Genomic DNA, 56,828 nt, shown 5'->3' on the forward strand with positions numbered 1-56,828 from the left:
TGTTTTTAAAACCACCCACAGTCCGCGGGGCCCCCCCACGCCCGCCCCGCAACCCCCGGAAACACGGCCCCTTCAAACTGGTTAACCCCCCCCTCCCTCACACCCCGGCCCCCCCCTGTGGGGGGGCCCGGACAAAGCAAACCTCCGTACGCTCAAAGAGAGCGACCGGCCAGACAAGGAAGCGGACCGACCGATGTTGCGATTCCTGCTCACGCGCATAGCGTCGGCGATCCCGGTCCTCGCCATTCTGAGCCTGGTCACCTTCGCCATCATCCAGGCGCCGCCGGGCGACTATGCCGACTACATCCGCTCGCAGTTGATCAATCAGGGCGGGGCCTCATTCGCCGAGGCCGACGCGCAGGCCAAGGCCTATCGGATAGAACACGGTCTCGATAAGCCGCTGCCCGTCCAGTATTTCAACTGGATCGGCGGCATCATCACCCGCGGCGATTTCGGCTACAGCCTCTATTACAACAAGCCGGTGGCCGATGTGGTGGGCGAGCGGCTGCCGCGCACGCTGTTGCTGGCGCTGGTGTGCCATCTGCTGGCCTCGGTCCTCGGTATCACCTTCGGCATATGGGCGGCGACCAGGCAGTACAGCTGGATCGACAGTACGCTGTCAGCGATTTCCTTCCTCGGCATGACGGTGCCGCGCTTCCTGATGGCGCTGATCATCGTCTATCTGCTGGTCTTCCAGTTCAACGTTTCCGAGATCGGCAGCTTCTTTTCGCCGCAATTTGGCGGGGCGCCGTGGTCCTGGGCGAAGTTCGTCGATCTCGTCCGGCATGTCTGGCCGGTTGTCGCCATCGCCACCTTCGGCGGGCTCGCCTACAACATGCGGGTGATGCGCGGCAATCTGCTCGACACGCTGAACGCGCAATATGTCGAAACCGCTCGCGCCAAGGGCCTTAGCGGCGGTGCGGTCGTGATGCGCCATGCGGTGCCCAATGCGCTGCATCCGCTGGTCATGTATCAGGGCGTCGTGCTGCCCTATATGCTGACCGGCGAGATCGAGACCGCGATCATCTTTGCCCTGCCGACCGTCGGCCCGGCGATCGTTGGCTCGATGGCGGTCGGCGACGTCTATGTCACGGCGACATTCATGATGGTGCTGTCGGCGACGCTGATCGTCGGCAACATCATCGCCGACATGCTGCTCGTCATGCTCGATCCGCGTGTGCGCCAATATGCAGGGTCCTGAGATGCTTGCTTTCGAGCCCTCGCTGCCGCCACTTGCCGAGGAGCCGGCCAAGATCAAGCCGCGCGGCAATGAGAGTTACATCGCACTCGTCTGGCGCCGCCTGAAACGGTCCTGGACCGGCATGACCGGGCTCATCCTGGTCTCGTTTCTGGTGCTGCTGGCGGTGTTTGCCGACTTCTTCGCACCGATGGATCCCAAGGTGACCGATGTCGGCTTCGCCCCGCCGCAGATGATGAGCTTCCATGACAAGGACGGCAACTTCGTCTTCCAGCCACGCGTCTATGCCCTGGCGGATTCGGAAGACCTCGACCCGGTCACCTTCCAACCCGTCGTCGGGCCGGATTACGACCGTCCGCGGCTGCTCGGCTTCTTCGTCAAGGGAGCGGAGTACAGACTGCTCGGCCTGCTTCCCGCGAACCGGCACTTCTTCGGCTCGACCGACGGCCAGCCGGTGCACTTCCTTGGCACCGACAAATTCGGTCGCGATGTGCTGGCTCGTGCGATCTATGGTTCGCGCATCTCGTTGATGATCGCATTGACCGTGGTCTTCATCGTCACCGTGATCGGCACGACGGTCGGCATGGTGTCGGGCTATTTCGGCGGCACATTCGACGTCTGGGTCCAGCGCTTCGTCGAACTGGTGCTCGCGTTTCCGCAATTGCCGCTTTATCTGGCGCTGACCTCGCTGGTTCCGGTGACGGCGCCGACGAATGTCTTCCTGGCCTTCGTGATCGTTGTCATGTCGGCACTCGGCTGGGCGCAGATGTCGCGCGAAGTGCGCGGCAAGACCCTGGCACTGGCGCGGATTGATTACGTTCGTGCGGCGATGGCGGTCGGCGCCACAGATGGCCGGATCATCATGCAACACATTTTTCCAAACGTGATGAGCCACGTGATCGTTGCGGTCACGTTGGCAATCCCCAGCGTGGTTCTGCTCGAATCCTTCCTCGGTTTTCTCGGCTTCGCGGTGAAGCCGCCGCTGATCTCCTGGGGCCTGATGCTGCAAGACACCGCGACGTATTCGGTCATCGGCACCTATCCCTGGATCCTCTCACCGGTCGGCTTCGTGCTTGTCACCGTCTTCGCGTTCAACGCGCTTGGCGATGGACTGCGCGATGCGGTCGATCCTTATTGAGCATGAGATGATGCAACACGCGCTCGTCAAATCCTTCGCACCGCCTGTCCGGCTCGACCATGACGGCCGTTCGGAAAACCCGGTCATTGATGCCCGCAACATCGCCGTCGATTTCAAGGTCGAACACGGCATGATCGAAGCCGTCAAGGACATCTCCTTCCAGCTCTATCGCGGCGAGACGATCGCCATTGTCGGCGAGTCGGGATCGGGCAAGTCGGTGACGGCGCGCACCGTCATGGGACTGTTGTCGAAGCGCGCAGTCGTGTCGCCGAAATCGACTGTCGAATACAACGGGGCCAACATCCTGAAATTTTCCGAGCGTGCGCGGCGCAAACTGCGCGGCGACCGCATCTCGATGATCTTTCAGGAGCCGATGAGTTCGCTTAACCCGATCTACACGATCGGAAGCCAGATCGTCGAGGCAATACGGGTGCATCGCAAGATGAGCCGCAGGCAGGCCGAAGCAAGAGCGCTCGAGCTGCTGCAGCAGGTACAGATTCCTGAGCCCCAGGCGCGGCTGAAACAATACCCGCACCAGCTTTCCGGCGGCCAACGCCAGCGTGTGATGATCGCCATGGCGCTGGCCAACGATCCCGATGTGCTGATCGCCGATGAGCCGACGACGGCGCTCGACGTCACGGTTCAGGCGCAGATCCTCAATCTCATCCGAAACCTGCAGAAGAAACTGCGCATGGCGGTGATCCTGATCACGCATGACCTGACCGTGGTGCGGCAGTTCTCCGACTATGTCTACGTCATGCAGCATGGGGAGATGCGCGAGCACAATGTGACGGAGAAGCTGTTCGCCAATCCGCAGCATCCCTACACCTGTCACCTGCTTGCCTCCGAGCCGCGCGGCCAGGCAAATCCGTTGCCGGAAGGCGCCGACGTTATTCTTGAAGCTAGGAATGTGCGCGTCTCCTTCATGCTGCGGCATGGCACGTTCATGAGGCCGGACCTGCGCGAACTCGTTGCCGTCGACAGCCTCAGCCTGACCCTTCGACGGCACGAGACGCTGGGTCTCGTTGGCGAATCCGGATCGGGCAAGACCACCTTCGGCGAGGCGTTGCTCAGGCTCAACACCACCGAAAGCGGCGAGGTCTATTTCGATGGCCAGCCGATCCATGGCTGCTCGCGGGCGCAGATGCGGCCGTTGCGGTCGCGCATGCAGGTCGTCTTCCAGGATCCGTTCTCGTCGCTCAACCCGCGCATGACGATCGGCCAGATCATCGAGGAAGGGCTGGTCGTCAACCGCATGGGCGCCACCAGGAACGATCGGATCGAGCGGGTGCGCGAGGCGCTGATCAGCGCCGGCATGCCCGGCGATATCCTCTCGCGCTTCCCGCACGAGTTTTCCGGCGGCCAGCGCCAGCGTATTGCGATTGCCCGCGCCGTCGCGCTCGAACCGGAATTCATCGTACTCGACGAGCCAACATCGGCGCTGGATCTCTCGGTCCAGGCGCAGATCATCGAATTGCTGCGCAAGCTGCAGCGCGAACGGGGCCTGAGCTACATCTTCATCTCGCACGACCTCAAGGTCGTGCGGGCGCTGTGCCACCGCGTCATCGTCATGCAGCACGGCAAGATCGTCGAAGAGGGGCCGGTCGACGAAGTCCTGTCCCATCCCAAGACCGCTTACACCGAACGGCTGGTCAAAGCCGCTTTCGAGGTAGCCTAATTGCTTATGCCGGAGGTTGTTGTGGCAAGAAATCCCAAGGTCGCTTTCATCGGAGCTGGCTCGACGGTGTTCATGAGGAACATCGTCGGCGACATATTGCAGCGTCCGGCTTTATCCGGCTCGACGATCGCGCTGATGGACATCAATCCGCAACGGCTCGAGGAAAGCGCAATCGTCGTCGGCAAGCTGATCTCGACGCTTGGCGTAAAGGCCAAAGCCGAAACCTATTCGGACCAGCGCAAGGCGCTGGCGGGCGCCGATTTCGTCGTCGTCGCCTTCCAGATCGGCGGCTACGAGCCCTGCACGGTAACCGATTTCGAAGTTCCGAAGAAATACGGGCTGCGCCAGACCATCGCCGATACGCTCGGTGTTGGCGGCATCATGCGAGGCTTGAGAACCGTGCCGCATCTCTGGAAGATCTGCGAGGACATGCTCGCGGTCTGCCCGCAGGCGATCATGCTGCAATATGTCAACCCGATGGCGATCAACACCTGGGCGATCGCGGAGAAATACCCCGACATCAAGCAGGTCGGCCTCTGCCATTCGGTGCAAGGTACGGCGATGGAACTGGCGCATGATCTCGATATTCCCTACGAGGAGATTCGCTACCGCTCGGCCGGCATCAATCACATGGCCTTCTACCTGAAGTTCGAGCATCGCCAGCCGGACGGCTCCTACCGCAATCTCTATCCGGATCTGCTGCGCGCCTACAGCGAAGGGCGGGCGCCGAAGCCGGGATGGAATCCGCGCTGCCCGAACAAGGTGCGCTACGAGATGCTGAAGCGCCTCGGTTACTTCGTCACCGAGAGCTCCGAACATTTCGCGGAATACACGCCCTATTTCATCAAGGACGGGCGCGAGGATCTGATCGAGAAATTCGGTATCCCGCTCGACGAATACCCGAAGCGCTGCATCGAGCAGATCGAACGCTGGAAGGGGCAAGCGGAAGCCTATCGCTCGGCTGACAAGATCGAAGTGGAGCAGTCGAAGGAATATGCGTCCTCGATCATGAACTCGGTCTGGACCGGCGAGCCGTCGGTGATCTACGGCAACGTCCGCAACAATGGCTGCATCACGTCATTGCCGTATAATTGCGCGGCCGAGGTGCCATGCCTCGTCGATGCCTCCGGCATTCAACCCACGTTCATTGGCGACCTGCCGGTGCAGCTCACCGCGCTGATCCGCACCAATATCAACGTCCAGGAGCTGACGGTCCAGGCGCTGATGACCGAGAACCGCGAGCACATCTATCACGCGGCGATGATGGACCCGCACACGGCGGCCGAGCTCGACCTCGACCAGATATGGTCGCTGGTCGATGATTTGCTGGTTGCGCATGGCGATTGGCTGCCGGCCTGGGCGCGTGGAGCGCGCAGCGTTCGAGCGGCCTAAGGCGCAGGGCTGTCTATTTCACTCGCCTATGCCGACCATAGGGCCGGCTTTGAAAGCGGAGCGGCGTTGCCGGCAGATGTTTCGAAATCAAAGAGCTTCTGCGTCACGAGTGCAGCCGCCCCTCTTGCCCAGGAATTGTCCTCCCAGTCCAGCAGCATTGGTGGTGCCGCGCGAAAGGTATTTTTCCCAAGCGTCAGCCGCATTGGGCCAAACAGCGCATCGCCAAACGACACGGCTTCACCACCGACGACAATGACCTCCGGGTCGGTGATGTTGACAAGATTGGCGAGATGCCGGCCGATGCCATGTCCCGCTTCCTCGAGAATGGCGACGGCTCGCGGTTCGCGGTCTGCCAAGGCTGCCATAAGGCTGACTTTGCTATCCGTTTCGTTGTGCCCCGTGGCTTCGCGCCAGGTGCGCAGGATCGCCGGCTCGGCGTAATAGGCCATCAAGCAGCCGCGCTTTCCGCACTCGCAAAGGCGGCCGTTCTCCTCATATGAGGTGTGGCCGAACTTGCCGGCGGCACCGTTCGCGCCGCGATAGAGTTTGCCATCGAAGACGAGCGCGCAGCCGATTCCGACGCCGATCGCCAGCACAGCCATATTGCGGTGCTGGCGTCCCAGGCCGAAGAGTTGCTGGGCAATGGCATAGGCATTGGTGTCGTCCTCAAGCCACACGGGGACGTCTACCAGTTCGGCCAGCATCGGGCCAAGGGGAACGTTGTCCCAGTTGTAGCGATTGCTGCGGATACACACAGCCTTCTGGTTGTCTATGACGCCAGGCATTGAAATGCCGATCCCGGCAAGCTTGGCAGCGGGCCGATCGACAATGGAAATCAGCCCCGGTACCGCCTTGGCCAAGGTCGCTATGATGTGGTCGGGATCGCTGTCCGAGAGCTTGACGCGCAGAGAGCCCAGCGGATTGGTCGCAAGATCGGTGACCACGCATTCGACCGATCCGACCATCAGCTTGAAACCTATGGCAAGGCCGTTGGCATAGTTGATATCCACCGGGATAGGGCGGCGCCCAGCCGAGCCCACGACTGTCTTGCCTTCGATCAGCAGGCCATCCTCGATGAGGTCGGCCACGACGAAGGTGACCGCTGCCGGACTAAGGCCGGTAACTGACGCTATGTCGGCCCGGCTGCGCGCTCCTTCCTGCCGCAAGAGATTGAGGATCAGTCTGCGGTTCATCGCCCGAGTCGTGCTCGGGTCACCCTTGAGCTTCACGGATCCGCTTTCTTAATTTTGTAAATTAATTATTGCCTCTCGAGAAAACATATGCATAAGTTTGCCCGACTGTTCAACACCCGAACCGGGGGTCAGCGAAATTAATCCGGTTAGCAATGTCACCGCGCTCTGAAGGAGCGGGCAAGCATATTCCCTTGCCCGGGAGGTGAGCCGTGCCGTTGAGAAGAACAACCGCGCCGGCCGGTGTGCCAGTAGAGAATTGACAACACGGGAGGAGTAACAATGACGTTCAAGTGGATTGAAAAGCCGTCGACGCGGCGCAATTTCCTGAAGGGAGCTGGGGGCATTTCTGCTGGAGCCCTCGCGGGCTTCCCGATGCCGGCACTCAGCCAGTCGAGCGAAGTCACCATCATTTCAGACGAAAACAATGCCGATGCCCTGCGGATCTTGCGGCGCATCGCGGCCGACTTCGAGAAGCAGTCCGGCACCAAGGTTGTGATCAACAATATGGATCACGAGGCCCACAAGACCGCGATCCGCAACTACCTTGTCGCCGGCGCGCCGGATGTCTGCTTCTGGTTCTCCGGAAACCGCATGCGCGCCTTCGTCACCCGCGGCCTGTTCGACGACATTTCGGATCTGTTCGAGAAGGAAAAGTACAAGGACGTGCTGGGTGCCACGACCGGTGCCGTCACTGTCGACGGCAAGCAGTATGGCCTGCCGACTGGCGGCACGATGTGGGGCATGTTCTATCGCAAGGACGTCTTTGCCGAGCACGGACTGACGGTGCCGGCGACCTGGGACGAATTCCTTGCTTACGGCCAGAAGTCCAAGGCTGCCGGCCTTATTCCCGTCAGCATCGGCACCAAGGAACTCTGGCCGGCGGCCGGATGGTTCGACCAGATGAACCTGCGGATCAACGGTCTCGACAAGCACTTTGCCTTGATGAACGGCAAGATGGCTTACACCGACCCGGCGCTGACGCCCGTTTTCGACCACTGGGAAGAGCTGATCAAGCAGGGTTTCTTCACACCGGATCAGACGTCGTTCGGCTGGCAGGAGGCCGGCGCCTTCCTCGCCCAGAAGAAGGCCGGCATGATGAACCTCGGTGCCTTCGTGAAAGCTACTTTCCCTGAGCAGGATCTCGAGCAGCTGACATTCGCCCCTTTCCCGAAGATTGACGGCGCCCTCGACCGCTACGAAGAATTCTCGGTCAATTCGGTCCACATCCCGGCCAACGCCAAGAACAAGGCGGGTGCCCGCGAGTTCCTTGCGTTCTTCTACCAGCCGGAAAATTTCGGCCCCTATCTGGAACCCGGCGGCAACGTTCCGCCGCGCAACGACCTTCCGGCCAGCAAGGACCCGCTGGTCAACGCGGCTGTGGAAAGCCTGAAGACGGTGGCCGGCACGTCGCAATATTACGACCGTGACACCGATCCCGACATGGCCCAGGCGGGTTTGGTCGGCTTCCAGGAATTCATGGCCAAGCCGGAGCGCCGGGATGCCATTCTTCAGCGTCTCGAGGGAACCCGTCGCCGGATCTTCAAGATCTAGCGCCTCCCAGCGGAGGGGAGCGGGGTTCGTGCTCTGCTCCCCGATGCTTTCCGTGAATGAGGTCCCCCAAAATGACGAAGCTTTGGCGCCGCCATCGCTGGTGGCTGACACCGACACTTCTGATCCTGCCAGCCGCTGTGCTGTTTTCCGTCGTCATTCTGGCCTCGGCGGTCGAGAGCCTATGGATCAGCCTGCACGAATGGGACGGCTTCAGCCCGATGGTCTGGATCGGCCTCGGCAACTACCGCGAACTGTTCGCCGACCCGCAGTTCTATGTTTCGCTGAAGAACAATCTGATCTGGTTGGTGATGTTCATGCTGGCGCCGCCGCTCGGCCTCGCCATCGCGCTGCTCGTCAACCAGAAAATCCGCGGCATGCGCCTGCTCAAATCGCTGTTCTTCATTCCGCTGGTGCTGGCTTCGGTTGCCGTCGGCGTTGTCTTCACCTGGGTCTATACGCCGGAATTCGGACTTCTCGCCCTGATCTTCCGCACCTTCGGCGCGACCGCCCCGGCAGTGCTGTCGGATGAAAACTTCGTCACCTTCGCCGTCGTGATCGCAGCGTTGTGGCCGCAGATCGCCTTCTGCATGGTGCTCTATCTCGCCGGCCTCAACAATCTCAGCGAGGACCTGATCGGCGCCGGGCGGGTCGACGGCGCCAGGGGCTGGAACATGCTGCGCCACATCGTGTTGCCGCAGCTGACGCAGGTCACCTTTATCGCCATCGCCGTCACTGTTGTCGGCGCACTGCGTTCCTTCGACATGGTCTCGGTGATGACCAGCGGCGGCCCCTTCGGTTCGTCCGAGGTGCTTGCCTATCAGATGTTCGAGCAGTCCATATTTTCCTACCGCTTCGGCTATGGCGCGGCCATTGCCTCGGTGCTGTTCGTGATCATGGCGGTCTTCATCGCCTGGTACCTGACGCGGATGATCCGCGCCGATGAAAGAGGCGGCTGATGTTTCCCCGCCCGATTCCCGAGACTGCTATTTGGCAGCGTGGCCTCTATGTCGTGCTGGTGGTCGGCATCCTGATTGTCTGGCTGGCGCCGCTCTTTGCCATCATCCTTACCTCGTTCCGCTCTACGCAGGATGTCATGGGCGGCAATCTGTGGGGCTGGCCGACCCAATTCGGCCTGGTCGACAACTACACGGCGGTCTTCACCCAGACGCCGATGGCCCGCTACTTCCTCAACAGCCTGACGATCACAATCCCCTCGGTGATGGGCGTTCTCATCTTGAGCACGCTCGCCGGGTTCGTGCTCGCCCGTTACCGGTTTCGCGGCAATATGCTCGTCTTCGCCCTGTTCGTCGGCGGAAACTTCCTGCCGCACCAAATCATGATGATCCCGGTGCGCGATCTCATGGTGCGGCTCAACCTCTACGACACGATGGCGGCCCTGATCATCTTCCATATCGCCTTCCAGACCGGGTTTGCGACACTGTTCATGCGGAACTTCATCGCCGCCTTGCCGGGAGAACTGTTTCAGGCCGCCAGGGCCGAGGGCGCGACGCCGTTTCAGACATTGGTACATGTCGTGGTCCCATTGGTGCGGCCGGCTCTCGCGGCGCTGGCCATCCTGCTCTTCACCTTTATCTGGAACGATTATTTCTGGGCGGTCGTGCTGACCATCAGCGATACCGTCAAACCGGTAACCGCCGGCCTCGCCAACCTGCGCGGCGAATGGGTCTCGGCCTGGAACCTGATCTCGGCTGGCACCATCGTCGTGGCTTTGCCGCCGGTTGCCATGTTCTTCCTAATGCAGAAGCACTTCATCACCGGCCTCACCATGGGAGCGGTCAAGGGATGAGCGACCATGACTTCAAGGCGTCGCCCACCCGATCCGAAACTGATTTCGCAAGCAGGGCTCCATGACCAGTCTTGAACTCCGGCAGATACAAAAGAATTATGGCAGCTACCACGCGCTGCGCGGCATCGATCTCAGCGTCGAACAGGGCGAGTTCATTGTCACCGTCGGGCCGTCCGGCTGTGGCAAGTCAACGCTGTTGAAGATCATCGCCGGGCTTGAAACCGTCTCGACCGGTAAGATTTTGATCAACGGCCGTGATCTCACCACCACCGAGCCGGGTGAGCGCGGCATTGCCATGGTCTTCCAGTCCTATGCGCTTTACCCGCATATGACCGTCGCCGAGAACATGGGTTTCGGCCTGCGCATGGCGCATCGCCCCAAGGCCGAGATCGATGCCGCCGTGCTGCGAGCCGCCAAGATCCTTCGCATTACCGACCAGCTCGACAAGCGGCCGAAACAGCTTTCCGGCGGCCAGCGTCAGCGTGTGGCCATCGGCCGTGCCATAACCCGCTCGCCCGACGTGTTCCTGTTCGACGAACCGCTATCCAACCTTGACGCAGCGCTGCGCACGCAGATGCGCGTCGAGCTTTCCGATCTGCACGCCAGGCTCGGCGCCACCATGGTCTATGTCACGCACGACCAGACCGAGGCGATGACAATGGCGAGCCGTATCGTCGTGCTCAATCGCGGCTCGGTCGAGCAGGTGGGCGCTCCGCTCGAACTCTATCGCAATCCGGCCAACCTTTTCGTCGCGGGCTTCCTCGGCGCACCCCGGATGAATTTTTTCGAAGTGACCGTCGCCGCTGCCTCCGGCGGCGCCGCCACGCTGTCGACCGCCGGTCTTTCTCCTTTGACTGTCGAACTGACGGAAGCGGCATCCGTACAGGTCGGCGATAGGGTGACGATGGGGATTCGGCCGGAGAGCATCAGCTTGGCCGCGGAAGGGACAGCGAGTTTTGCAGGACGGGTGCGGCTGGTCGAGCATCTCGGCCGCGAGACCATCCTCTATGCCGACGCCGGCCCGCTGCAATGCGTCAGTTCTGAAAGCGGCAGCGGCAACGTCACCGTCCAGATCGGCCATGCGAGCGCCGTCGCTGCCGATGCGACCGTCGGCTTCAAGGTCGAGCCGCGTGACGTCTATCTCTTTTCCTCTGTCGATGAGCGGACAATCAGTGCCCGCAAACCCACCATCACCGACTGATCTGCAGGAGTATCCTTCGTGAACAAGACTTCAAGAGGCCGCGCCCTGTCGGTCTGGCGCACGATCCAGACCGACCGCTTTCTGGTCGGCGCGCCGCATTACCCCGAGCATGTGGACGAGAGTTACTGGGACAATGACGCCAGGCGCATGGCCGAGGCCGGCTTCAACGTCGCCCGCCTCGGCGAATTCGCCTGGCACATTTTCGAACCGCGTGAAGGCACCTTCGATTTCGACCTGTTCGACCGGGCAATCGAGGGCCTCGCGCGTCACGGCGTCAACACGATCCTGTGCACGCCGACCGCCACCCCGCCGCGCTGGCTGACCGCAAAGCATCCGGAAATCCTGCGGCTTGATGGAAATGGCCGGTCGATGGGCCACGGCTCGCGCCAGTATGCCGACACCAGCAGCCCGGTGTTTCGCGACTATAGCCGCAGGATCACCAACGCGATGGCGGACCACTACCGCGACAACGCAAATGTCATTGGCTGGCAGACCGACAACGAACTCAACACCAGCATGCCGGAATCCTATTCGCCGTCGGCATTGAAGGAATTCCAGGCTTACCTCCAGGAAACCTACCAGACGATAGACAGGCTGAACTTCGCCTGGGGTGGCGATTTCTGGGCGACGGCTTACGGCGATTTCCGCGAAATTGTCTTCCCGCTGGATTTTTCCCCGTCCTTTCCCGGTCCCGGTCACCTCCAGGACTACCACCGTTTTCTCGCCTTTTCGACAGCACGGTTCCAGCACGACCAGGTCGAGATCCTGAGAAAAGCGAATGCCAGTTGGTTCATCTTCCACAATCTCGGCGGATTGCGTGACATCGACTTTCGCGGCCAATTCTCCACCGATCTCGACTTCGTCGGCTACGACATCTATCCGTTCCTCTATGACGAGTTCTTTCGCCTCGGCAATCACGCCAAGATCCAGGCGCTGCATCTCGACATCTGCAGGGGATTTTCCGGCAACTACATAGTGCCGGAACAACAGTCGGGTTTTGGCGCCCAGCCGGGCTTCTGCACGCTGACGCCGGAGCCAGGCGAAATGCGACGCATGGCGATGTCGTCGGTTGCGCGTGGCGCCGATGGGATCATGTTCTTCCGCTGGCGTCCCGCACATTTCGGCGCCGAGATATACTGGATGGGCATCATAGACCATGATGATGTCGCTCGCCGCCGCTATGACGAAGCCAGGCAGTTCGCCACCGAGATGACGGCGCTTAAAGACAAGATCCTGGGCACCCATGTGCGGATGGATGTCGGCATCGCCGGCTCGGACTTCGACAATCAGGAAGCCCACAAGACCTTCCCCATCGGCCTGCCAAGTCCGCAGGATGATGCAATCTTGCTGCATCAGTATTGCTATGACCGCGGCATCGCCTGCGGCTTCATCCACCCGCAAGACGATCTGTCGAAGCTCAAGGTGTTCTACGTGCCGCATTGGGTGATCTGGAAGGACAGCTGGACCGAGCGGCTGCAAGTCTTTGCCGAAAATGGCGGTACCGTCATCATCGGCGCGCGCACTGGAACCCGCGACGAAAACAACCACGTCATCCGCGAGACAGCGCCGGGCCGGTCGCTGTCGAAGTTGACCGGCGTTCGCGTCGAGGATTTCGGGCGGCTGGCGGCACCTGGGGCCAATGGCCTGTTCAATACGATGTCGCGCTCCGGCGGGCTCGTCATTCCTCCCGACAGACCGGCCGAATCCAGCCGCCGTATCCGTCGTTTTACCGTCGGAAACCACGAGTTCGATGCCGGTTATTTCTATGAGAACCTCGCAGTCGAACCGGAAGTCGAAATTGTAGGGGTTTGGTCGAACCGCTACGCGGCAGGAACGCCTGCAATTACCTCCCGCGCCGTCGGCAAGGGCCGTGTGCTCTATGTCGGCACTTATCTAACCCCGGAGCTGACAGCTCAACTCGCTAAGCGCACTTTCGTGGATGCGAATGTGGAGCCTCTGGTTCCGGATCTGCCGGACGGCGTCGAGGTCACGATGCGCGAGAATGACGAACGCCGGCTGCTGTTCGTGCAAAACATCAAAGACACGCCCGTTGCCGTAACCGGCGTTCCCTTCGGCAGCAACCTGCTCGATAGCCAAGGACCTGTCTCCGGAGTGTTGACGCTGGACGGCTATGGCTGCGCTGTCCTCGAATTGATCTGAGCATTGTCGCGGACGTTAGCGATACGAAACCTGAGCACTCTTTGATCCTGGAATTCGACCGGCATCGGCAGCACGCCGGCATCGATCCATATCGAACCGGCGCTTTGACGTGCGCAAGGAACGGCCGGCGAACTGCTGTTGCTCCCATTCAACGACGGCAGTTACACTACCGGCGCGACCATCGGAGCCGATGGCGGCATCTCGTTTCATCCTTGTGAGCGCCATGAATTTCGACATTTCCGTCCGAACCGAGGCCTTCCGCAGCCGGATCGCCGATTTCGTCGAGCGCGAAATCCTGCCGCTCGAGGCTGACAAGGCTTGCTATGACGGCCATGGCAATATTGCGCTGCCGCTGCTTGAAACGCTGCGCGGCAAGGCGAAAGCAGCCGGCCTGTGGTGCCTGCAGCTCAAACCCGAGACCGGCGGGGCCGGCCTTTCCAAGGTGGATATGGCCGTCTGCTATGAAGAGATGAACCGCTCGATCTTCGGTCCGGTCGTGTTCAATTCCGCGGCCCCCGACGATGGCAATATGATGATGCTGGAACGGTTGGGAACGCCTGAGCAGAAGCAAAGATGGCTGAAACCGATCGTCGAGGGCAAGGTGCGCTCGGCCTTTGCAATGACGGAACCGCACCCGGGCGGCGGCTCCGACCCGTCGATGATCATGACCAGAGCCGAACGGCGTGGCGACAGATATGTCGTCACAGGCCGCAAATGGTTCATCACCGGCGCGCAAGAGGCGAGCCACTTCATTCTCATTGCGCGCACTTCGGACGATCCGCGTCACGGCCTTTCGGCCTTGCTGTTCCACAAGGACCAGCCGGGCTGGCGGATCGTGCGGCGCATCGAAATCATGGGACCGGAAGAACATGGCGGCCATTGCGAGCTGGAGTTCGACGGCCTGGAAGTCCCGGTCGAGGACGTGCTTGCCGGCGAAGGCAGCGGCCACCGGGTTACCCAGGTCCGGCTCGGTCCGGCGCGGCTCACCCATTGCATGCGCTGGCTCGGTCTTGCCAAGCGCTGCATCGAGATCGCGCGCGCCTATGCCGCCGAGCGTAGCGGTTTCGGGCAGCTTTTGGCCGACCGTGAGAGTATCCAGCTGATGCTCGGCGACCTTGCCATGCGCATCGAGATCGGGCGGCTGCTGGTGATGAAGGCGGCCTGGGAGCTCGATCGCGGCGGCTTTGCCCGCAAGGAGGTCTCCATGGCCAAGATCCAGGTCGCCAACGTGCTGCATGACGCCGCCGACGTGGCGATCCAGATCAACGGCGCCCGCGGCTATTCGAAAGACACTGTACTCGAATGGATTTACCGCTACGCCCGCCAGGCTCGCCTGGTCGACGGCGCCGACGAGGTCCACAAGATGGTGCTCAACCGCTTTCTCAACGAGGAAGGTGCGGGCTTCTGGCGCTGGCATGTCGAAGCCGGCAGACAAGACGAAACAGGTCGCGGCGGGAACCGCTGAGCTGGCAATGAGGATAGATTTCGATCCAGTACGCCTGGAGGATTTTCTGAGAGCGCATTTTGGCGATGGCCAAATGTCGCTTGAGCGGATCGTCGGCGGCCAATCCAACCCGACCTATTTCGTCGACTATGGCGGCCGCCGCATGATTCTGCGCAAGAAACCTCCGGGACCGATCCTGCGCGGCGCTCATGCGGTCGATCGCGAGTACCGGGTGATCGAGGCGTTAGCATCGACAAAGGTGCCGGTGCCGCGGCCGGTGCTCTATCACGACGGCGACGAGCCGCTCGGCACGCCGTTCTATCTGATGCAGCGGCTCGACGGCCGGGTGTTCCACGATGGCGCGTTGCCGAGACTGACGCCAGACGAGCGGCGCGGCATCTATTTCGGCATGGCCGAGGCGCTGGCAAAGCTGCACGCCGTCCGGCCGGAAGAGGTTGGGCTCGGCGACTATGGCCGTCCCGGGAACTATTTTGAGCGACAGATCGCGCGCTGGACCAGACAGTTGCGGGAATCGCCGAGCGAGCGCATTGCCGCGCTCGAAGCCGTCGCCGAATGGCTGCCGCGACATCTTCCGCCAGATGACGGCCACGTTTCGATCGCGCATGGCGATTTCCGTCTCGGCAATCTCATCTTCCATCCTGAGCGGCCCGAGGTGATCGGCATACTCGACTGGGAGTTATCGACCCTCGGCCATCCGCTTGCCGATGTCGGCTTCTGCTCGATACCCTGGCATTCCTCATCGGACGAATATGGCGGCGTCCTCGGCCTCGATCAGGCAGCCCTCGGGATTCCGACACAGCGCGAATTCCTCGATCATTACTTCGCCCGCGCCGTGCCGACGGCGCCGTTGCAGCGGTTCCATCTGGTGTTTGCCATGTTCCGCTTTGCCGTGATCTTCGTCGGCATCGCCGACCGCGTGCTGGCCGGCAGCGCGGTTGCGGCCGATGCGGCGGATGTGGCACCGCTGGCCGGCTGTTTTGCTGCACGTGCCATGGAAGTCATCGACGGCGCGCGGCCCTGGTGACGCGAGGCTGGCAGTCGGCTGAGCGAGTTGCAGCGATACGCGTTCAGTTCATGCGAACTTCCGGTTCGGCAAGCAGTGGAATCTCCAGGCCACGCCGCAAGCCGGTCGCCACGACCGACACCCTGAATTTTCCGGCGAGTGCCTTGTCGAAGATGGCGCCGACGATGATGTCGGCATCGTTGTCGACCTCCTCGCGGATGCGGGTAGCGGCTTCGTCGACCTCGAACAGCGTCATGTCCATGCCGCCCGATATCGAGACAAGGACTCCCTTGGCGCCCATCATCGAAGCTTCGTCGAGCAGCGGGTTGGCGATTGCCGCTTCCGCTGCCTTCTTGGCGCGGCCTTCTCCGGCGGCTTCGCCGGTTCCCATCATGGCGCGGCCCATGTCGCGCATCACCGACTTCACATCGGCGAAGTCGAGATTGATCAGGCCTTCCTTGACGATCAGATCGGTGATGCAGCCGACACCCGCATAGAGGACCCGGTCGGCCATGGCAAAGGCGTCGGCGAACGTGGTTCTGGCGTCGGCGATCCTGAACAGATTCTGGTTGGGAATGACGATGACGGTATCGGCGCTTTCGCGCAGGCGCTCGATGCCCTCATCGGCAGCGTACATGCGGCGCCTGCCTTCGAAGACGAATGGCTTGGTGACGACGGCAACGGTCAGTATTCCGGCTGCCCGCGCTGCCTGTGCTATAACAGGCGCGGCACCAGTGCCGGTTCCGCCTCCCATGCCGGCGGTCACAAAGCACATGTGCGTTCCAGCAAGGTGATCCATGATCTCGTCGATGGATTCCACGGCCGCGGCACGGCCGACCTCGGGCAGGGACCCGGCGCCGAGACCTTCGGTGATATGAGCGCCCAACTGGATCAGCCTCGTTGCCTTCGACATGGCAAGGGCCTGGGCATCGGTGTTGGCGACGATGAATTCCGCGCCCTGCAGGCCTTCGGCGATCATGTTGTTGACGGCGTTGCCGCCACCGCCGCCGACCCCAACGACGGTGATCTTGGGCCTCATCTCCGAGATTACCGGCCTCGTCGCGGTGTTCATTGCCGTTCTCCCTGGATACGCCGAGTGGTCGCTGAAAGCTTGTCCCGGGCGCACTGCGAAAACTTTGAACCGGGCAGTGCGAATCAGGACAGCCCAGATTGCAGGGAATCAGAGCGCGGAGCGGGCTGCAAGTGCGCGATGTGCCTCATAGGCGACTTGCGTCCGAAAGTTCACGCAATGCGCCTTGATACAGTGCAGATCGCGGCGCGGGGCGCCGCACGCTACAACTTCAGCGCGAGGCACTGCGCGACATGGTCGGCAATTGTCAGGCAGGAGGTCAGGCCCGGGCTTTCGATGCCGAACAGGTTGACCAGGCTATCCACGCCGTGCACCGCCACGTCCTGGACGCCGAAGTCGGCATTCGCCTCACCGGGACCGGACAGTTTTGGCCGGATGCCGCTGTAAGCGGGCTGCAGGCTGTCATCGGCCAGGGCCGGCCAGTATTTGCGGATCTCGCTGTAGAAGCGCTCGCCACGAGCCGGGTCGACGCGATAGTCGAGTTGATCGGTCCATTCGACGTCCGGCCCGAAGCGGGCGACGCCATCAAGGTCGAGCGTCAGATGAACACCGAGCCCGCCGGGTTCGGGCACCGGATAGACCAATCGCGAGAACGGCGCCCGGCCGGCCACCGAAAAATAATTGCCCTTGGCATAATTGAGCTTTGGCACGAATTGCTGATCGAGCCCTTCAAGCGAACCGGCAAGTGCTGCGGCGCCAAGCCCGGCGGCATTGACGAAACGCGGAGTGGCGATCTCGAAGCGCTCGCCGCCGGCAGCGTCCACCGTCTCGAGCACGACGCGGCCTGCTTCGATGCGGCCGGAGGCGATGCGCGTGTTGAGACTAAGTGCCGCCCCGTGCTCCTCGGCGTCGCCCAACAGGGCGAGCATCAGGGCATGGCTGTCGATGATGCCGGTGCCGGGCGACAGCAGCGCCGCCGTACACTTAAGGCTGGGCTCCAGCGCATGCGCCTCGGCTTCGCTCAAAGGCACCAGGTCGCCGGCGCCGCAAGCGCGTGCATTGGCCCGGATTGAGGCGAGCACCGGCTCCTGTTCGGCACTTGTGGCAACGATGAGCTTGCCGCAGCGTGCGTGTGGGACCGCCCGCTCCTCGCAATAGCGATAGAGTCTTTCCCGGCCGGCCACGCAGAACCGGGCTTTCAGCGATCCAACCGGATAGTGGAGGCCGGCATGGATGACCTCGGAATTGCGCGAACTTGTCCCGGTGCCGATAGCGCTCTCGGCTTCCAGGACCAGCGTATCGATTCCGCGCTGCGCCATCTCTCGCGCGATCGCCAGGCCAACAACGCCGGCGCCGGCGACAATGCAGTCGACATGGTCCACGGTTAGGTCAAGCCGAAGTTCTGCATGCGTCCATCCATCCGCTGGCCCTGTCGAAAGCGCTTGACACTATACCGTTCGAGAAAGATGCATCAAACGGCATAACGCAAGGGGACCTGTTGAAGCCGGACCGGCGGCAGGACTGTTCCGCGTGCAGCACAGGAGCCGTCATGGACGCACGACCGAATTCACCCGAAGCCCGCGACATAAGCTTTCACATGCATGGCTACACGAATGCGCGCAAGCATCAGGAGTCGGGGCCGCTCGTCATCGAGAAGGGCGACGGCATCTATGTCGAGGACCTTGCCGGCAACCGCTATGTCGAGGCGATGGCGGGGCTCTGGAGCGTCGCGGTCGGTTTTTCGGAGAAGCGGCTGGTCGATGCGGCAGTACGGCAAATGTCGAAGCTGCCTTACTATCACGATTTCGGCTCCAAATCGCATTCGCCGCTGATCGATCTTGCCGAGAGACTGGTGCAGATGGCGCCGGTGCCGATGAGCAAGGCGTATTTCACCAATTCCGGCTCCGAGGCCAACGATACGGCCATGAAGATGATCTGGTACCGGTCGAATGCGCTCGGCCAGCCGGCGCGCAAGAAGATCATCAGCCGCAAGAAGGGCTATCACGGCGTCACCATCGCCTCGGCAAGCCTGACCGGACTGCCCAACAACCACACTTCGTTCGATCTGCCGATCGCCAATGTGCTGCACACCTCGACGCCGCACCATTGGCGCGAGGCGCTGCCGGGTGAAAGCGAAGAGCTGTTTTCGAGCCGGCTCGCCGACGAGCTGGAAAAGCTGATCCTCGCCGAAGGACCGGAAACCATCGCCGCCTTTTTCGGCGAACCGATCATGGGCGCCGGCGGCGTCATCGTTCCGCCGGCCGGCTACTGGGAGAAGATACAGGCGGTGCTATCGAGATACGACATCCTGCTCATCGCCGACGAGGTGATCTGCGGCTTTGGCCGAACAGGTGAGATGTTCGGCTCGCAGACCTTCGGCATCAGGCCCGACATCATGGTGCTGTCGAAGCAGATCTCTTCATCCTACCTGCCGATCTCGGCCCTGCTGATCAATGACAAGGTATTCGAGCCGATCGCCGACGAAAGCAACCGTATCGGCACCTTCGGCCACGGCTTCACCGGCGGCGGCCATCCTGTTGCGGCAGCGGTCGCGCTCGAGAACCTGAAGCTGATCGAAGAGCGCGACCTTGTCGGCAATGCGCGTGCGGTCGGCGCGCATATGCAGAAGCGGCTGCGCACGCTCGCTTCGCACCCGCTTGTCGGCGAGGTGCGCGGCATCGGCCTGATTTCGGCGGTCGAACTGGTCGGCGACAAGGCGAACAAGGCGCCGTGGGGCACGGTTGGTGCCTTGGGCGGAATCGTCAACGGCTTCATGCAGCAGAATGGCGTCATCTCGCGCAATATGGGCGATGCGCTGGCTTTCTGCCCGCCGCTGATCATCACCGAGCCGCAGGTCGACCAGGTGATCGACGCGTTTGAACGGTCGCTCGAGGCTGCCGCCAAGCAGGTCCGATCGCCGAGCTGAATAGGCAAAGTCGATTTTGAAACCTGAAAACAAAAACGCCTCGGCGACGGCTGGCAGAAGGTTACCCTCCACACCCGTTGCTGCCGTTTAGTCTCCGTGCTTTGTTTTCGCAGATGAGCCGCTGAATCCTTCCAGTTCCTCGCCGATTCCTGAAAGTGCGTTGACGATCGTCGCCTCGACGTCGCCACGCTGTTTCTGGGGAATCAAGCCAAGTCCTTTTTGTATCGCTTCACGCCAATGTTTCCCCCTGTCCCACGCTTCCGAAAACGCGATGGCGAGATCGTCCTGGCGACGGGTAGCTTCCAGTGCCTCGACCAGAAGTGCTGCCTGGTGGACATCCTTTTCCCGCTTGCCCACGCCGTTTGCGTTGTTCTGTCGGCGCGAGGCAACGATCAGCTTGTGAACCGCATATCGTCCGGGCGACGGTACCACGACAGGCACTCCCGATCGATGCAGCAGCACAGTTCTGATTGGTTCGTGGATCAGGAAATCGAGAAACCGAAGAGGCTGCGCGGATGCACCGCCCAAAGGCGGCATCGAGGTTGCATGATCGGCGTAGTCATCGCTGCCCGTGTTCGGTGTAAGGAACTCGACCTTGTATCGGACTGCGTTCTCGAATTGCGTCGCGTGTCCGGGATCTGATCTGTAAGGGATTTCCCTGAAGGTTGGGTCGATCTCCCTCAAGATTTCGAGGATGGGCGGCAGGCTGTCCTCGACCGCGGCCGACACGGAATGGAATAGGGCGAAGTCTGCATCGCCCGTCTGCAACGCTGCACCGGGCAGCTTTACGCCCAGATAGCCCGCGTAGGACTGAAAGGCGACTGTGCCGACCAGGACGCCGCGTAAGCGGAAGATGCCAGCCTTCCCCAGCGCCTCGACGACATCCCCGGTGAACCTTTCGGGTTCTGTCAGCCCTGCCTCGCGCACGAGCGTGGATACCAGCTTCCTGCGGGCGCGGAGGTCGTCCTTGATCTGACGGAAGGATTCAACGCGTTTTGCAATCTCGGGATCGCTGTCAGGCCCGACATACCGTCGCGTCTTCGTCGGCTGCGTTTCCTCGAAATACCAGTATACCTTGCCCTTGACGGGCACCTTGACGAGATTGCCCGTCGTAGGGAAATCCGTTTCGAAGACTGCGTCCAAGGATCGCTGGACGAGTTCCGCATACATCGTGCGGTAAACGAGGTCGACCGTCTTCATGTCAGGCGGCTCCGGTTATAAGAAAAATGCGGTTCTCTTATAGCGGCATGACCTCAAGGGACGCAAGCGGGAGTTATAAGAAAATCGCGAAAACCTATAACACCGCAGGAGAGGGTCAGGAATCCTTGTTGCCGGCGTGCAGCCAAATCAGAATGGGTTTTGCTCATTCAGATAAACAAAGCCATCACGAAAACGCTGCTTGGATGTGGCGCTCGACCTCACCGCGTCCGCGAACGGCCCGAGCCTGTCATAGGCGTTTTTGGTCGACGCGCTATTTTGGCGACGCATCCGGCACGACGACCAGCTTGCCAACGAAATCCTTGGCGATGAAATCGGCCTGGGCGCGATGGAAATCGGACAGCTTGTAGACGCCGCCGACCAGCGGCCGGATCTTCTTGTCCTCGATGTAGCGCACGATGCGGCGGAAATCCGCGCGTGTGCCCTGGCTTGAGCCATGCAGTTGCAGCTGTTTCAGGTACATGGTGCGCAGATCGAGCTGCACGACCGGGCCGGCAATCGCGCCGGCCGTGGTATAGCGGCCTTCCGGCCTCAAGATGCGCAGGAGGTCGTTGAAGATCGCGCCGCCGACCAGGTCGGCGACCACATCGATTGGCCGCCCGCCGGTCGCCTCGTTCACGGCTGCCGGCAGGTCGGCCACGCCACGGGTGATCACCGCCTCGGCGCCGATGTCACGCACGGCCTGTTCCTTGCCCTTGCCGGCAACCGCATAGGGAATGGCGCCGCGTGCCCGCGCCAACTGCACGATGCCGGAGCCGACGCCGCCCGAGGCGCCGGTGACCAGCACGCGCTCACCGGCCTTCAATGCTGCGCGTTCCAGCATCTGTTCGCCGGTGAGATAGGCGCAGCAGAAAGTGGCGAGCTCGACATCGCTGAGATCGGTATCGACGACATGGGCATTCTCTGCCGGCACCGCCTGATATTCGGCATAGCCGCCGTCGCGGCCGTGGCCCATATAGTCGATGTCGGCGAGTGAATCGTCGTCGCGATTGTAGATGGAGAAATCGACCATCACCCGCTCGCCGATGCGGGTCGGCGACACGCCGTCGCCGACGGCAATGATGTTGCCGACCGTGTCGGTGCCCTGGATGCGCGGGAAGCTCAGCGTATTGCCCCGACGACGCCAGGTCGACACAGCGGCGGCATCCTCCTCCGTTCCATAGGCGCCCTGGCGCACCCAGACGTCGGTGTTGTTCATGCCGCAAGCGGTGACCTTGACCAGCACCTCGCCCCGGGCGGGCGAGGGCACTTTCACGTCGGTGCGGTAGACGAGCTTTTCCGGTCCGCCGTGCCCGATCAGTTGCACGGCGGCCATGGTGGCGGGGAGGGTCTTGGTCATGGCATTCATGTCGGCTCTTCAGATATTTGCAAACACGCTCTTCACCGCGTCGGCCGTCCTCGACACGACGATATCGGCCTCTTGCCGCGTCAGGCAGAGCGGCGGCGCGAAACCGAGAATGTCGCCCTGCGGCATGGCCCGGCCGATGACGCCGCTTGCCGCAAGGGTAGTCGCGACCTGCGGCCCGATTTTATGCGAGGCGTCGAAGAATACGCGATCGTTCTTGTCGGCGACGAACTCGATCGCCGCCAGCATGCCGTCGCCGCGCACCTCGCCGACGTTTTTGTGGCCGCCGACGGCTTTCGTCAGCTCGGCGCGGAAATAGGCGCCGGTCTCGCCGGCGTTCCGCACCAGGTCCATCTCGTCGATCAGTTCCAGGTTGGCGACGCCGGCGGCGACGCAGATCGGATGCGCCGAATAGGTCCAGCCATGACCGAGCGAGCCGAGCTTGTCTGAACCCTGCACCAGCACCTGCCAGACCTTGTCTGACACGATGACGCCCGACAGCGGCGCATAGGCCGAGGTCAGGCCCTTGGCGATCGTGATCAGGTCGGGCTTGATGCCGTAGTGGTCGGAGCCGAACATGGTGCCCAGCCGGCCGAAGCCGGTGACGACCTCGTCGGCAACCAGAAGCACGTCGTATTTCTTCAGCACCGCCTGGATCTTCTCCCAGTAGCCGGCCGGCGGCGGCACGATGCCGCCGGTGCCGAGGATAGGCTCACCGATGAACGCGGCGACCGTCTCCGGCCCTTCGGCGAGAATCATCTCCTCGAGCTTGTCGGCACAGTGTTGCGAAAACTGCTCCTCGCTCAGCGAGCGGTCGGCACGGCGGAAGTAGTAGGGCGCCTCGGTGTGCAGGACCGGCGCACGCGGCAGGTCGAAGGCGTTGTGGAACAGGTCGAGGCCGGTCAGCGATCCGGTCATGATGCCGGAGCCGTGATAACCGCGCCAGCGCGAGATGATCTTCTTCTTCTCCGGCCGGCCGAGCACGTTGTTGTAGTACCAGATCAGCTTGATGTTGGTTTCGTTGGCGTCGGAACCGGAGAGCCCGAAATAGACCCTCGACATGCCCTGCGGCGCGCGGTCGATGATCATCTTGGCAAGCGTGATCGACGCCTCGGTGCCGTGCCCGACATAGGCGTGATAATAGGCGAGGTTCTTGGCCTGTGCGGCGATGGCGTCGGCGATCTTCTGACGGCCATAGCCGACATTGACGCAATAGAGGCCGGCGAAAGCATCGATGCTCTTGCGCCCGTTATTGTCCCAGATGGTGACGCCTTCGCCGCCGGCGATGACGCGGGTCGGCGATTCACCCCGTGCATGCGTGCCCATATGGGTCGAGGGATGGAAGAAGTGATCGCGGTCCCAGGCGGCGAGTTCGTTTGACTGGTCGAGCATCTTTTTACTCCTGAGGAAAAAGTGTCGGGCGCGGCTTACGCTACGTCGAGGCAGAGATATTTGAGATCGGTAAAGGCTTCGAGCCCGTGACGCGAGCCCTCCCGGCCGATGCCGGACTGCTTGACGCCGCCGAACGGGATCGGCGCGCCGGTGATCCTGACGCGATTGATGGCGACCATGCCATAGTCGAGCGCGCGGCCCATGCGCAATTGCCGGCCGCCGTTTTCAGTGACGACATAGGCGACCAGGCCGTACTCGGTGGCATTGGCGCGGGCGGCGACTTCCTCTTCGCTGTCGAAGGGCGTCACGGCCGCAACCGGACCGAAGGTCTCCTCGCGCATGATCAGGGCGTCGTCGTCAACATCGGCCAGCAGCGTCGGCTGGTAGAACAGCGGCCCGGCAGGATGGCGCTTGCCGCCGGTCAGGCAACGCGCGCCTTTGGCGAGCGCATCGGCCACCTGCTCCTCGACCTTCTTGACGGCGCGTTCGTGCATCAAGGGTCCGATTTCGATGTCGTCAGCGAGGCCATTGCCGGTCCGCAATGCCTCGACGCGTTTGGCGAAAGCAGCGCAGAACCGATCGTAGAGCGGACGCTGGACATAGATGCGGTTGGCGGCGAGGCAGTCCTGGCCGGAGGTGGCAAATTTGGCGTCGACGGCTATTCTCACCGCCTTGTCGAGATCGGCGTCGGCAAAGACGATCAGCGGCGCATGCCCGCCAAGTTCCATCACCAGACGCTTCATCGTCGGCGCACTCTGCGCGGCGATCAACCTGCCGACCTCGGTCGAGCCGGTGAAGCTCATGGCGCGAACGCGCGGGTCTTCGCACATCCGCCCGACGATGGTCGAAGCCCTGCCGGTGAGGACGTTGAACACGCCAGCCGGCAGGCCGGCACGTTCGCCAAGCTCGGCCAGCGCCAGTGCCGACAGCGGCGTTTCCGAGGAAGGATGCGCGACGATGGTGCAGCCGGCGGCAAGGGCGGCAGCCGCCTTGCGGGTCAGCATGGCCGCTGGAAAATTCCACGGCGTGACGACGCCGACGACACCGAGCGGTTCGCGTCGCACCACCATCTCGGCATTTGGCAAATGGCTGGTGACGCTTTCGGCGTTGAGACGTTTGGCCTCCTCGGCATACCACTCGACAAAAGAGGCGGCGTAGTCGATCTCGCCGCGCGATTCCTTCAGCGGCTTGCCTTGTTCGAGCGTCATCAGCAGGGCCAGGTCATTTTTGGCGGCGACGATCAGATCGAACCATTTTCGCAAGATTTTCGACCGTTCCTGCGGCAGCAATGCGCGCCAGGCAGGAAAGGCGCGCGATGCCGCATCGATCGCCAATGTCGTCTGCCGGGCATCGAGCGCGGCAACGAAAGCGACGGTGGATCCGGTGGCCGGATCGGTCACCTCGAAACTCTCCGCGGTCTCGCTCGCCGTCCAGTGGCCAGCGACATAGGCGAGTTCGCGCAGCAGCCGTCGGTCGGCGAGGCGGTCAAGTGCTTCATGGCGCTGCGAGCGGGCAAAATGTGCGGACATCATCGGGCTCCCGGTTCGGGTGATGCCGCAAGACTATCTCTGCCGCGCAAACAGAGAGGCTGTTTGCGTGCCTGCACGTAGAGAGATTGTCTCTATTGCACCGAGCGGGCAGACGATCTCTCCGATATCAGGAAGATGTCGGCAACAGGTCCGCCACCGGCAGCACACTCTCCTCCTTCACCGTCTTGGTGACGATATATGTGAAATAGCGGTCGATGCCGATCTCCCGCTCGAGCAGAGTGTCGACCAGCCGCTGATAGGCGTCGATGTCGCGCGCCATCACCTTCAGCAGGTAATCGACGCCGCCGCCGACAGACCAGCAGGCGACGATCTCGGGGATGTCGCGGATGACGCGCTCGAAACGGTCGAAATCGGCCTGGCGATGGCTGGCAAGCGTCACCTCCATCAGCACGGTAGCGACCGGCGAGATGGCGCGCATGGCGATCCTGGCATGGTAGCCCGAGACGATGCCGGCCTTTTCCAGCTTGCGCAGCCGCATCCAGCACGGCGTCGGCGACAGGCCGACTTTCTCGGCCAGCGCCAGCTTGGTGATGCGCCCGTCGCGCTGGATGGCGTCGAGTATTTTCAGATCGATCGGATCGAGTTTCGCTGCAGCCATGATCGCCCACTTCCAGTGCCGGACACCATGACGGCGCATTATTTCGATTGTCAATTGCACTGATTTCGATCTCTAATAAGTCATGACATTTTGGCGACCAGATCCCGCTCTTATCCGGCGGCCGGCCTATCAATCGCTCGCCGACCAGTTCGCGCGCGCCATCCATGACGGGCGCCTGGCCAATGGCGCTCGGTTGCCGACGCACCGGCAGTTGGCTGACGATCTGCAACTTTCCGTGCAGACGGTCAGCCGCGCCTATGAGGAGCTGATCCGCCGCGGGCTGGTGTCCGGCGAGGTCGGCCGCGGCAGCTTCGTGCAGACACAGCGCCGCGAGCCGGAGCCCCCCTATCTGCCGGAGCGGCTGGGCGAGCTCATCGACCTCTCCATCCTGAAGCCGGTCTGCGAACCGATGCATCTGGAGCGGCTGAGGCAGGCACTGGGCTGGCTCGCCGAAAACCTGCCGTCGAGCTCGGCGCTGTCGTTCAGGCCGAACATGGTGTTCCCACGCCACCGTGCGGTGGGTGTCGAGTGGCTGCGGCTCTGCGGCCTCGACGCGTCGCCGCAGAACATCAGCCTGACCAACGGCGCCACCGCCGGTATGACGGTAGCGCTGATGAGCGTAGCGCCGCCCGGTTCGACCGTCGCCACCGAGGCGATCGGCCACCACACGCTGATCCCGTTGGCGCGTTATCTCGGCTTCAACCTCGAGGGTTTGCCGATCGACGACAATGGGCTGATCCCGGAAGCGCTCGACGAGGCCTGCCGGCTGTCCGACATCCGCGCCGTGTTCGTGCAGCCCTCGGTGATCAACCCTACGGCCACCCTGATGGATGCCGGCCGGCGCGAACAGATTGCCGCCGTTGCGCGCAGGCATGACATCGCCATTATCGAAAACGACGTCCTCGGCCCGTTGGTCGAGGACCGGCCGCCGCCGGTAGCCGCCTTCGCGCCCGAGCGCACGCTCTACATCACCTCCTTCACCAAGATCGTGGTGCCGGGCCTGCGCATCGGCTATCTCGCGGCGCCCGATCGTTATGTCGCCGCGGTCGCCAATCGCCATCTCGTCTCGAACTGGATGGCGACGCCGCTGGTGGCCGAGATCGCCACCAAATGGGTGACCGACGGCACCGCGATGGAACTCGTGCGATGGCAGCGCCTGGCTTTGCGGCGGCGTCTGGACATAGCCGCCGAGGTGCTTGCCGGAGTGGACTATCGGGCTCATCGCGACGGGCTGCATGTCTGGCTGCGGCTGCCCGAGGATCGCGGCGAGGAAAGCTTTGTGTCCCAGGCGCGCCTGCAGGGCGTGGCGATCGCGCCCGGTACGTCGTTTCGCATTTCGCAGATGCCTTGGCATCCAGCCGTACGGATTTCGCTGGGCTCGACCACGGAGGGGGAACTGCGTGCCGGTCTCGGCGTTGTCACCAAGCTTCTGCTCGGCGATCCCGAGCATCTCCTGCTTGCCATCTAGGGAACAAATGGCGGGGAATTATGCGGAGTTCGAAATATTGTCATGATATTATTTTCTTGATTGACATGATTTGCCGCGATCCGCATCGTTAAAGGCATAGCTTCTCCAGCACGGGAAATTCATTGTCGGCGCCCATCATCAAGATCGACGGTATTTCGAAAAGCTTCGGCACCTTCAAGGTGCTGGACGGCCTCTCGATGCAAGTCATGCCCGGCGAGAAGCTGGCACTGATCGGTCCATCGGGTTCGGGCAAGACGACGATCCTGCGCATCCTGATGACGCTAGAGCGTATCGACAGCGGCCACATCCAAGTCGACGGTGAACAGTTGTACCACATGGAGCGTAACGGCCGGCTGCTGACGGCCGATGAACGGCATTTGGCAAAGATGCGCCAGAAGATCGGCATGGTCTTCCAACTGTTCAATCTGTTTCCGCACAAATGTGTCATCGACAATGTGACGCTGGCACCGATGCTGACCAAAGGCGTGCCGCGGGCCGCCGCCGAAAAGCGGGCGATGGAACTGCTCGACATGGTCGGCATGGTCGACAAGGCCAAGGCGATGCCGGCGCAGCTTTCAGGCGGCCAGAAGCAGCGCGTCGCGATTGCGCGGGCGCTGGCGCTGTCGCCGAAGATCATGCTGTTCGACGAGGTCACCTCGGCGCTCGACCCTGAGCTCGTCGACGAGGTGCTCAACGTCATGCGCAAGCTCGCCGCCGAGACCGACATGACCATGCTGCTGGTCACCCACGAGATGGGTTTCGCCCATGACTTCGCCGACCGGGTGCTGTTCTTCGATCGCGGCAGAATAGTCGAGGAGGGCAAGCCCGACGAGATTTTCCGCCATCCCAAACAGGAGCGCACGCAAGGTTTCCTGAAGAAGATCATTGCGGCCGGACATCGGGTCTGACTGCCATGCGAGGCGGCAACGCCTCAAGCAAGCCAAGAAGACAGACAAACAAGGAGTTGGGAACAATGAAGAAATTTGCCATTTTGGCCGGCGTCGCCGGTATTGCGCTGACGGCGGTGCTGGCCGCCTCGACGGCCGGCTCGGCCGACGACAGCAAGCTCGAAGAGCTTAAGGCGCAAGGCTTTGCCCGCGTCGCCATCGCCAACGAGCCGCCCTATACGGCGGTCGCTGCCGACGGCAAGGTTTCGGGTGCGGCGCCTGACGTTGCCCGTGAAATCTTCAAACGCCTTGGCGTCAACGATATCGTCGCCTCGATCTCGGAATATGGCGCCATGATCCCCGGCTTGCAGGCCGGCCGTTTCGACGTCGTCACCGCCGGATTGTTCATGAAGCCGGAACGTTGTGCTGCGGTCGCCTATTCGGAACCGGTGCTGTGCGACGCCGAGGCGATGCTGGTGAAGAAGGGCAACCCGAAGGGCTTCAAGAGCTACGAGGACGTCGCGAAGGACGCGAGCGCCACGATCGGCGCGCCGGGTGGCGGCACTGAAGAGAAGCTGGCGCTCACCGCAGGTGTGCCGCGCGAGCGCGTCATCGTCGTGCCGGACGGCCAGAGCGGCCTGAAGATGCTGCAGGACGGCCGCATCGATGCTTATTCGCTGCCCGTGCTGTCGATCAACGACCTGGTCAAGAAAGCCAATGATCCGAACCTCGAAGTCATCGCGCCGGTGGTCGGTGCGCCGGTCTATTGCGACGGCGCGGCCTTCAAGAAGGGCGACGAAGCGCTGCGCGACGCCTATGATGTCGAGCTGGCGAAACTGAAGAAGTCCGGCGAGTTCGCCAAGATCATCGAGCCTTACGGCTTCTCGGCGGCGGCGGCAATGTCGACGAGCCGCGACAAGCTCTGCTCGGCGAAGTAAAAAGTGCCGCTCACCCTAGCTTCTCCCCGTCAAAAACGGGGAGAGGGGGGCGCCAACGCTGGAGCTTCACCCTTCTCCCCGTCCCTATAACGGGGAGAAGGTGCCGGCAGGCGGATGAGGGGCGGCGCCGGCGTTCTGTAATGATCACCAAGCGAGGAAACGCTTAGCCCTAATGACCCAATGGTCCGGCTATTTCGGCCTGATATTGCAAGGAGCGCTTGTCACCATCGAGCTGACGCTGATGGGGTCGGTGCTGGCCTTGATCATGGCTTTTCTCGCCGGGCTGGGGCGGCTGTCGCGGTTTTTCGTGCTGCGGGCGCTGGCCACCGCCTATATCGAGTTCTTCCGCGGCACCTCGATTTTTGTGCAGCTGTTCTGGGCCTATTTCGTGCTGCCCATTGCCGGCATTTCGCTGACGCCGCTGCAGGCCGGGGTGCTGGCGCTGGGCCTCAATGTCGGCGCCTATGCGGCGGAAGTGGTGCGTGGCGCCATCAAGTCTATCGGCCGCGAACAATATGAGGCCTGTACCGCCCTCAATCTCGGCCGCTGGCAAGCCATGCGCCATATCATCCTGCCGCAGGCGCTTCTGGTGATGCTGCCGACCTTCGGCAACAACGCCATTGAATTGCTCAAGGCCACCGCCGTCGTTTCGCTGATCTCGCTCGCCGACCTGACCTTCCAGGCGCAGGTGGTGCGCTCGCAGACCGGCAATACTCTGGTGCCGTTCAGCACCATCCTCGTCATCTATTTCGTCCTGGCGCTGCTAATCTCCTGGGGCGTGCGGTCGCTGGAACGCCGCATGGCTCGTGGCCTCGACGGGGTGCGCGTATGATGGATCGGGCCTGATAATGGAATGGGATTGGGATTTTGTCCGGCAGATCCTGCCGACGCTGATCGAGGGGGTGAAGATCACCATCCTGGCGACGCTGCTCGGCTCGGTACTGGCGGCGATCGTCGGGCTGGGCATCGCGTTGGCGCGCCGGTCGCCGAACAGGGCTCTGTCGCGCACCGTCGGTTTCCTTGCCGAGTTCATCCGTGGCACACCGCTGTTGGTGCAGCTCTATTTCATCTTCTACGTGCTGCCGGATTTCGGCGTCCTGTTGCCGCCGCTGATCGCGGGCGTCATCGGTCTCGGGCTGCATTACGGCACTTACACGGCCGAGGTCTACCGCGCCGGCATCGATAATGTTCCGCGCGGCCAGTGGGAAGCGGCCAAGGCCTGCAATCTAAACGCCACCCAGACCTGGACGCACATCATCATTCCGCAGGCAATTCCGCCGATGATCCCGGCGCTTGCCAATTATTTCATCGCCATGTTCAAAGAGACGCCGCTGCTGTCGGCGATCACCGTGCTCGAACTGATGAACCAGGCCAAGAGCGTCGCCAATACCTATTACCGGTATATCGAACCGATCACCTTGGTCGGCGCCTTCTTCCTCGCCATCAGCCTGTTCTCGGTGGTGCTGCTGCGCTGGCTGGAACACCGTTATGGGCGGATCGAACGATGATTGCTGCACCCGAAATCCGCCTGCATTCGGCCCGGCCGCCGCTCGACGCGCGTCCGCTGGAAAAGCGGGTCGGCCTGATCATCCTTGCCACCGACCACACGAGCGAACCGGATTTTCACCGCATGGTGGCAAGCGACCGCATCGGGGTCTATGTCGCGCGCATTCCCTACGCCAACCCGACGACGCCGGACAATTTGCGCAAGATGCAGCCGTCGCTGACGGCGGCCGCGGCCCTGATCCTTCCCGACGAGCCGCTCGACGCGATCTGCTATTCCTGCACCTCGGCCTCCGTCGTGATCGGCGATGCCGAGATCGAGGCCGCGGTGCAGGCCGCCAAACCCGGCGCGCCGGTGGTTACGCCGCCGATGGCCGGCGTGCGCGGCCTGAAGGCGCTGGGCGCCAGGACGATCAGCATCCTCACTCCCTATACGGTCGAGACCAGCCGGCCGATGGCGGCCTATTTCACCGAGCATGGTTTCGAAATCGCCAGCTTCACTTGCCTCGGCTTCGAGGATGATCGCGAGATGGCGCGGATTGCGCCGAAATCCTTGGTCGATCTGGCTCGCGAGGCGACGGCCGAACACTCGGACGCGCTGTTTGTCTCCTGCACGGCACTGCGGTCCGCGGCGGCAGTTGTCGGTATGGAAGAAGCCATCGGCCGTCCTGTCGTCACCAGCAACCAGGCGACGGCCTGGAATTGCCTGCGGCTTTGCGACGACGACGAGCCGCGCCCTGAATTCGGCCGTCTGATGACGCTGCCGCTGAACTGATTGCAGAGCCATGACCACGTCCAGGATAAGCCTGTCCGAAATCCACGCCGCGCGCGAGCGCATCGCAGGCAAGGTCGAGCGTACGCCGACCGTTCCTTCCCGGAGTCTTTCCCAGCACTTGGACGCTCCTGTTTATCTCAAGCTCGAACACCGGCAGACCACCGGCGCCTTCAAGCTGCGTGGTGCCTCGAACGCTATCGCTTCGCTGACAGCAGAGGAGAAGGCGCGCGGCGTCGTCGCTGCCTCGACCGGCAACCACGGCCGGGCACTTGCCTATGCTGCTCAATCGCAAGGCATCCACGCGACGATCTGCATGTCGCGGCTGGTGCCGCAGAACAAGCTCGACGAGATCCGCCGGCTCGGCGCCGAGATCCGGATCGTCGGCAACAGCCAGGACGATGCGCAGCGGGAGGTCGAACGGCTGGTCGCGGAAGAGGGGCTGATCATGCTGCCGCCTTTCGACCATCCCGCCATTGTCGCCGGGCAAGGCACGCTCGGGCTGGAGATCATCGAACAGGTTCCGGACGCCGCCTTGGTGCTGGTGCCGCTTTCCGGCGGTGGGCTGGCGGCTGGCGTCGCTGCTGCCGTGAAGGGCGTCAGCCCGGCGACGAAGGTGATGGGCGTTTCAATGGCGCGCGGTGCGGCGATGAAGGCGAGCCTCGACGCCGGACATCCGGTTTTGGTCGAGGAACTGCCGACGCTGGCCGATTCCCTCGGCGGCGGCATAGGCCTCGACAACCGGCTGACCTTTTCCATGTGCCGCGACCTGCTCGACGATGTGATCCTGCTCAGCGAGGACGAGATCGCCGCCGGCATCCGGCATGCCTATGAGCAGGAGCGCGAGATCGTCGAAGGCGCCGGCGCGGTCGGCATCGCAGCCGTGCTTGCCGGCAAGATCAGGGCGAGCGGCCCGACGGTGCTCGTGCTGTCCGGCCGCAACATCGATATGACACTGCACCGCAAGATCATCTGCGGCGAAGCAATTGCGGAGAGCGCAGCATGAGCCGTATGACGATCCTCACCGAAGCTGAATTGCGCAAGATCGTGAAGCTCGATCTCGATGCCATCGCCTGCGTCGAGAACGCGTTCCGGGCGCTCGCCACCTTGCCGGTGGCGATGCCGCCGATCCTGCGGCTGGACATTCCAGAGCATCGCGGCGAGGTCGACGTCAAGACCGCCTATGTACCGGGTATCGACGGTTTTGCGATCAAGATCAGCCCCGGCTTTTTCGATAATCCCAAGCTCGGCCTGCCCAGCGTCAACGGCATGATGGTGCTGCTGTCGGCGAAAACCGGATTGGTCGAGGCGCTGCTGCTCGACAATGGCTATCTCACCGACATCCGCACGGCCGCCGCCGGTGCGGTCGCCGCCAAACATCTGTCGCGGGCGGGTTCCTCCGTTGCCGCGATCTTCGGCGCCGGTGTTCAGGCCGGACTGCAGCTCGAGGCGCTGATGCTGGTGCGGCCGATCACCGAGGCTCGCATCTGGGCAAGGGATGCCGCCAAGGCCGAGGCCGCGGCCGACGCATTGTCCGAAAGACTGGGCATCGCCGTTCACGCCGAGCCCGACGCGGCAAAGGCTGCGGCCGATGCCGACATCATCGTCACCACGACGCCGTCGACCGAGCCGCTGATCAAGGCCGGCTTCGTCTCCGCCGGCCAGCATATCACTGCCATGGGCTCGGATGCCGAGCACAAAAACGAGATCGCGCCGGCGATCCTGCGCATGGCCGATCTCTACGTCGCCGATAGCGCCAAACAGACACGCCGGCTGGGCGAACTGCACCATGCTATCGCGGCGGGCGTGATGGCGTCCGATGCCGAAATCACCGAGCTTGGCCACATCATCGCCGGCGAAAGGCATGGCCGGCGCTCGGACAGCGACATCACCATTGCCGACCTGACCGGCACCGGCGTGCAGGATACGGCGATCGCCACGCTCGCCCGCGACCGGGCGCGTGCGGCCAAGACCGGTACGATTTTCGAAAGCTGATGCTGGCCGCAAGGCCCAACAAACGAGGACCAAGAACAATGCAGCCTAATTTGAAATTCTCGCGCGGCGAATATGCGGAGCGCCTCGCCAAGACGCGGAAGGCCATGCAGGTCAAGGGCGTCGATCTATTGATCGTCAGCGACCCGTCCAACATGGCCTGGCTGACCGGCTATGACGGCTGGTCGTTCTATGTGCATCAAGCTGTCATCGTGCCGCCGTCGGGCGAGCCGGTGTGGTACGGGCGCGGCCAGGACGCCAACGGCGCCAAGCGCACCGCCTATCTCGCGCACGACAACATCATCGGCTATGCCGACCACTATGTGCAGTCGACCGAGCGCCATCCGATGGATTTTCTGTCCAGCGTGCTCTCCGATCGCGGCTGGGGCAAGCTCAGCATCGGTGTCGAGATGGACAATTACTGGTTCTCGGCCGCTGCCTTCGCAGCGCTGCAGAAGCACTTACCCAATGCCCGCTTCGTCGACGCCACGGCACTGGTCAACTGGCAGCGCGCGGTGAAGAGCCCGACCGAAATCGACTACATGCGCAAGGCCGCCCGCATCGTGGAAGCGATGCACCAGCGCATCGTCGACAAGATCGAGGTCGGCATGCGCAAATGCGACCTGGTCGCCGAGATCTACGATGCCGGCACGCGCGGCGTTGACGGCGTCGGCGGCGACTATCCGGCGATCGTGCCGCTGCTGCCGTCGGGCGCCGACGCATCGGCGCCGCATCTGACCTGGGACGACCGGCCGATGAAATCGGGCGAGGGCACCTTCTTCGAGATCGCCGGCTGCTACAACCGCTATCACTGCCCGCTGTCGCGGACCGTGTTCCTTGGTAAACCCACGCAGGAATTCCTCGATGCCGAAAAGGCGACGCTGGAAGGCATGGAGGCGGGACTTGCCGCCGCCAAGCCCGGCAACACATGCGAGGACATCGCCAACGCCTTCTTCGCGGTGCTGAAGCGGTACGGCATCGTCAAGGACAACCGCACCGGGTACCCGATCGGGCTTTCCTATCCGCCTGACTGGGGCGAGCGCACGATGAGCCTGCGTCCAGGCGACCGCACCGAGTTGAAGCCCGGTATGACCTTCCATTTCATGACCGGCTTGTGGCTTGAGACGATGGGGCTGGAAATCACCGAATCCATCCTGATCACCGAGACGGGCGTCGAGTGCCTGGCGAATGTGCCGCGCAAACTGGTGGTGAAGAATTGAGCCCGATGTCCAGCCTTCGCCCGTCACCGATCACGCCGACCGTCGATTTCGAGCGCGACGGCGTGCAGCACGGTTTCCTGCGCCTGCCTTACAGCCGCGACGATTCCGCCTGGGGATCGGTGATGATCCCGATCTGCGTCATCCGCAACGGCAAGGGGCCGAGCGCATTGCTCACCGGCGGCAATCATGGCGACGAGTACGAGGGGCCGCTGGCGCTCTTCGATCTCGCCCGTACGCTCGACCCGAAGCAAGTCAGCGGCACGATCATCATCGTGCCGGCGATGAACTATCCGGCGTTCCGCGCCGGCACACGCACCTCGCCGATCGACAAGGGCAATCTAAACCGCAGCTTTCCCGGCCGGCCCGACGGCACGGTGACCGAGAAGATCGCCGATTATTTCCAGCGCGAGCTTCTGCCCCGTACAGACATCGCGCTCGACTTCCACTCCGGCGGCAAGACGCTCGACTTCGTGCCGTTCTGCGCCGCCCACATCCGGCCCGACAAGGTGCTGGAAGCGAAGGGTTTCGCTGCGGTTGAAGCCTTCTCCGCACCATGGTCGATGAAAATGCTGGAGATCGACGCGGTCGGCATGTTCGACACTGCCGCCGAAGAGATGGGCAAGCTGTTCATCACCACCGAGCTTGGCGGCGGCGGGACTTCGCGCGCGGAAACGGTGCGGATCGCACGTCGCGGCGTGCTCAACGTGCTGCGTCATGCCGGCATCGTCGCCGGCGCGGTCGAGATGCAGCCAACCCGCTGGCTCGACATGCCGTCCGGCGATTGCTTCTCGTTCGCCGAGGACGACGGGATGATCGAAACCATGATCGATCTCGGCGAGCCGGTGGCAGAGAACCAGGTGCTGGCACGTATCCATTCCATAGGCCGCACCGGCGGCGCGTCGCAGGAGATCCGGGCCAAAATGTCCGGTCTGTTGGCGGCGCGGCATTTTCCGGGGCTGGTCAAGGCCGGCGACTGCGCTGCCGTGGTCGCCGTGCTGGTCGATTGATGGTTAGGAAGCCGATGTCGGGAACGGCTCGGTCCTGCCTTTGGGGCGATCGCCGATGGCAAAGACGGCGCTCGCCTCGCTGACGATCGAGACATGATCCTTGGCGGCTGTTCCGGCCGCCGCACTGTCGCCGCGCATGATTGCTGTCACGATGGCGTCATGCTCCTGCCACGACTGGGCTAGCCGGCCGGGCAGCATGAATTGCGCGCGCCGGAACGGCGCCAGGCGGCCGCGGGTCATGACGGTCAGTTCATAAATGTGCTTGCTGTGGGCGCCGCGATAGAGCCGGGTGTGGAATTCGGTGTTGAAAAGCTCATACTCTTCTTCGGCACCGAGCTGCACGAAGCGCGCCGAGGCCTGGTGCTCGGCCTCCAGCGTGCGGCGCTCGCCAGCGGTCATGCGCTCGGCCGAGAACCGCGCGCAGATCGCTTCAAGCTCGGCCATGCTTTCGAACATCGAGGCGAGGTGCTCCTGCGTCACCACGGCAACGGTGGCGCCGCGGTTCGGCCGTCGTTCGACCAGTCCCATGGCGCTGAGCCGGCTGAGCGCTTCCCTGATCGGCGTGCGTGAGACGTCGAAGCGGGCGGCGAGCGAGGCCTCGTCGAGCTTTTCGCCCGGGCGCAGGAAACCGGTGACGATCCGGTCGCTGATCGCCCTCACCATCTGATCGACGGTCGTGCCCGACCTGATCAAATTGCGCTTTCCCGACACGTCTCCTCCGTCCAGTCTTTTCGCTAGAGCCGTAAGCCACTCACCGGCTTCGATTCCTCCGCATCTCTGTATGCCTATGTTTTAGCCTTCATGTCAAATTGGCGATTTTGGAGGCAAAAAGTGTATGCAATTGCTCCGGCTTTGTGCAGTCCACATCGACACACTCATTGATATTGCTGAATAAATCTCATTTCTGAAACTGGCATGCTGATTGCATACACTTCTCTCATTGAGGTGTTAACCGGCCCCAAAGGCCCCATAGAGGGAGCATTCAAATGTCCGAGAGATTCATGCTTAGCCGCCGCGACCTGCTCAAGACCTCCGCCGCCGGAGCGGCGCTCGGCCTTGCGTCCGCATCGTTTCCGATCAGCAGGGCCTTCGCCGCGACGGCCACTGTCGGCTTCATCTATGTCGGGCCAAAGGACGATTACGGCTACAACCAGGCGCATGCCGAAGGCGCCGCCACGCTGAAGGGGATCGAAGGAATTTCCGTCGTCGAGGAGGAGAACGTGCCGGAGACGGTCGACGTGCAGAAGACGATGGAATCGATGATCAATCTCGACGGTGCGTCGCTGATCTTCCCGACCTCGTTCGGCTATTTCGATCCGCACATGCTCGCCATGTGCGCGAAATTCCCCGACGTGCAGTTCCGCCATTGCGGTGGCATGTGGAACAAGGACAAGCATCCGATGAATGCCGGTTCCTATTTCGGCTATATCGGCATGGGCCAGTATCTGAACGGCGTCGTCGCCGGTCACACCAGCAAAACCAAGAAGCTCGGCTTCGTCGCGGCAAAGCCGATCCCGCAGGTGTTGCTCAACATCAATTCCTTCCTGCTCGGCGCGCGCTCGGTCGACCCGACCATCACCTGCCAGGTGATCTTCACCGGCGAGTGGTCGCTAGCGGTCAAGGAGGCCGAGGCCACCAATGCGCTGGTCGACCAGGGTGCCGACGTCATCACCTGCCATGTCGATAGCCCCAAGGTGGTGGTCGAGACGGCGGCCGGGCGTGGCGCCTTCGTCTGCGGCTATCATGCCAACCAGAGCCCGCTGGCGCCGGAAAAATACCTGACCGGCGCGGAATGGAACTGGGCCAAGGTCTACAAGACGTTCGTCGACGATCTGGTGGCGGGCACGCCGCTGCCCAATTTCACGCGCGGCGGCCTGGCCGACGGCTTCGTCAAGATGAGCCCGCTCGGCCCGGCCGTCGGCGATGCCGCCCGCAAGCAGTTCGACGGCACGCTGGCCGAAATGATGAAAGGCGGCTTTTCCGTCATCAAGGGTCCGCTGAAGAGCAACAAGGGCGTCGTCGTCGCGACCGAAGGCCAGGCCTTCGCCGAGACCGCGCTCGAACTCGAAAGCATGGACTACCTGGTCGAGGGCGTCGTCGGTTCGACCGCCTGAACCGGATCGGAGACGGGGCCATGGCAGACACGATCAGCACTGCGGGCGCACCGGCGCTGTTTGGCGCCAGGAATTATCCGGCGGCGCTCGAATGGGCGGCGCGGCGGGCGGAAGCCTTCGTCATACCGCTCGCGGCACTGATCGTCGGCATGGCGCTGTTCAGCGTGTTCATCGCGCTGGTCGGCAAATCGCCGGTGCAACTCTACGAGACGATGTGGCGCGGCGGCTTCGGCTCGTGGTTCTCGATCCAGAACTCGCTGTCACGGGCAGCACCGCTTTTGCTGGCAGCGCTCTGCGTGGCGCTGCCGGCCCGGCTCGGCCTCGTCGTCATCGGCGGCGAAGGCGCGATCGTGCTGGGCGGCGTTGCCGCCGCCGCCATCGGCGTCGCGGCGAATGGCGCGCCGGCTTTTCTGGTCATCCTGCTGATGGGCGTGGCGGGCGCGGTCGCCGGCGGCATCTGGATCGGTGCCGTCGGCGCACTCCGCCACTACCGCGCCGTCAACGAAACCATCTCCAGTCTGCTGATGGCCTATATCGCCATCGCGCTGATGAACCATCTGGTCGAAGGGCCTCTGCGCGATCCGGCTTCGCTCAACAAACCCTCGACCGAGCCGCTGGCGGATGCCTACCACATCGGCAACATTCCAGGCATGGACGTGCACTGGGGCCTGGTCGTCGGCATTCTCGCCTGCGTCTTGTCCTGGCTGTTGATCGAAAAGACGCGCTGGGGGTTTGCCGCCCGCATCGCCGGCGGCAATGTCAGGGCAGCTCAGGTGCAAGGGCTTGCCGTCGGGCCGCTGATCGTCGGCTTCACCGGGCTCGCCGGCGGCTTCGCCGGGCTGGCCGGCATGCTGGAGGTCGGCGCCGTTCAAGGCAGCGCCAACGCCTCGCTCGCCGCCGGCTATGGCTATACCGGCATCCTCGTCGCCTTCCTCGCCCGCCACAATCCGCTCGCCATCATCCCGGTCGCTTTCCTGCTCGGCGGTATCGGCGCTTCTGGCGGGCTGATCCAGCGCCGCATGGACCTGCCCGACGCCACCGTGCTGGTGCTGCAAGGCATGCTCTTCGTCGTCATCCTGTTCAGCGAAACCTTTTACGGCCGCTTCAAGGTCTTCAATCCCGATCTGTGGAAGAGAGGCTCCTGATGGACGCGACCGAGATCGGCCTGTGGGGCGTGCCGCTCGCCATTCTCGGCGGCGCCATCCGCGTTTCGACGCCCTTCATCTTCGTCTCGCTCGGCGAAGCCATCACCGAACGCTCCGGCCGCATCAATCTTGGCCTCGAAGGCACGCTGGTCTTCGGTGCGATGACTGCCTACGCCGTCGCGGTGATGACCGGCTCGCCATGGCTCGGCGTGCTGGCTGCCGCCGGTGCCGGACTTTGCTTCGGCCTGTTCCACGGCTGGATCTGCAAATTCCGCGGGGTGAACGACATCGCCATCGGCATCGCGCTGATGCTGTTCGGCTCCGGTCTCGCCTTCTTCTTCGGCAAGCCGTTCATCCAGCCCTCGGCACCAGACCTGCCGGCCATCGCCTTCGGTGGCTGGTCGGATATCCCGCAGGTGCAGGCGGCGCTCAACGTCAACATCCTGTTCCTGATTGGTGCCGCACTTGCCGTGTTCCTATGGTGGGCGTTCCGCAATACGCGCGCCGGCCTGATCGTGCGCGTCGTCGGCGACAGCTCCGATGCGGCGCGCGCCATGGGCCTCAATCCCAACACCGTGCGCCTGCTTGCGACAGGTGTCGGCGGTGCGCTCGCCGGCATCGGCGGCGCCTATCTGTCGCTCTATTATCCCGGCAGCTGGACCGAACGCATCTCGTCGGGGCAGGGCCTGATGGCGGTGGCGCTGGTCATCTTCGCGCGCTGGAATCCGCTCGGCTGCTTTGCCGCGGCACTATTGTTCGGCGGTGCGGGCGCGCTAGGCCCGGCGTTGCAATCGGTCGGGGTCACGCAGGGCTACTACCTCTTCTACGCCGCGCCTTACATCCTCACGCTCATCATCATGATCGCCACCTCGTCGCCGAGCCGCTCGCTTGCCGGCGCGCCGGGCGAATTGTCGATCACCAAATGACTGGAGTTTTTTCCGATGAACGCCAGAGCCGAGATCACCCAGCGCTATATCGATGCCGACCCTTATCCATGGCCTTATAATGGCGAGCTGCGGCCGGACAATACGGCACTGATCATCATCGACATGCAGACCGATTTCTGCGGGCCGGGCGGCTATGTCGATCATATGGGCTACGATCTTTCGCTGGTGCGGGCGCCGATCGAGCCGATAAAGTCGGTGCTCTCAGCCATGCGGGCCAAGGGTTACACCATCATCCACACGCGCGAGGGCCATCGGCCCGATCTCGCCGACCTGCCGGCCAACAAGCGCTGGCGCTCGCGCCGCATCAATGCCGGCATCGGCGACCCCGGGCCTTGCGGGCGCATCCTGGTGCGCGGCGAACCCGGCTGGGACATCATCCCCGACCTCTATCCGGCGGCGGGCGAACCGATCATCGACAAGCCGGGCAAGGGCTCGTTCTGCGCCACCGACCTGGAGCTGATCCTGCGCCAGCGCGGCATCGACAACATCGTGCTGACCGGCATCACCACCGATGTCTGCGTCCACACGACGATGCGCGAGGCAAACGATCGCGGCTTCGAATGCGTGATGCTGGAGGATTGCTGCGGGGCAACCGACTACGGCAATCATCTCGCCGCGATCAAGATGATCAAGATGCAGGGCGGGGTGTTCGGCGCGGTGTCGAATTCGGCATCCTTCATCGCGCAACTGCCGTGAGGAGGCGATCTTGAGCGGGAGCACTGGGAAGAAGGCCGTCGGCGTCGAGACCATCGGCATGACCATGCGCTTCGGCGCTTTCACCGCGCTGGACGATGTCTCGATCAAGGTGCCGGCGGGATCGTTCCACGCGCTGCTCGGCGAAAACGGCGCCGGCAAGTCGACGCTGGTCAAATGCATGATGGGTTTTTACCATCCGACCGCCGGCGACATGCTGGTCGATGGCCGCGAGGTCGCGATCGCCAGTCCGAAGGATGCCTCGGCATTGGGGCTCGGCATGGTCTACCAGCACTTTACCCTGGTCCCGTCGCTGACCGGTGCGGAAAACCTGGTCATTTCGCGCGAAAAGGTGCCCGTCGTCATCGACTGGCGCAAGGAGCGCGCCGCACTTGCGCAATTCATGCAGCGTATGCCGTTCAAGCTGCCGCTCGACGTCAAGGTGGCGGAACTTGCGGCCGGCGAGAAGCAGAAGCTCGAAATCATCAAGCAGCTCTATCTCGGCCGCAGTTTCCTGGTGCTCGATGAGCCGACCTCTGTGCTCACTCCCGGCGAGGCACAGGAAGTGCTTGGCCTGGTGCGCGACATGACCAGGACCGGCGACCTCACCGTGCTGATGATCTCGCATAAATTCCACGAGGTGACGGCCTTTGCCGACGATATCACCGTACTGCGCAAGGGCAGGCTGACCGGAACCGGAAAGGTCTCCGAACTTTCCCACAAGCAGATGGCGGCGATGATGATCGGCGACCAACCGATCGCCGCACTCGACAGCCGCGCCCCGGTGCCGGCCGGCGCCAGACAGGTGTTGACGGTAAAGTCGCTGAAGGCGCCCGACCGGACCGGTTTGAAAACCATCGACATCGGCGAACTCGATGTGAAGTCGGGTGAGATCGTCGGCATTGCCGGCATCTCCGGCAACGGCCAGAAGGAATTTCTCGAAGTCCTTGCCGGACAGCGGGCGCGCAATGGCGGCGACGTTCTGGTGAAAGGCTCGCCCTACGGCGCCAGCCGCAGCGAGGCGCGCACGCTCAATGTCCGCTTCATTCCGGAGGAGCCGTTGCGCAATGCCTGCGCACCGAAGATGACGGTGGCGGAAAACATGGCCTTCCGGACCTTCGACCTCAACGAGGCCGGCAAGCCGGTCAACTGGATCAGGATGAGTGCGATCAGGGACTACGCGGCCCGCCTGGTCGAACAGTTCAAGGTCAAGACGGCCTCGCTCGCTTCGCCGATTTCGTCGCTGTCAGGCGGCAATGTGCAGCGCGCCGTGCTGGCGCGCGAGCTGACCGGCGAGGTCGATTTGCTCATCGTGTCCAATCCCTGCTTCGGCCTCGACTTCTCTGCCGTCGCCGAAATCCGCGCCCGCATCATGAAGGCGCGCAACGCCGGTGCCGCCGTGCTTTTGATGTCGGAGGACCTTGATGAGCTGCTCGAGCTCTCGGACCGCATCTTCGTCATGTCGGATGGCGCGCTGGTCTATGAAACGCCGATCGCGCAGGCGAGCGTGCAGACGATCGGCGAGCACATGGCGGGACATCACTGATGGCGGAGATCGAGGCGCTGCCGTTTCCGTTTGTGTTCAAGCCTGAGGCGATGGCGCTGGTCGTCATCGACATGCAGCGCGACTTTGCCGAACCCGGCGGCTTCGGCGCCAGCCTCGGCAATGACTTCAGCCGGGTCACGGCGATCGTGCCGACGGTGAAGAGGCTGATCGCGGGGTTTCGCGCCGCTGGCCTGCCGGTGATCCACACGATGGAGTGCCACAAGGCAGACCTTTCGGATCTGCCGCCGGCCAAGCGCAATCGCGGCAATCCGTCGATCAGGATCGGCGATGTCGGGCCAATGGGTCGTGTGCTGATCGTCGGGGAGCCGGGAACGGCGATCCTCGATGAACTTGCCCCACTGCCTGGCGAGATCGTCATCGAAAAACCCGGCAAGGGCGCGTTCTATGCCACCAGCTTCGGCGACGACCTCAAGCGGCTCGGCGCACAGCAGCTAGTCTTTGCCGGGGTGACGACGGAGGTCTGTGTGCAGACGACGATGCGCGAGGCCAACGACCGCGGCTATGAATGCCTTCTGGCGGAGGATGCCACTGAGAGCTATTTTCCGGAGTTCAAGGCGGCAGCCCTTGCCATGATCAGGGCGCAGGGCGCCATCGTCGGCTGGACGGCAACGACGGACCAGGTGCTCGAGGGACTTTCCAATGCCTAACGTCGCATACGCGGCTCTCATCCAAGGGGGCTGGCGTGATCTGCCATTCGAGCATTTTCGCGAAGGCATCACAGTGCATTGGCTGCTCAAGGGTGGGCCGATGGAACCGTCGGTCGCCATCCTGAACTACCGGGCTGGCGCCAGCGTGCCGCGTCATCGCCATGCCGGGCTGGAGACGATCATCGTGCTGGAAGGCACGCAGAGCGACGAGAACGGCGATCATGCCGCGGGCAGCGTGATCCTGAACCCGGTCGGAACCGAGCATTCGGTGTGGACCAAGGATGGCTGCGTCGTGCTCATCCAGTGGAACCTGCCGGTAGTCATTCTGGGCGAGGCCAAATGAGCGACGTCCGCTTCGACATAGCGAGCCTGCACGTTGCCTATCAGGCCGGCGTCGGCATTGGCGAGGTGATCGATGTGGTCCATGCGCGGCTCGCGGCGGCCGATGACCCCGGCATCTTCATCCATCTGGCGAGCAGGGCGGAGTTGCTTGCCGAGGCGGAAAAGCTCGGCCCGTTCGATCCCGCGGCAAAGCCGCTGTGGGGCGTGCCGTTCGCGGTCAAGGACAACATCGATGTTGCCGGCATGCCGACCACGGCGGGTTGTGCGGAATATGCCTACTTGCCGGCGAAAGACGCCACCGTCGTCGCGCGGCTCAAGGCCGCCGGCGCGCTGGTTGTCGGCAAGACCAATCTCGACCAGTTCGCCACCGGCCTGGTCGGCGTTCGCACGCCCTATCCAATCCCGAGGAATGCGATCGACCCGAAACTGGTGCCGGGCGGTTCCTCGTGCGGCTCGGCCGTGGCGACGGCGCGCGGCATCGTCTCCTTCGCGCTCGGCACCGATACCGCCGGTTCGGGGCGCATACCCGCCGGCCTCAACAACATCGTCGGGCTGAAGCCGAGCGTCGGCGCGCTATCAGCCGCCGGCTTCGTGCCGGCCTGCCGGACGCTTGACTGCGTCTCGGTTTTCGCGCTCACCGTCGATGACGCCTATCACGTGTTCGAGGCGGCGGCGGCAAAGGACGACGCCGATCCCTATTCGCGTGACCTCTGCATTCAGGCTCTTGCCGCGCGCCCGCCGGTGCTGACTGTCGGCGTGCCGGCCAGGGCGGACTGGACCTTCTTCGGCGACGCAGCGATGCAGGCGTGTTTCGAGGCCGCTCTTGCCTCTCTGGAGACCCTGGGCTGCCGGCTGGTCGAAATCCCGTTCGGTGATTTCTACGCCACCGCCAACCTGCTCTACGAAGGCGCCTGGGTGGCCGAGCGTTACGCCGCGATCAGGGACTTCATGGATACCAGCGAGGCCGCCATGCATCCGGTGACGCGGCAGATCATCGGCGGCGCGCGAAAACTTTCAGCCGCGGACGCTTTCAACGGGCTCTATGCCTTGCAAGGCTACAAGGCCAGGCTTGCGCCGGTCATCGCCTCGGTCGACCTATTCTGTGTGCCGACCGCGCCGACCCACTACACAGTCGAGGCGGTTCTCGCCGATCCGATCGTCACCAACAGCCGGCTCGGCACCTACACCAACTTCGTCAATCTGCTCGACATGTGCGGCATCGCCGTGCCGACCGGAACACGCAGCGACGGTTTGCCGATGAGCGTCACCTTGCTTGCCGCGGCGGGCATGGACCATCTGACTGCGTCGCTTGCGCGCGATGTCCATGCGGCAAGCGGCCTTGCGCTTGGTGCTATCGGCTGGCCGCAGCCGCAGCGCGGCGATGTTCTGGCGGGCGTGGATGAAGGCACGATCGAGCTGGCCGTGGTCGGCGCGCATCTGTCGGGGATGGCGCTGAACGGCCAGCTGCAGCAGCTCGGCGCAATGTTCGCCCGGGCTGCAAGAACGGCGCCGCTCTACCGGCTTTACGCGCTCGCCGGCCAGTCGGTGCCGCGACCGGGGCTCGAACGGATCTGCAACGGCAAGGGGACAGCGATCGAGGTCGAAGTCTGGCGGCTCTCGCCGCAAGCCTTCGGCCGTTTTGTTGCCGCGATCCCGCCGCCGCTAGGCATCGGCACGCTTCTGCTTGATGACGGAACGTCGCCGAAAGGCTTCCTCGTCGAAAGTGCCGGTCTCACCGATGCAAAGGAGATTTCGCATTTCGGCGGCTGGCGCAATTTCATGGCGGGTCAGCTGCAGCGAAGCTGACGCTATCACTCGACCTTTTGCCTAAACTTCGAATGGCAGCTCGAGCAATCCTGCAAGATGAGATGCAGGAGGTGCTCCGCCGGCAATTTAGTGGGATCGGCTTCCGCGAGTGATGGTCGCTTGCCAAGCAGGCTGCCACCGCCCATCGCCAGGCCGGAACCCATTCTCATGTCGTCGGTGATGCGCGGCGGCGCCCGCTCGGCGTCGGAGGCCAAGGCGCTGGCCAGCGTCCCGATGTGGCGAGCCAGCTCTTCGAACTCCGCGCGGGCGGGGTCGATATCCGGCCTGGCGCCTGAAGGCGCGCCCAATGTCGCGCTGGGGAATTCGGCAATCAGGGCAGGGCCGGTGCGGGCGCGGATGGTCTCGGCCGCCGCCTTGAAGGCCGCGGCGTCGTACGCCTGCTTGCCGTCGAACATCCCGGCTATCGTCTTTGCGGCCTGGGCCATTTCCTTCATCGAGGCCTGGCGAGCCTGGATGACCGCATCACGACCCGAATGGGCGGCGGCGAGCACGACAGAGACGCAGGCAAGCGACAGGACCGCTATGATAGCTGCTCGTCTCATCGTTGGCACATAAGGAGCTAGAGAATTCTTGTGACCAGACTGTCCAGTCGGGAGTTCTCGCGATAGGCAAATCGGACCACAACGGCACCTAAGACGCCAGTGATGGCACCGCCTATCACGTCGGTGAGATAGTGGGTGCCGATATAAATTCTCGACCAGCAGATCAGCAATGCCATGATGGAGAGGGCCAGCATCCGGCGCGGCAGACCTTGCATTGCAAGAGCAGCAACAACCGCAAAGCTGGCTGTCGCGTGGTCGGAGGGAAACGACCAGTCGGCGCTGGGCGCAATCAGCAGATGCGTCACGCCGGCATCGTAGGGCCGCAGCCGGTGGACGAATAGCAAAATGAACTGATTGATCGCCAGACCGAGCAGGAACGCCAAGCCGGCGGACAAGGCAGCATGGCGCACATGGTAGCGGTCGGCCTTTGCCCACCATTGCAGGGCAACAGCCAGCACCATCAGCGGAACGCCGATTTGTGAGACGGCGATCATTGCCTTATCAAGAAAAGGGCTGATCCCGGCTGCCGCGTTGATCCAGTGGGTTAGAGCTGCATCCATCGTTTCTCGTTTCCGCTGTTGTCGATCGCAAGGTGAATTTTGTGAAAGCAGTAGACGAACGCCGCATCCATCAGATTTTCGAGCTCAGCATCTGGCTTAAAGGGGCGCATGCCCTGATCGAATGCGTGGGCGGGATCCTGCTTTATGTCGTCACCACCGACGCCATTGCCTCCTGGGTCAATACATTCACCCAAGAGGAATTGATCGAAGATCCGAACGATTTCATAGCTGGCTATCTGTCGCAGATGGCAAGCCACTTTTCCGTCGCCAGCAAGGAGTTTTATGCCTTCTACCTGCTTAGCCACGGCCTTATAAAACTGCTGCTCGTTGTCGGGCTTTTGAGAGGCAAGCTGTGGTCGTATCCGGCATCGCTTGCGGCGCTGGGCGCATTTATGTTCTATCAAGTCTACCGCTACTCCTACACTCATTCGTTCGGCCTGCTTGTCCTGACCGTATTCGATGCTGTCGTCATGGTGCTGATCTGGCATGAATGGAAGGTCGTGCGGCAGCACAAGCCGGCATGACAGCGAAGTTTGCACGTCAGCCGCTCCGATTTTCAATCCACCTCACTGGGCGACGCCTTGTCCTGCCAGCTCGTCGATAATCGGGCAATCCGGCCGCTCGTCGCCGTGGCAGTGACTGACCAATTGGTGAAGCAAGCCGCGCAATCCGACCAGTTCGGCGATCTTCCTGTCGACCTCGACCAGCTTGGCTTTCGCGATCGCCTTCACGTCGGCGCTGTCACGTTCCCTGTCCTGGTACAGCGACAGCAGCTGGCGGCATTCGTCGACCGAAAACCCCAGGCTTCGCGAGCGCTGCAGGAAGCGCAGCCGGTGAATATCGGCCGTCGAGTAATCACGATAGCCATTGTCCGTCCGGGCCGGGTGCAAGAGCCCGATATCCTCGTAGTAACGGATCGTCTTGGCCGGCAAGCCGGATTTTTCGGATGCGACGCCGATGTTCATGGCGGAAATCTCCTTTGTCGGAGGAAATAGACCTTCCAGTAGATGGAAGGTCAACATGATGTGGCGATTTTGGATGCCTGACGCAACCGCCCGCCCGCTCCAACCGTTTGCCTGCCAGTACATACTGAACCTTCGGGAAGAAATCGGTCCTCGGAAACGTTTTTACCGAACAGTGCTCAAAACCCGGTGTTCGACACCGGGTGCCGATGAGCAAAGACCCTCCGGCGCTGGCTCGACGCAACACCGTGCAGACGCCGAGGAGACAGAACATGCCCGTCAAGGCCTATATCAACCGGATCGCGACAGCGGCACCGGAGCACGAGGTTCATGAATTCTACCTGCGTTTCGCGGCCTCCATGCTCGCGGCCGATCGCCGGAGGATCTTCGAACGCATGGCCGATCTTGCCGGCATCGAGCACCGCTATTCCTGCTTTGCGCCGGCGTCCGACCCCGAGGGACCGTCCGCCGACCTGGCCGGAACCTTCATCCGGGGCGCGTTTCCCGGAACGGCGGCGAGAATGGCGATGTTCGACGATGCCGCACCTGTTCTGGCGCAAAAGGGCATCGACGGATTGCAGCTTGGCGACGACGCTTCCCGCATCACCCATCTGATCGTCACCACCTGCACCGGCTTTTCGGCGCCGGGCATCGATCTCGAGCTGGTTGCGCGTTGCGGGCTGCCGAACGGGATCGAACGCACGATGATCGGGTTCATGGGTTGCTATGCGGCGATCAACGGCCTCAAGCTGGCCCGCCACATCGTCCGCTCCGACCCGCAGTCCAAGGTCCTGCTGGTCAATATCGAGCTCTGCACGATGCATCTGCGACAGACCACCGAACTGGAAAAACTGCTGTCGTTCTGCCTTTGGGGCGACGGCTGCGCGGCTGCGCTCATCACTGCCGAGCCGGCCGGCATCGAGCTCGATAGCTTTCACTGTCTGGTGGCGAGGGAACGGCGGGACCTGATGCGCTGGAACATTCGCGACCACGGCTTCGAAATGGTTCTTTCCGGCCAGGTGCCGGCAGCGATTCATGAAGCGTTGCGGAACAGCCAGGCCGCCATCCTCGGAGGCCGATCGGCGAAAGACATCGACCTTTGGGCCGTGCATCCGGGTGGACGTTCGGTGCTCGACGCCGTCGAAAGGGCCCTGGAACTGGAGCCCACCGCGCTGGAACCATCGCGCGAGGTGTTGCGCCAGTATGGGAACATGTCGTCGGCGACCGTCATGTTCGTGATGAAGGAGATGCTGAAGGCGCCACCCGGCCTGCTCGGTTGCGGCATGTCGTTCGGACCCGGGCTGACGGCCGAAACCATGCTCTTTCGAACGGTGTCATGAGCGGCCTGGAGCACCGGCAGCTTGCGCCGGAAATCCTCGACGGACTTGCGGCCGACGATCCGCGAGCGCTGGCCGCGCGCCGCGACCTTCGGCGCATCAATATGCTGATGTTTCAGGCGCCGATCATGACGTCGTTGCTCAGGAGGTTCGTGCCAACGCCGCCACGCCGCATCCTGGAGATCGGCGCCGGCGATGGCTCCTTCATGCTGGCGGTGGCGCGGCGCGTGGCCAGGCATTGGCCCGGGGTCGAACTGGTGATGCTCGACCGCGTCGGCCTCCTCACCGCGCAATTGCGCGGCGATTTTGACCGGCTGGGATGGAGGGCGGAAGGCGTCACCGCCGATGTCTTCGACTGGGCAGGAAAGATCGAGAGTGCGCGTTTCGACGCCGTCACCGTCAATCTGTTCCTGCATCACCTCGATGATGCACAGCTCGTGCGTCTGTTTTCGCTGATCGGGCCGAAAGCCCCGTTGCTCATTGCGACAGAGCCGCTGCGGGCGAAACTGCCGCTGGCCGCGACCCGTCTTCTGCCGGCAATCGGCGCCAACGACGTCACACGAAACGACGCGGCGCAAAGCGTGCGTGCCGGCTTTCGCGGCAGCGAGCTTTCCGGTCTCTGGCTTGCGGCCAACGGCAAACCGGTCGAGGAACGGCGCGCCGGCCTGTTTTCCCACATTTTCGTCGGCGCCAGCGCCGGCAACGACCCATGACGCGATTGTCGACCCATGACGCGATCATCATAGGCGCCGGCCCGGCGGGCACATCCGTCGCGCTCGCGCTGGCCCGGCGCGGATGGGCCGTGGCAATTGTGGAAAAGACCGCATTTCCGCGCCGCAAGGTCTGCGGCGAATACATCTCGGCAAGCAATCTTGCGCTTCTCGACCGGCTCGAGATCGGCGATGCCTGGCGTGCCAATGCCGGCCCCGAAATCCGCCGCGTCGGTTTGTTTTCCGGGGAGACCTGTGTCGAGGCGGCAATGCCACGTGCAGGAGCTGGGCCTCGTGGGAAAGACAGCTTCGGCCGGGCGCTCGGCCGGGACATTCTCGACTCTCTGCTTTTGCAAGCGGCGCGATCGGCGGGTGTCGAAATCTTTCAACCTTGCCGCGCCGTCGCCATCGAGCCGGACGGTGAGATGCGAAGGGTGCGAATTCAGGCCGGGGATGAAGCGGCGATATTGCGAGCGCCGGTGATTGTCGCCGCACACGGCTCGTGGGAACCGGGACCATTGCCCAGCCAGCTCGCAAAGGCCAATCGCCCGTCGGACCTGCTCGGCTTCAAGGCGCATTTCACCGGGTCGTCCCTGCCGCCGGATTTGATGCCTCTGCTGGCCTTCCCCGGCGGCTATGGCGGCATGGTTTCGGCGGATCATGGCCGGTTGTCGATCTCGTGCTGCATCCGGCGCGATATGCTCGCGCGGCTGCGTAAACAATATGGCCCCAAACAACGGAGCCACGTGTCGGCCGCCGATGCGGTCTCGCGCCATCTCGTGGACTCGTGCCGAGGCGTCAGGAACGCCTTGGAACCGGCTCTCCTCGACGGTCCGTGGCTTGCCGCAGGTCCGATCCGGCCGGGAATTCGCTCGTGCTACGAAGAGGACATCTTCCGCGTCGGCAATGCAGCCGGAGAGTCTCATCCTGTCATCGCCGAGGGCATCTCGATGGCGCTTCAGTCCGGCTGGCTGCTGGCTTGCGAACTCGCATGCGCGCCAAGTGGCCGAGCAGGGCGCGAGGCTGCCGCCAGACGCTACGAGGCGGCCTGGAAAAGACTGTTTTCGACACGGGTCTACGCCGCCGCGGCCGTTGCCGGAATTGCCCTTCGCCCCGGCAGCGCCACCTTGATGGCGGCGATCGTCCGGAATTTCCCGCAGACACTGACGCTGGGCGCGCAACTGAGCGGCAAGACCAAGCCGGTTCCCGGCTTCGTCTAGGCGACATAGCGGTCCCATGAGCCGTAGTGCTCCTTGCTTCGGCGCCCCCGAGGCAGGCTGAGGCCGATCACAACTAGCCCTGCAACGGCATTGTTCAATGTCGAACCTCTGGTCGCGCCGTCGAGCAGCCAGGGCGCTGCGATCAGCCATAACCCGAACGGCAGGTTGAGGAAACGCAACGGCCGTGCCACCTCGGCCATGGCGCAGACCGCGATCGTGATGATCATGGCGCCCGAGAGGTGATCGCTGTTTGCAATGGCGCCGGCCGTGCCGAAGACCAGCCGCGAGATCATCAGCCAACCGCCGACGATACAGCATGCGACCAGCGTCCATGGAAACGTGACACCGCGAATGGCTGCGGCGGACTGTGCGGCAAGCGCGGCGGAAAAGCCGGGATCGTTCTTGTCCGCCTCGCCGTTCGGCTCCGGCCCGCCTTGGAAAAAGGTGCGCCAGAACGGACGGTCTGCCCGCACGCTGCGCAGCATGTACTGGCCCATGGCGACCACCTCGTCCAGCGTCAGCGGGATCATGACCAGCATGGCCGCCGCCGCGATGAGGCACAGTGTGCAATAGGTGCCGATCATGATCGGCTGGATGATGATGAAGAAGATCGAGACGCCGCCGAGCGGCACCACCAGGATGAAGAAGAAGGTCACCATCCAGGGCATGGTGCGCCAGCGGGTCGCCGTGCCCATCGCGCCCATCAGGGTTTCGATCATATAGGCCACGGCGCCAAGCCCGGCATCAGCGACTGGCCAGGCTCGAGAAACGTCGGATGTGATGATGAATTCCGTGCCGTTCCTGCCGTCTCCGCCGGGGAAGAACGGCTCCCAGACAGCACCCACATGGCCGAGCTGGTAGGCAGTGAGATAGCGGGCGATAAGGAAACCGAAGAAACCGAGCGCGATGATCGGCAGGCGCTGCAGCCAGGATGACGGCGAGTAGGTCCAGCCGGGCGGAACGGTGCTCTCGTCCATCATCCCTTCGTGGCTCATGCCCGGCATCATCGGGACGAGCACCGAGAAAGTGATGGCCAGCGCGCCGACGATCGTGTCGTTCATGGTGGCGGCGGCGCTCGGCGTCCAGAAGAACAGCGGCGCGAACAGCAGCCATAGGCCGGCGATCGTCGTGCCCCATTGCGCCCAGGAAAAACGCGGCGACAGTGCGAGCCCGCCAAACAGCATCAGCAGCAAGCCCGAGACAATGTCGCTCCAGCCGGTGAGCGCGTTGCGCAGCACCGGTTCCCACAGTCCACGCTCTTGCGTGACGTCACGCACAGTGCCAGCCGCCGCCGGATCGAACAGCGCGAACTGAAGCGGGCTGGTGAGGAGCCACACGCCAAGCGTGATGACCAGGAAATGAGCCCAGAGCATCTGCTTGCCCATCCCCGCCATCTCGGCCATGTGTCCGGGTTTCATCTTGTCGTGTTTGGCCTCGAACGCCTTGTCTTTCTCTCGCGCTTTTGTTCCGCTGCCGGCCACCTTGGCGGCGTTGAGCTTGTTGGCCCGATACCAGCCGGCGGGATCTGCCTTGAGCGCGTCCACGATCCGCGGCAACGTCTCGCGCAGGGAATGCCGGGGCTGCCAGCCGAGGACATTGCGGGCACGGCTGATATCGATCGCGTAGTGGTCGTCGGCGATATCGACCATCCAGGGACGAACGAATGATTCTTCGCCCAGCACGTCCTGTTGGACCCAGGCACCCGCCTTGGCGAGCGCCTTCGGCACCTCCCGTGTCTCCCAGTTCTCGCCACGGATCAACCGACCAATCTCGGCTTGAAGTTCGCCGTAGCCCATGACCTCAGGCTCGCCGAGAAGCAGCGCCAGCTCCGTGGGAAGTTTCTTGCGCCGATCTATAAGGCGCGCCACCGCCTCGATGAGGTCTTCCAGATGCAGGAACGACTGCCCGGTGCGCAGGTCACCCGGATATACATGCCCGGTCGGATCCTCTTCGTAGATACGCGCAATCTGATTGGCGAGGAATGCGTTACGGCCAAGATCATCATAGACGCCGGCCGGCCTGGCATAGACGACAGGGATCGCCCCGTGCTGCTCATGGATCAGGCGCTCGGTCTCGATCTTCGAGGTGCGGTAGGGTAGGTTCGATTCGAGCGGCCAATCCTCATCGATGATGTCGCCTGGTCGGCCAGCCTTGTGCGCCAGCATCGAACTCATGAAGACAAACTGCTCGACCTCAAATTGTTTCAGGGCGCGCAGGAGCTTCTCGGTGCCGCCAACCGTAATCTTTTCGTAGAGCGGGTTCCGTTCGCCTGTGAGATCGAAATAGGCCGCAAGATGGATCACCGAGGCGAGGCGGGCGCCATAGGCCGTCCGCACGCGCGCCAAGCCGGCTGCCACGGCGTCCTCCGATGTCAGGTCGATGCAGACGCACTCCGCGGCCGGCGGCGGCTGACGCGTCGCCGCCCGGTCGAGGCCGACGAGAGCAAACCGGTCGGCGAAGCTGTTGACCAGAGCCGAGCCGATGAAGCCGGTGCTACCGGTAACAATAACCGTGTCTTTGCGCTTCGCCATCCAGACCTCATAGCCGGCGATTTGCCACTCCTGAGAGGGCCGAAGGCGACAGACGTTAAGAGCCGAAGGGCCGGACCAGTTCCGACGCCGACCCGATGACGCTGCTGCTTCCGGTGACGCCTACAACTTTCCGTCCTTTTTGCTCTTTTGACCCCGACTGCCTATGCCGTCAGGTTCGCAAATATTTGACCAGCGCCGCGATCGCGAGCACGAGGGTGACAAGCACCAGGACCCAAATGAGCGCCATGCCGCCCATCATCCACATTGAACCGTCCATCATCATTACAATCATCCCTCCCGCCGCCGCTGCCACCGGCGATTGCGAGGGGAACTAGTTCGCCATGTACGCCCGTCAAGGCGAACTCGATCAGCCCACGAAGGCGGTGGCTTGCCGGTCAATCAGGGCATGTTCAATGCTATCGACGAACGAGTTCATAGTAGGCTTCGGCCAAAACATGCTGGCCGTGCGGTAACTCGGGAACGGCAGGGCTTTGATCCAGTGCCTCCAGCGCTCGCAGCAAATGCTCCGCGACATCTGATCTGCCTTGCCGATATGCCTCTCTGAACAGGGCCAGTAGCTGCCTTTCGAAATTCATGGTTCGGTCCGCCATTGGACGATCTCCGGAAGTTGGCAATGAGCCTAACCGTTCCAGCCACCGGAAGGTCAAGCGCTCCTTTCAAGAAGCTAGAACAGGTTGAGAGCGCTTGTTGAACCGCATCCGAGGCGTCGCCCGGCTCTACTCTCCACCGCCGCAGCCGTCGGAGAGATCCCAGACGTCGACGACCTGCTTGCCGGTGAAACCGTGCTCGCGGATCAGGAACTTCGCCAGCCCGCCATACACTTTCCAGCGCCAGCATTGACAGCAGCATGGGCCTTTCTCGTTGGAATTGGCCATCGCGTAGTCGTAGGCCTGCTGCTCATCGCCGGAGAGCTTCACATCGTAGTAAGGAATCAATTTTTGGGCGATGCCAGCCGGAATGTCGTATGGATCGACGGGTATCATGGCGATATCGCGATACTTGGTCAGCCCATTCAACTGCTCGATGTAGCGCTTCATTTCCATCGGGCTGCAACATGAGCCCTTGATCCGCGACGTGCTTGGCATGGTTGCGATCGACTCCGTGAATTTGGCCGAACACGTGCTGTTGCCATTTTCGCTGAGGTCTTTGAAGCGACCCGCCATACCGGGGTCCTCCGCAGCGATTGCCAAATCCGGTTCGTTGACAAAGCCGGCAACCATCGCGGCGCCGAAAACACCGCCGAAAACAACCATTCGTCTGTTTGGGGACATTGTCCGGACCATGACTAATTCCTTTCCCGGTCTTCAGCCGATGCGCGTGAATATTGGAAACTGTTCGAGCAGCCAGAACGAGAATGTCGACATCCGTCCGGTGACCATGGCGAGCCCCATGACGACCATGATACCCCCGGCGGCGAACTGCAACATCGAGCCGGTCCGGCGCATCGCCTTCAGCCGCCGCGCCAGACTGTCGGTGAACAGAGCGGCAAGCAAGAAGGGAAGGCCGAGGCCGAGCGAATAGACGGCGAGCAGCGTCACGCCTTCGGCGACGGTGGCCGACGCGGCGCCGACGGTCAGGATGGCGCCGAGGATCGGGCCTATGCACGGGGTCCAGCCGAAGGCGAAGGCGAGGCCGAGAACATAGGCCGACGTCGCCTTGCCACCGGGCATATCGGCATGAAATCTCGCTTCGCGCATCATCCAGGATGGGCGAAGCAGACCGGTGAGGAACAGGCCGAACAGGATGACGATCGCACCGCCGGCAAGGTTGAGCTCGATGCGGTGGCGGAGCAGCAATCGGCCGAGCGCCGTGGCGCTGGCGCCTAGCACGATGAAGACGGTCGAGAACCCGAGCACGAAACAGAGGCTCAAAGCGGCCGCCGACAGGCGCGCCGACCCGCCCATCGGCGTCCTGCCGGCGACATACGACACATAGCCCGGCACCAGCGGCAGCACGCAGGGAGAGAGAAACGAGACGATGCCGGCCACGAAGGCGGTCAGCACGCCGATGTTGGAGAGTTCGGGCATCGATCAATTGTTCCCGCTTGCCGGCGTCACTTCTTCAGGGCCCTTGCCTGCCCGATCAATTTCTTCATCGAAGCAAGATCGGTCGCGCCTTGAAAAATCTGGTCGCCGACGACGAAAGTCGGCGTTCCGGCGATTTTCAGCGCCTGAGCCAGTTTCGCATTTTGGTCAATCGCCGCTTGGATGTCCGGATGCTGCATATCGGTCTTCAAGCGAGGGACGTCGAGGCCGACCTCGGCCGCGATCCTGAGAACGATCGTCTCGTTCACCCGGCTCTTGGCGTCATACAGGGCCTTGTGGAACTCCGCATATTTGCCCTGCATCTGAGCCGCGAGCGCTGCCTTGGCCGCAAATACGGAATCAGGGCCGAGGATGGGGAATTCCTTGTAGACGATGCGCAACTGCGGGTCGTTGGCCGCGGCTTGCGCCATGATCGGCGCCACTTGGCGGCAATAAGGGCAATTATAGTCGAAGAATTCGGCCATGGTGACGTTGCCTTGCGCATTGCCGCCGACGGGGCTTTGCTTGTCGCGGAAAATGTCGTCCGCGCGCGACGCCAGAACCGCCTTTACCTGGGCCGCCTCGGCCTCGCGCTGGCGCTGATCCAGGCTTTGCAGCGCCTGCACCAGGACTTCGGGATGGGCGAGGATATAGTCGTGGATGCGCTGGTCGATTTGGTCCTGGGACATTCCGCCAGCCGCCATCGCCGATCGCCCGGCGCCCTGAAGGCCCGGATTTAGCAGGAACCATCCGGTCACGGCGGTAAGCAGCAGGGCGCGGACAAGCCAGCTCCCATATCGGTTTGCCTGTTTTACGCTGATCGTCATATGCATCTCTCCTTGTTCTCCGTCGAGGCGCCCGGTCGGCATGCCGCCGGCGAAATTGCGCGTCAAAAGAAGTTCTTCAATTTTGCCAGCCAGCCTTCGTCCGGCTCCCCACCCGTTTCCTGTTCATGGTGCGGACGCTCGACGCCGTTGGTGAGCGCGTTGACGAAGGTGACAAGATTGACCGGCGCGAAATCCAGGCCGTGAAAATTGGCGCGCCACCGGCCTTCCTTGTCGATGACATGAGTGACGATGCCGTGCGCCTGAATGCCGTCATCTGTCTTGCTGAATCTGTGGCCGAAGGCTTCCGCCAGCTTGCGGGTCGCGTCCTCCGGCTGATCGGGTGTCGTGGTCAGGAACAACCAATTGACCGGATCGAGCCCGTGCGCCGGCCCGTAGCTGCGCAGCACGTCCGGCGTGTCCCGCGTCGGGTCAGTGGTGATAGTCACGAAGGTGACCTGGTCCTTCATCGGCGTGGCGTTCACCATCGCCTGGATCTCGGCGATCTTCTCGGCGTGGAGCGGGCATACGTCCGTGCACGACGTGTAGACGAAGTGGAGGACGACGACCTTGCCATGCAATTCGGTCGGCCGCACGATACGCCCCTCAGCGGTGCGCAGGGTGAAATCGGGTATCGGCTTATCAATCGGCTGGAAATACTTCTCGTCGCCCTTGAGCATGGCGTCGACTTCATCGAGCGAATGCGCCTGCGCGCCGTGAAAAAGGCCGAGGATCAGCGCCGCCAGTGCGATCAGGCCGCACAGCAAGCGCGTGCCCAAAGTCGGCGAGAGCGCTTGCCGCTCGTTTTGGGTCTGGATAGGCATCAACCGCTGCCTTTCGTGGTTCCTTCCCCATCCGCTTTTGGGGCAGCGTTTTCCGTTTGGCAGGTGCGGCCTGTCATCCGGTTCATGCACAGGCCGAGCGCGCACATGGCCACGCAAGGCAGGACGCTGAGCAGCAGTGGCGCAATGCCCGCGGCGACCAGCCATGTCCAGTTGAAGGCGAGGCCGGCGACGGCAATGACCATGCCGGCAGCGATTAGTCCGCGCCGGTCACCGAGATAGTGGCGGATGGCGTGAAGAATGCTGCGGCCGAGCGAAGCCTGCGAGGTTTCGGGCGATTCTGTTGTGGTCATGTCTTTTCCTTTCTCAGTTGGCCCCGAAATGGCTGCGGATGAACGCCA

The 56,828-nt window shown here is 62.8% G+C and carries 54 protein-coding genes (1 of these 54 running past the window's edge); 34 read left to right on the plus strand and 20 right to left on the minus strand.

The features are described from left to right. Positions 1-193 precede the first annotated feature (193 nt). The 4 genes from NKH99_RS26625 to NKH99_RS26640 are packed head-to-tail and all read left to right on the plus strand — an operon-like array spanning position 194 to position 5,406. Positions 194-1,201 (plus strand): ABC transporter permease, encoded by a 1,008-nt coding sequence (locus NKH99_RS26625; RefSeq protein ID WP_352452370.1) that lies wholly within the window; start codon positions 194-196, stop codon positions 1,199-1,201. 1 nt (position 1,202) lies between these two features. After that, positions 1,203-2,336, plus strand: a complete 1,134-nt coding sequence (locus tag NKH99_RS26630) for an ABC transporter permease (protein WP_353016495.1) — start codon at positions 1,203-1,205, stop codon at positions 2,334-2,336. A gap of 10 nt (positions 2,337-2,346) precedes the next feature. Continuing rightward, positions 2,347-4,014 carry an ABC transporter ATP-binding protein gene (locus NKH99_RS26635; protein WP_353016571.1) on the plus strand — a complete coding sequence of 556 codons (1,668 nt, stop codon included), beginning with the start codon at positions 2,347-2,349 and terminating at the stop codon, positions 4,012-4,014. A 21-nt stretch (positions 4,015-4,035) separates the two neighbouring features. Beyond that, a complete protein-coding gene (locus tag NKH99_RS26640) occupies positions 4,036-5,406 on the plus strand; it encodes an alpha-glucosidase/alpha-galactosidase (RefSeq protein WP_031211901.1) in 1,371 nt (456 codons plus the stop codon). 26 nt (positions 5,407-5,432) lie between these two features. Here NKH99_RS26640 and NKH99_RS26645 read toward each other — a convergent pair whose 3' ends face one another. Beyond that, positions 5,433-6,635 carry an ROK family transcriptional regulator gene (locus tag NKH99_RS26645; RefSeq protein WP_353016497.1) on the minus strand — a complete coding sequence of 401 codons (1,203 nt, stop codon included), beginning with the start codon at positions 6,633-6,635 and terminating at the stop codon, positions 5,433-5,435. A gap of 243 nt (positions 6,636-6,878) precedes the next feature. Here NKH99_RS26645 and NKH99_RS26650 point away from each other — a divergent pair, with 243 nt between their 5' ends. The 7 genes from NKH99_RS26650 to NKH99_RS26680 all read left to right on the plus strand — a co-directional run bounded on the left by NKH99_RS26650 (position 6,879) and on the right by NKH99_RS26680 (position 15,807). Beyond that, complete coding sequence (locus tag NKH99_RS26650) at positions 6,879-8,150, plus strand: ABC transporter substrate-binding protein (RefSeq protein WP_352473206.1); 1,272 nt, start codon at positions 6,879-6,881, stop codon at positions 8,148-8,150. Between the two features lie 71 nt (positions 8,151-8,221). Then, positions 8,222-9,106: a carbohydrate ABC transporter permease gene (locus tag NKH99_RS26655; RefSeq protein WP_023677182.1), complete on the plus strand. Its 885-nt coding sequence runs from the start codon at positions 8,222-8,224 to the stop codon at positions 9,104-9,106. Then, complete coding sequence (locus tag NKH99_RS26660; RefSeq protein WP_352452362.1) at positions 9,106-9,957, plus strand: carbohydrate ABC transporter permease; 852 nt, start codon at positions 9,106-9,108, stop codon at positions 9,955-9,957. The genes NKH99_RS26655 and NKH99_RS26660 overlap by 1 nt, the downstream gene beginning before the upstream one ends. A gap of 61 nt (positions 9,958-10,018) precedes the next feature. Further along, positions 10,019-11,158, plus strand: a complete 1,140-nt coding sequence (locus tag NKH99_RS26665) for an ABC transporter ATP-binding protein (RefSeq protein WP_353016500.1) — start codon at positions 10,019-10,021, stop codon at positions 11,156-11,158. A gap of 18 nt (positions 11,159-11,176) precedes the next feature. Beyond that, a complete protein-coding gene (locus NKH99_RS26670) occupies positions 11,177-13,318 on the plus strand; it encodes a beta-galactosidase (protein ID WP_353016503.1) in 2,142 nt (713 codons plus the stop codon). Positions 13,319-13,541: 223 nt separating this feature from the next. Further along, positions 13,542-14,783 (plus strand): acyl-CoA dehydrogenase family protein, encoded by a 1,242-nt coding sequence (locus NKH99_RS26675; protein ID WP_353016505.1) that lies wholly within the window; start codon positions 13,542-13,544, stop codon positions 14,781-14,783. Between the two features lie 7 nt (positions 14,784-14,790). After that, positions 14,791-15,807, plus strand: a complete 1,017-nt coding sequence (locus NKH99_RS26680; RefSeq protein ID WP_353016574.1) for a phosphotransferase family protein — start codon at positions 14,791-14,793, stop codon at positions 15,805-15,807. 43 nt (positions 15,808-15,850) lie between these two features. Here NKH99_RS26680 and ftsZ read toward each other — a convergent pair whose 3' ends face one another. After that, positions 15,851-16,858, minus strand: a complete 1,008-nt coding sequence (gene ftsZ / locus NKH99_RS26685) for a cell division protein FtsZ (RefSeq protein WP_023677189.1) — start codon at positions 16,856-16,858, stop codon at positions 15,851-15,853. Positions 16,859-17,079: 221 nt separating this feature from the next. Then, complete coding sequence (locus tag NKH99_RS26690; protein ID WP_353016507.1) at positions 17,080-18,198, minus strand: NAD(P)/FAD-dependent oxidoreductase; 1,119 nt, start codon at positions 18,196-18,198, stop codon at positions 17,080-17,082. Between the two features lie 167 nt (positions 18,199-18,365). Between NKH99_RS26690 and NKH99_RS26695 the strand changes: the two genes are divergently transcribed. After that, positions 18,366-19,742 (plus strand): aspartate aminotransferase family protein, encoded by a 1,377-nt coding sequence (locus NKH99_RS26695; RefSeq protein ID WP_353016510.1) that lies wholly within the window; start codon positions 18,366-18,368, stop codon positions 19,740-19,742. A gap of 87 nt (positions 19,743-19,829) precedes the next feature. Here the strand turns inward: NKH99_RS26695 and NKH99_RS26700 are convergent, their stop codons facing one another. The 5 genes from NKH99_RS26700 to NKH99_RS26720 all read right to left on the minus strand — a co-directional run bounded on the left by NKH99_RS26700 (position 19,830) and on the right by NKH99_RS26720 (position 25,845). Further along, complete coding sequence (locus tag NKH99_RS26700; protein WP_353016513.1) at positions 19,830-20,942, minus strand: nucleotidyltransferase family protein; 1,113 nt, start codon at positions 20,940-20,942, stop codon at positions 19,830-19,832. A gap of 271 nt (positions 20,943-21,213) precedes the next feature. Next, a complete protein-coding gene (locus NKH99_RS26705; protein WP_352501341.1) occupies positions 21,214-22,308 on the minus strand; it encodes an alcohol dehydrogenase family protein in 1,095 nt (364 codons plus the stop codon). Positions 22,309-22,317: 9 nt separating this feature from the next. Beyond that, positions 22,318-23,697 carry an aspartate aminotransferase family protein gene (locus NKH99_RS26710; protein WP_352980691.1) on the minus strand — a complete coding sequence of 460 codons (1,380 nt, stop codon included), beginning with the start codon at positions 23,695-23,697 and terminating at the stop codon, positions 22,318-22,320. A 35-nt stretch (positions 23,698-23,732) separates the two neighbouring features. Then, positions 23,733-25,226: an NAD-dependent succinate-semialdehyde dehydrogenase gene (locus NKH99_RS26715; RefSeq protein ID WP_353016517.1), complete on the minus strand. Its 1,494-nt coding sequence runs from the start codon at positions 25,224-25,226 to the stop codon at positions 23,733-23,735. Between the two features lie 127 nt (positions 25,227-25,353). Next, positions 25,354-25,845 carry an Lrp/AsnC family transcriptional regulator gene (locus tag NKH99_RS26720; RefSeq protein ID WP_352769476.1) on the minus strand — a complete coding sequence of 164 codons (492 nt, stop codon included), beginning with the start codon at positions 25,843-25,845 and terminating at the stop codon, positions 25,354-25,356. Positions 25,846-25,927: 82 nt separating this feature from the next. Between NKH99_RS26720 and ehuR the strand changes: the two genes are divergently transcribed. The 10 genes from ehuR to doeB all read left to right on the plus strand — a co-directional run bounded on the left by ehuR (position 25,928) and on the right by doeB (position 35,632). After that, entirely contained in the window at positions 25,928-27,313 is a 1,386-nt protein-coding gene (gene ehuR, locus NKH99_RS26725; RefSeq protein WP_353016520.1) for a MocR-like ectoine utilization transcription factor EhuR, read from the plus strand. Positions 27,314-27,435: 122 nt separating this feature from the next. Further along, positions 27,436-28,221 carry an ectoine/hydroxyectoine ABC transporter ATP-binding protein EhuA gene (gene ehuA, locus NKH99_RS26730; protein ID WP_023677199.1) on the plus strand — a complete coding sequence of 262 codons (786 nt, stop codon included), beginning with the start codon at positions 27,436-27,438 and terminating at the stop codon, positions 28,219-28,221. 65 nt (positions 28,222-28,286) lie between these two features. Beyond that, positions 28,287-29,138: an ectoine/hydroxyectoine ABC transporter substrate-binding protein EhuB gene (ehuB, locus tag NKH99_RS26735; protein WP_023677200.1), complete on the plus strand. Its 852-nt coding sequence runs from the start codon at positions 28,287-28,289 to the stop codon at positions 29,136-29,138. A gap of 172 nt (positions 29,139-29,310) precedes the next feature. Next, positions 29,311-29,970, plus strand: coding sequence for an ectoine/hydroxyectoine ABC transporter permease subunit EhuC (ehuC, locus tag NKH99_RS26740; protein WP_352473226.1), 660 nt, complete (start codon positions 29,311-29,313; stop codon positions 29,968-29,970). Positions 29,971-29,986: 16 nt separating this feature from the next. Next, positions 29,987-30,646 carry an ectoine/hydroxyectoine ABC transporter permease subunit EhuD gene (ehuD, locus tag NKH99_RS26745; RefSeq protein WP_352850793.1) on the plus strand — a complete coding sequence of 220 codons (660 nt, stop codon included), beginning with the start codon at positions 29,987-29,989 and terminating at the stop codon, positions 30,644-30,646. Continuing rightward, on the plus strand, positions 30,643-31,416 hold the full coding sequence (gene eutA / locus NKH99_RS26750) for an ectoine utilization protein EutA (RefSeq protein WP_352850791.1): 774 nt from the start codon (positions 30,643-30,645) through the stop codon (positions 31,414-31,416). Before ehuD ends, eutA begins: the two co-directional genes overlap by 4 nt. Before the next feature lie 10 nt (positions 31,417-31,426). Then, positions 31,427-32,419, plus strand: a complete 993-nt coding sequence (gene eutB / locus NKH99_RS26755) for a hydroxyectoine utilization dehydratase EutB (RefSeq protein WP_352850789.1) — start codon at positions 31,427-31,429, stop codon at positions 32,417-32,419. Continuing rightward, positions 32,416-33,408, plus strand: coding sequence for a cyclodeaminase (locus tag NKH99_RS26760; protein ID WP_352850787.1), 993 nt, complete (start codon positions 32,416-32,418; stop codon positions 33,406-33,408). The genes eutB and NKH99_RS26760 overlap by 4 nt, the downstream gene beginning before the upstream one ends. A gap of 38 nt (positions 33,409-33,446) precedes the next feature. Beyond that, positions 33,447-34,625, plus strand: coding sequence for an ectoine hydrolase DoeA (doeA, locus tag NKH99_RS26765; protein WP_352850785.1), 1,179 nt, complete (start codon positions 33,447-33,449; stop codon positions 34,623-34,625). Positions 34,626-34,630: 5 nt separating this feature from the next. Then, the gene (gene doeB, locus NKH99_RS26770) at positions 34,631-35,632 is read left to right on the plus strand and encodes a N(2)-acetyl-L-2,4-diaminobutanoate deacetylase DoeB (RefSeq protein WP_352879938.1); all 1,002 of its coding nucleotides are present in this window, start codon (positions 34,631-34,633) and stop codon (positions 35,630-35,632) included. A gap of 3 nt (positions 35,633-35,635) precedes the next feature. Here the strand turns inward: doeB and NKH99_RS26775 are convergent, their stop codons facing one another. Next, positions 35,636-36,295, minus strand: coding sequence for a GntR family transcriptional regulator (locus tag NKH99_RS26775; protein ID WP_023677208.1), 660 nt, complete (start codon positions 36,293-36,295; stop codon positions 35,636-35,638). 323 nt (positions 36,296-36,618) lie between these two features. Here NKH99_RS26775 and NKH99_RS26780 point away from each other — a divergent pair, with 323 nt between their 5' ends. From NKH99_RS26780 to atzF, 8 genes are read left to right on the plus strand one after another with little or no spacing between them, the layout of a single operon-like run. Next, on the plus strand, positions 36,619-37,746 hold the full coding sequence (locus tag NKH99_RS26780) for a BMP family ABC transporter substrate-binding protein (RefSeq protein ID WP_353016526.1): 1,128 nt from the start codon (positions 36,619-36,621) through the stop codon (positions 37,744-37,746). Positions 37,747-37,766: 20 nt separating this feature from the next. Beyond that, a complete protein-coding gene (locus NKH99_RS26785) occupies positions 37,767-38,891 on the plus strand; it encodes an ABC transporter permease (RefSeq protein WP_352690776.1) in 1,125 nt (374 codons plus the stop codon). Beyond that, positions 38,891-39,817, plus strand: a complete 927-nt coding sequence (locus NKH99_RS26790) for an ABC transporter permease (RefSeq protein WP_352501329.1) — start codon at positions 38,891-38,893, stop codon at positions 39,815-39,817. Before NKH99_RS26785 ends, NKH99_RS26790 begins: the two co-directional genes overlap by 1 nt. Before the next feature lie 15 nt (positions 39,818-39,832). Beyond that, positions 39,833-40,534 (plus strand): biuret amidohydrolase, encoded by a 702-nt coding sequence (gene biuH, locus NKH99_RS26795; protein ID WP_353016530.1) that lies wholly within the window; start codon positions 39,833-39,835, stop codon positions 40,532-40,534. Positions 40,535-40,592: 58 nt separating this feature from the next. Beyond that, complete coding sequence (locus NKH99_RS26800) at positions 40,593-42,077, plus strand: ABC transporter ATP-binding protein (RefSeq protein ID WP_502900108.1); 1,485 nt, start codon at positions 40,593-40,595, stop codon at positions 42,075-42,077. Then, complete coding sequence (locus NKH99_RS26805) at positions 42,077-42,745, plus strand: cysteine hydrolase family protein (RefSeq protein WP_353016536.1); 669 nt, start codon at positions 42,077-42,079, stop codon at positions 42,743-42,745. Before NKH99_RS26800 ends, NKH99_RS26805 begins: the two co-directional genes overlap by 1 nt. Continuing rightward, positions 42,738-43,088, plus strand: coding sequence for a cupin domain-containing protein (locus tag NKH99_RS26810; RefSeq protein ID WP_352501326.1), 351 nt, complete (start codon positions 42,738-42,740; stop codon positions 43,086-43,088). The genes NKH99_RS26805 and NKH99_RS26810 overlap by 8 nt, the downstream gene beginning before the upstream one ends. Beyond that, positions 43,085-44,893: an allophanate hydrolase gene (atzF, locus tag NKH99_RS26815; RefSeq protein ID WP_353016539.1), complete on the plus strand. Its 1,809-nt coding sequence runs from the start codon at positions 43,085-43,087 to the stop codon at positions 44,891-44,893. The genes NKH99_RS26810 and atzF overlap by 4 nt, the downstream gene beginning before the upstream one ends. A gap of 5 nt (positions 44,894-44,898) precedes the next feature. Here atzF and NKH99_RS26820 read toward each other — a convergent pair whose 3' ends face one another. Together NKH99_RS26820 and NKH99_RS26825 are read right to left on the minus strand one after the other, a co-directional pair. Then, positions 44,899-45,456, minus strand: a complete 558-nt coding sequence (locus tag NKH99_RS26820; protein WP_352473247.1) for a cytochrome c — start codon at positions 45,454-45,456, stop codon at positions 44,899-44,901. 17 nt (positions 45,457-45,473) lie between these two features. Next, positions 45,474-46,016 carry a phosphatase PAP2 family protein gene (locus NKH99_RS26825; protein WP_352473248.1) on the minus strand — a complete coding sequence of 181 codons (543 nt, stop codon included), beginning with the start codon at positions 46,014-46,016 and terminating at the stop codon, positions 45,474-45,476. Positions 46,017-46,057: 41 nt separating this feature from the next. On the opposite strand from NKH99_RS26825, the gene NKH99_RS26830 reads away from it, so the two are divergent. After that, positions 46,058-46,540 carry a DUF2127 domain-containing protein gene (locus tag NKH99_RS26830; RefSeq protein WP_352452336.1) on the plus strand — a complete coding sequence of 161 codons (483 nt, stop codon included), beginning with the start codon at positions 46,058-46,060 and terminating at the stop codon, positions 46,538-46,540. A gap of 42 nt (positions 46,541-46,582) precedes the next feature. On the opposite strand, the gene cueR is transcribed toward NKH99_RS26830, so the two are convergent. Next, the gene (gene cueR / locus NKH99_RS26835; protein ID WP_352473250.1) at positions 46,583-46,981 is read right to left on the minus strand and encodes a Cu(I)-responsive transcriptional regulator; all 399 of its coding nucleotides are present in this window, start codon (positions 46,979-46,981) and stop codon (positions 46,583-46,585) included. A gap of 269 nt (positions 46,982-47,250) precedes the next feature. Here cueR and NKH99_RS26840 point away from each other — a divergent pair, with 269 nt between their 5' ends. The 3 genes from NKH99_RS26840 to NKH99_RS26850 are packed head-to-tail and all read left to right on the plus strand — an operon-like array spanning position 47,251 to position 50,245. After that, complete coding sequence (locus NKH99_RS26840) at positions 47,251-48,318, plus strand: type III polyketide synthase (RefSeq protein ID WP_352542792.1); 1,068 nt, start codon at positions 47,251-47,253, stop codon at positions 48,316-48,318. Continuing rightward, positions 48,315-49,028 carry a methyltransferase domain-containing protein gene (locus NKH99_RS26845; protein WP_352542791.1) on the plus strand — a complete coding sequence of 238 codons (714 nt, stop codon included), beginning with the start codon at positions 48,315-48,317 and terminating at the stop codon, positions 49,026-49,028. Before NKH99_RS26840 ends, NKH99_RS26845 begins: the two co-directional genes overlap by 4 nt. Then, positions 49,025-50,245, plus strand: a complete 1,221-nt coding sequence (locus NKH99_RS26850; RefSeq protein ID WP_352822784.1) for an NAD(P)/FAD-dependent oxidoreductase — start codon at positions 49,025-49,027, stop codon at positions 50,243-50,245. Before NKH99_RS26845 ends, NKH99_RS26850 begins: the two co-directional genes overlap by 4 nt. On the opposite strand, the gene NKH99_RS26855 is transcribed toward NKH99_RS26850, so the two are convergent. From NKH99_RS26855 to NKH99_RS26890, 8 genes are all read right to left on the minus strand, one after another. Further along, positions 50,242-52,776: an NAD-dependent epimerase/dehydratase family protein gene (locus tag NKH99_RS26855; protein WP_353016543.1), complete on the minus strand. Its 2,535-nt coding sequence runs from the start codon at positions 52,774-52,776 to the stop codon at positions 50,242-50,244. The two genes, NKH99_RS26850 and NKH99_RS26855, sit on opposite strands and share 4 nt — an antisense overlap. 416 nt (positions 52,777-53,192) lie before the next feature. Further along, positions 53,193-53,387, minus strand: a complete 195-nt coding sequence (locus NKH99_RS26860) for a hypothetical protein (RefSeq protein ID WP_352925725.1) — start codon at positions 53,385-53,387, stop codon at positions 53,193-53,195. Between the two features lie 126 nt (positions 53,388-53,513). Further along, the gene (locus NKH99_RS26865; RefSeq protein WP_353016546.1) at positions 53,514-54,050 is read right to left on the minus strand and encodes a hypothetical protein; all 537 of its coding nucleotides are present in this window, start codon (positions 54,048-54,050) and stop codon (positions 53,514-53,516) included. Between the two features lie 51 nt (positions 54,051-54,101). Beyond that, entirely contained in the window at positions 54,102-54,824 is a 723-nt protein-coding gene (locus NKH99_RS26870; RefSeq protein WP_352703994.1) for a cytochrome c biogenesis CcdA family protein, read from the minus strand. 26 nt (positions 54,825-54,850) lie between these two features. Next, on the minus strand, positions 54,851-55,648 hold the full coding sequence (locus NKH99_RS26875) for a DsbA family protein (RefSeq protein WP_352903191.1): 798 nt from the start codon (positions 55,646-55,648) through the stop codon (positions 54,851-54,853). Positions 55,649-55,710: 62 nt separating this feature from the next. Continuing rightward, a complete protein-coding gene (locus NKH99_RS26880; protein ID WP_352744064.1) occupies positions 55,711-56,469 on the minus strand; it encodes an SCO family protein in 759 nt (252 codons plus the stop codon). Next, positions 56,469-56,780 (minus strand): hypothetical protein, encoded by a 312-nt coding sequence (locus tag NKH99_RS26885; RefSeq protein ID WP_352925731.1) that lies wholly within the window; start codon positions 56,778-56,780, stop codon positions 56,469-56,471. The genes NKH99_RS26880 and NKH99_RS26885 overlap by 1 nt, the downstream gene beginning before the upstream one ends. A 13-nt stretch (positions 56,781-56,793) precedes the next feature. After that, positions 56,794-56,828, minus strand: partial view of a TlpA disulfide reductase family protein gene (locus NKH99_RS26890; RefSeq protein WP_353016577.1) — the final stretch only. The gene runs 487 nt beyond the window's last position; the window shows 35 of its 522 coding nt (coding positions 488-522); its start codon lies off the right edge, out of view; the stop codon is at positions 56,794-56,796.

It is taken from the genome of Mesorhizobium sp. M0854 (assembly GCF_040319815.1).
GTDB lineage: Bacteria > Pseudomonadota > Alphaproteobacteria > Rhizobiales > Rhizobiaceae > Mesorhizobium.

Coding starts and splice junctions, on each gene's coding strand:
- NKH99_RS26625 (WP_352452370.1), top strand. CDS start 194: ATGTTGCGATTCCTGCTCACGCGCATAGCGTCGGCGATCCCGGTCCTC.
- NKH99_RS26630 (WP_353016495.1), top strand. CDS start 1,203: ATGCTTGCTTTCGAGCCCTCGCTGCCGCCACTTGCCGAGGAGCCGGCC.
- NKH99_RS26635 (WP_353016571.1), top strand. CDS start 2,347: ATGCAACACGCGCTCGTCAAATCCTTCGCACCGCCTGTCCGGCTCGAC.
- NKH99_RS26650 (WP_352473206.1), top strand. CDS start 6,879: ATGACGTTCAAGTGGATTGAAAAGCCGTCGACGCGGCGCAATTTCCTG.
- NKH99_RS26655 (WP_023677182.1), top strand. CDS start 8,222: ATGACGAAGCTTTGGCGCCGCCATCGCTGGTGGCTGACACCGACACTT.
- NKH99_RS26660 (WP_352452362.1), top strand. CDS start 9,106: ATGTTTCCCCGCCCGATTCCCGAGACTGCTATTTGGCAGCGTGGCCTC.
- NKH99_RS26665 (WP_353016500.1), top strand. CDS start 10,019: ATGACCAGTCTTGAACTCCGGCAGATACAAAAGAATTATGGCAGCTAC.
- NKH99_RS26675 (WP_353016505.1), top strand. CDS start 13,542: ATGAATTTCGACATTTCCGTCCGAACCGAGGCCTTCCGCAGCCGGATC.
- NKH99_RS26680 (WP_353016574.1), top strand. CDS start 14,791: ATGAGGATAGATTTCGATCCAGTACGCCTGGAGGATTTTCTGAGAGCG.
- ftsZ (WP_023677189.1), bottom strand. CDS start 16,858: ATGAACACCGCGACGAGGCCGGTAATCTCGGAGATGAGGCCCAAGATC.
- NKH99_RS26695 (WP_353016510.1), top strand. CDS start 18,366: ATGGACGCACGACCGAATTCACCCGAAGCCCGCGACATAAGCTTTCAC.
- NKH99_RS26700 (WP_353016513.1), bottom strand. CDS start 20,942: ATGAAGACGGTCGACCTCGTTTACCGCACGATGTATGCGGAACTCGTC.
- NKH99_RS26705 (WP_352501341.1), bottom strand. CDS start 22,308: ATGAATGCCATGACCAAGACCCTCCCCGCCACCATGGCCGCCGTGCAA.
- NKH99_RS26710 (WP_352980691.1), bottom strand. CDS start 23,697: ATGCTCGACCAGTCAAACGAACTCGCCGCCTGGGACCGCGATCACTTC.
- NKH99_RS26715 (WP_353016517.1), bottom strand. CDS start 25,226: ATGTCCGCACATTTTGCCCGCTCGCAGCGCCATGAAGCACTTGACCGC.
- NKH99_RS26720 (WP_352769476.1), bottom strand. CDS start 25,845: ATGGCTGCAGCGAAACTCGATCCGATCGATCTGAAAATACTCGACGCC.
- ehuR (WP_353016520.1), top strand. CDS start 25,928: ATGACATTTTGGCGACCAGATCCCGCTCTTATCCGGCGGCCGGCCTAT.
- ehuB (WP_023677200.1), top strand. CDS start 28,287: ATGAAGAAATTTGCCATTTTGGCCGGCGTCGCCGGTATTGCGCTGACG.
- ehuC (WP_352473226.1), top strand. CDS start 29,311: ATGACCCAATGGTCCGGCTATTTCGGCCTGATATTGCAAGGAGCGCTT.
- ehuD (WP_352850793.1), top strand. CDS start 29,987: ATGGAATGGGATTGGGATTTTGTCCGGCAGATCCTGCCGACGCTGATC.
- eutA (WP_352850791.1), top strand. CDS start 30,643: ATGATTGCTGCACCCGAAATCCGCCTGCATTCGGCCCGGCCGCCGCTC.
- eutB (WP_352850789.1), top strand. CDS start 31,427: ATGACCACGTCCAGGATAAGCCTGTCCGAAATCCACGCCGCGCGCGAG.
- NKH99_RS26760 (WP_352850787.1), top strand. CDS start 32,416: ATGAGCCGTATGACGATCCTCACCGAAGCTGAATTGCGCAAGATCGTG.
- doeA (WP_352850785.1), top strand. CDS start 33,447: ATGCAGCCTAATTTGAAATTCTCGCGCGGCGAATATGCGGAGCGCCTC.
- doeB (WP_352879938.1), top strand. CDS start 34,631: ATGTCCAGCCTTCGCCCGTCACCGATCACGCCGACCGTCGATTTCGAG.
- NKH99_RS26775 (WP_023677208.1), bottom strand. CDS start 36,295: ATGGTGAGGGCGATCAGCGACCGGATCGTCACCGGTTTCCTGCGCCCG.
- NKH99_RS26780 (WP_353016526.1), top strand. CDS start 36,619: ATGTCCGAGAGATTCATGCTTAGCCGCCGCGACCTGCTCAAGACCTCC.
- NKH99_RS26785 (WP_352690776.1), top strand. CDS start 37,767: ATGGCAGACACGATCAGCACTGCGGGCGCACCGGCGCTGTTTGGCGCC.
- NKH99_RS26790 (WP_352501329.1), top strand. CDS start 38,891: ATGGACGCGACCGAGATCGGCCTGTGGGGCGTGCCGCTCGCCATTCTC.
- biuH (WP_353016530.1), top strand. CDS start 39,833: ATGAACGCCAGAGCCGAGATCACCCAGCGCTATATCGATGCCGACCCT.
- NKH99_RS26800 (WP_502900108.1), top strand. CDS start 40,593: ATGACCATGCGCTTCGGCGCTTTCACCGCGCTGGACGATGTCTCGATC.
- NKH99_RS26805 (WP_353016536.1), top strand. CDS start 42,077: ATGGCGGAGATCGAGGCGCTGCCGTTTCCGTTTGTGTTCAAGCCTGAG.
- NKH99_RS26810 (WP_352501326.1), top strand. CDS start 42,738: ATGCCTAACGTCGCATACGCGGCTCTCATCCAAGGGGGCTGGCGTGAT.
- atzF (WP_353016539.1), top strand. CDS start 43,085: ATGAGCGACGTCCGCTTCGACATAGCGAGCCTGCACGTTGCCTATCAG.
- NKH99_RS26820 (WP_352473247.1), bottom strand. CDS start 45,456: ATGAGACGAGCAGCTATCATAGCGGTCCTGTCGCTTGCCTGCGTCTCT.
- NKH99_RS26825 (WP_352473248.1), bottom strand. CDS start 46,016: ATGGATGCAGCTCTAACCCACTGGATCAACGCGGCAGCCGGGATCAGC.
- cueR (WP_352473250.1), bottom strand. CDS start 46,981: ATGAACATCGGCGTCGCATCCGAAAAATCCGGCTTGCCGGCCAAGACG.
- NKH99_RS26840 (WP_352542792.1), top strand. CDS start 47,251: ATGCCCGTCAAGGCCTATATCAACCGGATCGCGACAGCGGCACCGGAG.
- NKH99_RS26845 (WP_352542791.1), top strand. CDS start 48,315: ATGAGCGGCCTGGAGCACCGGCAGCTTGCGCCGGAAATCCTCGACGGA.
- NKH99_RS26850 (WP_352822784.1), top strand. CDS start 49,025: ATGACGCGATTGTCGACCCATGACGCGATCATCATAGGCGCCGGCCCG.
- NKH99_RS26855 (WP_353016543.1), bottom strand. CDS start 52,776: ATGGCGAAGCGCAAAGACACGGTTATTGTTACCGGTAGCACCGGCTTC.
- NKH99_RS26860 (WP_352925725.1), bottom strand. CDS start 53,387: ATGGCGGACCGAACCATGAATTTCGAAAGGCAGCTACTGGCCCTGTTC.
- NKH99_RS26865 (WP_353016546.1), bottom strand. CDS start 54,050: ATGGTTGTTTTCGGCGGTGTTTTCGGCGCCGCGATGGTTGCCGGCTTT.
- NKH99_RS26870 (WP_352703994.1), bottom strand. CDS start 54,824: ATGCCCGAACTCTCCAACATCGGCGTGCTGACCGCCTTCGTGGCCGGC.
- NKH99_RS26875 (WP_352903191.1), bottom strand. CDS start 55,648: ATGACGATCAGCGTAAAACAGGCAAACCGATATGGGAGCTGGCTTGTC.
- NKH99_RS26880 (WP_352744064.1), bottom strand. CDS start 56,469: ATGCCTATCCAGACCCAAAACGAGCGGCAAGCGCTCTCGCCGACTTTG.
- NKH99_RS26885 (WP_352925731.1), bottom strand. CDS start 56,780: ATGACCACAACAGAATCGCCCGAAACCTCGCAGGCTTCGCTCGGCCGC.